This is a genomic window from Noviherbaspirillum sp. UKPF54, assembly GCF_007874125.1.
Lineage (GTDB): Bacteria > Pseudomonadota > Gammaproteobacteria > Burkholderiales > Burkholderiaceae_D > Noviherbaspirillum.
In genome coordinates this window covers 1420427-1478097 of sequence record NZ_CP040128.1, presented here as the reverse complement: position 1 = coordinate 1478097, position 57671 = coordinate 1420427, and the positions used below count along the sequence as shown (strand labels likewise).

The 57671-nt window shown below is 61.6% G+C and carries 52 protein-coding genes and 1 pseudogene (2 of these 53 running past the window's edge); 15 read left to right on the top strand and 38 right to left on the bottom strand.

Annotated features, from left to right (window positions below):
* The 5 genes from FAY22_RS06930 to FAY22_RS06910 form a co-directional block, all read right to left on the bottom strand.
* Positions 1-279, bottom strand: partial view of a c(7)-type cytochrome triheme domain-containing protein gene (locus FAY22_RS06930; protein WP_210411908.1) — the 5' portion only. It extends 153 nt beyond the left edge of the window; 279 of the gene's 432 nt are visible here — the first part of the coding sequence; it begins with the start codon at positions 277-279; its stop codon lies off the left edge, out of view.
* 49 nt (positions 280-328) lie between these two features.
* Complete coding sequence (locus tag FAY22_RS06925) at positions 329-2326, bottom strand: hypothetical protein (RefSeq protein WP_146329535.1); 1998 nt, start codon at positions 2324-2326, stop codon at positions 329-331.
* Positions 2327-2403: 77 nt separating this feature from the next.
* Positions 2404-3423 carry a peptidylprolyl isomerase gene (locus FAY22_RS06920; protein WP_146329534.1) on the bottom strand — a complete coding sequence of 340 codons (1020 nt, stop codon included), beginning with the start codon at positions 3421-3423 and terminating at the stop codon, positions 2404-2406.
* 104 nt (positions 3424-3527) lie between these two features.
* Positions 3528-4421 (bottom strand): cytochrome c3 family protein, encoded by an 894-nt coding sequence (locus FAY22_RS06915; protein WP_210411907.1) that lies wholly within the window; start codon positions 4419-4421, stop codon positions 3528-3530.
* A 316-nt stretch (positions 4422-4737) separates the two neighbouring features.
* Positions 4738-5841 (bottom strand): 6-bladed beta-propeller, encoded by a 1104-nt coding sequence (locus FAY22_RS06910; protein WP_146329533.1) that lies wholly within the window; start codon positions 5839-5841, stop codon positions 4738-4740.
* 368 nt (positions 5842-6209) lie between these two features.
* On the opposite strand from FAY22_RS06910, the gene FAY22_RS06905 reads away from it, so the two are divergent.
* The 6 genes and pseudogenes from FAY22_RS06905 (at position 6210) to FAY22_RS06880 (ending at position 15603) form a co-directional block, all read left to right on the top strand.
* Positions 6210-7262, top strand: a complete 1053-nt coding sequence (locus FAY22_RS06905; RefSeq protein WP_168204785.1) for a cytochrome c — start codon at positions 6210-6212, stop codon at positions 7260-7262.
* Positions 7262-8308 (top strand): c-type cytochrome, encoded by a 1047-nt coding sequence (locus FAY22_RS06900; protein ID WP_146329531.1) that lies wholly within the window; start codon positions 7262-7264, stop codon positions 8306-8308. The genes FAY22_RS06905 and FAY22_RS06900 overlap by 1 nt, the downstream gene beginning before the upstream one ends.
* 263 nt (positions 8309-8571) lie before the next feature.
* A pseudogene (locus FAY22_RS06895) lies at positions 8572-8856 on the top strand (cytochrome c5 family protein); the annotation flags it as partial.
* Between the two features lie 128 nt (positions 8857-8984).
* Positions 8985-11699 carry an EAL domain-containing protein gene (locus tag FAY22_RS06890; protein ID WP_168204784.1) on the top strand — a complete coding sequence of 905 codons (2715 nt, stop codon included), beginning with the start codon at positions 8985-8987 and terminating at the stop codon, positions 11697-11699.
* A 54-nt stretch (positions 11700-11753) separates the two neighbouring features.
* Complete coding sequence (locus FAY22_RS06885; protein WP_168204783.1) at positions 11754-12257, top strand: chemotaxis protein CheW; 504 nt, start codon at positions 11754-11756, stop codon at positions 12255-12257.
* 151 nt (positions 12258-12408) lie between these two features.
* Complete coding sequence (locus FAY22_RS06880; protein WP_146329527.1) at positions 12409-15603, top strand: EAL domain-containing protein; 3195 nt, start codon at positions 12409-12411, stop codon at positions 15601-15603.
* Positions 15604-16080: 477 nt separating this feature from the next.
* Here the strand turns inward: FAY22_RS06880 and FAY22_RS06875 are convergent, their stop codons facing one another.
* From FAY22_RS06875 to FAY22_RS06780, 20 genes are all read right to left on the bottom strand, one after another.
* Positions 16081-16434, bottom strand: coding sequence for a c-type cytochrome (locus FAY22_RS06875; RefSeq protein ID WP_146329526.1), 354 nt, complete (start codon positions 16432-16434; stop codon positions 16081-16083).
* A 79-nt stretch (positions 16435-16513) separates the two neighbouring features.
* A complete protein-coding gene (locus FAY22_RS06870; RefSeq protein ID WP_246860683.1) occupies positions 16514-18562 on the bottom strand; it encodes a cytochrome C in 2049 nt (682 codons plus the stop codon).
* A 220-nt stretch (positions 18563-18782) separates the two neighbouring features.
* Positions 18783-21026, bottom strand: a complete 2244-nt coding sequence (locus FAY22_RS06865; protein WP_210411906.1) for an MtrB/PioB family decaheme-associated outer membrane protein — start codon at positions 21024-21026, stop codon at positions 18783-18785.
* Between the two features lie 19 nt (positions 21027-21045).
* A complete protein-coding gene (locus FAY22_RS06860) occupies positions 21046-22020 on the bottom strand; it encodes a DmsE family decaheme c-type cytochrome (protein WP_146329524.1) in 975 nt (324 codons plus the stop codon).
* Positions 22021-22529: 509 nt separating this feature from the next.
* On the bottom strand, positions 22530-22883 hold the full coding sequence (locus FAY22_RS06855; protein ID WP_246860682.1) for a c-type cytochrome: 354 nt from the start codon (positions 22881-22883) through the stop codon (positions 22530-22532).
* 92 nt (positions 22884-22975) lie between these two features.
* Positions 22976-23728 (bottom strand): rhodoquinone biosynthesis methyltransferase RquA, encoded by a 753-nt coding sequence (gene rquA / locus FAY22_RS06850; RefSeq protein WP_146329523.1) that lies wholly within the window; start codon positions 23726-23728, stop codon positions 22976-22978.
* A gap of 226 nt (positions 23729-23954) precedes the next feature.
* Positions 23955-26006 carry an MtrB/PioB family decaheme-associated outer membrane protein gene (locus tag FAY22_RS06845; protein WP_168204782.1) on the bottom strand — a complete coding sequence of 684 codons (2052 nt, stop codon included), beginning with the start codon at positions 26004-26006 and terminating at the stop codon, positions 23955-23957.
* Between the two features lie 21 nt (positions 26007-26027).
* Positions 26028-26975, bottom strand: coding sequence for a DmsE family decaheme c-type cytochrome (locus tag FAY22_RS06840; protein ID WP_210411905.1), 948 nt, complete (start codon positions 26973-26975; stop codon positions 26028-26030).
* Between the two features lie 80 nt (positions 26976-27055).
* Positions 27056-27400, bottom strand: a complete 345-nt coding sequence (locus tag FAY22_RS06835) for a c-type cytochrome (protein WP_146329521.1) — start codon at positions 27398-27400, stop codon at positions 27056-27058.
* Between the two features lie 18 nt (positions 27401-27418).
* Positions 27419-28666, bottom strand: a complete 1248-nt coding sequence (gene ccmI, locus FAY22_RS06830; RefSeq protein ID WP_146329520.1) for a c-type cytochrome biogenesis protein CcmI — start codon at positions 28664-28666, stop codon at positions 27419-27421.
* Positions 28663-29133 (bottom strand): cytochrome c-type biogenesis protein CcmH, encoded by a 471-nt coding sequence (locus tag FAY22_RS06825; RefSeq protein ID WP_371417378.1) that lies wholly within the window; start codon positions 29131-29133, stop codon positions 28663-28665. The genes ccmI and FAY22_RS06825 overlap by 4 nt, the downstream gene beginning before the upstream one ends.
* Positions 29126-29653, bottom strand: a complete 528-nt coding sequence (locus FAY22_RS06820; RefSeq protein ID WP_146329519.1) for a DsbE family thiol:disulfide interchange protein — start codon at positions 29651-29653, stop codon at positions 29126-29128. The genes FAY22_RS06825 and FAY22_RS06820 overlap by 8 nt, the downstream gene beginning before the upstream one ends.
* A gap of 5 nt (positions 29654-29658) precedes the next feature.
* Complete coding sequence (locus tag FAY22_RS06815) at positions 29659-31650, bottom strand: heme lyase CcmF/NrfE family subunit (protein ID WP_146329518.1); 1992 nt, start codon at positions 31648-31650, stop codon at positions 29659-29661.
* On the bottom strand, positions 31647-32108 hold the full coding sequence (ccmE, locus tag FAY22_RS06810) for a cytochrome c maturation protein CcmE (RefSeq protein ID WP_146329517.1): 462 nt from the start codon (positions 32106-32108) through the stop codon (positions 31647-31649). The genes FAY22_RS06815 and ccmE overlap by 4 nt, the downstream gene beginning before the upstream one ends.
* Positions 32105-32308 (bottom strand): heme exporter protein CcmD, encoded by a 204-nt coding sequence (gene ccmD / locus FAY22_RS06805; protein WP_146329516.1) that lies wholly within the window; start codon positions 32306-32308, stop codon positions 32105-32107. The genes ccmE and ccmD overlap by 4 nt, the downstream gene beginning before the upstream one ends.
* A complete protein-coding gene (locus FAY22_RS06800; protein WP_210411904.1) occupies positions 32305-33087 on the bottom strand; it encodes a heme ABC transporter permease in 783 nt (260 codons plus the stop codon). The genes ccmD and FAY22_RS06800 overlap by 4 nt, the downstream gene beginning before the upstream one ends.
* Before the next feature lie 252 nt (positions 33088-33339).
* Complete coding sequence (ccmB, locus tag FAY22_RS06795; protein ID WP_146329515.1) at positions 33340-34008, bottom strand: heme exporter protein CcmB; 669 nt, start codon at positions 34006-34008, stop codon at positions 33340-33342.
* Entirely contained in the window at positions 34002-34637 is a 636-nt protein-coding gene (gene ccmA / locus FAY22_RS06790) for a cytochrome c biogenesis heme-transporting ATPase CcmA (protein ID WP_146329514.1), read from the bottom strand. Before ccmA ends, ccmB begins: the two co-directional genes overlap by 7 nt.
* A gap of 397 nt (positions 34638-35034) precedes the next feature.
* A complete protein-coding gene (locus FAY22_RS06785; RefSeq protein WP_146329513.1) occupies positions 35035-35712 on the bottom strand; it encodes a Crp/Fnr family transcriptional regulator in 678 nt (225 codons plus the stop codon).
* Positions 35713-35981: 269 nt separating this feature from the next.
* A complete protein-coding gene (locus FAY22_RS06780; RefSeq protein ID WP_168204781.1) occupies positions 35982-36467 on the bottom strand; it encodes a c(7)-type cytochrome triheme domain-containing protein in 486 nt (161 codons plus the stop codon).
* Between the two features lie 340 nt (positions 36468-36807).
* On the opposite strand from FAY22_RS06780, the gene FAY22_RS06775 reads away from it, so the two are divergent.
* The 3 genes from FAY22_RS06775 to FAY22_RS06765 all read left to right on the top strand — a co-directional run bounded on the left by FAY22_RS06775 (position 36808) and on the right by FAY22_RS06765 (position 40079).
* Positions 36808-37260, top strand: a complete 453-nt coding sequence (locus FAY22_RS06775) for a hemerythrin domain-containing protein (RefSeq protein WP_146329511.1) — start codon at positions 36808-36810, stop codon at positions 37258-37260.
* A gap of 219 nt (positions 37261-37479) precedes the next feature.
* Complete coding sequence (locus FAY22_RS06770; RefSeq protein WP_146329510.1) at positions 37480-38886, top strand: bifunctional enoyl-CoA hydratase/phosphate acetyltransferase; 1407 nt, start codon at positions 37480-37482, stop codon at positions 38884-38886.
* The gene (locus FAY22_RS06765; RefSeq protein WP_146329509.1) at positions 38883-40079 is read left to right on the top strand and encodes an acetate/propionate family kinase; all 1197 of its coding nucleotides are present in this window, start codon (positions 38883-38885) and stop codon (positions 40077-40079) included. The genes FAY22_RS06770 and FAY22_RS06765 overlap by 4 nt, the downstream gene beginning before the upstream one ends.
* Positions 40080-40205: 126 nt before the next feature.
* Here FAY22_RS06765 and FAY22_RS06760 read toward each other — a convergent pair whose 3' ends face one another.
* Positions 40206-41420 carry a polyhydroxyalkanoate depolymerase gene (locus tag FAY22_RS06760; protein WP_146329508.1) on the bottom strand — a complete coding sequence of 405 codons (1215 nt, stop codon included), beginning with the start codon at positions 41418-41420 and terminating at the stop codon, positions 40206-40208.
* A 368-nt stretch (positions 41421-41788) separates the two neighbouring features.
* On the opposite strand from FAY22_RS06760, the gene FAY22_RS06755 reads away from it, so the two are divergent.
* The gene (locus FAY22_RS06755; RefSeq protein WP_146329507.1) at positions 41789-42523 is read left to right on the top strand and encodes a methyltransferase domain-containing protein; all 735 of its coding nucleotides are present in this window, start codon (positions 41789-41791) and stop codon (positions 42521-42523) included.
* Positions 42524-42581: 58 nt separating this feature from the next.
* Here the strand turns inward: FAY22_RS06755 and FAY22_RS06750 are convergent, their stop codons facing one another.
* From FAY22_RS06750 to FAY22_RS06740, 3 genes are read right to left on the bottom strand one after another with little or no spacing between them, the layout of a single operon-like run.
* Positions 42582-43622, bottom strand: a complete 1041-nt coding sequence (locus tag FAY22_RS06750) for a CapA family protein (RefSeq protein WP_146329506.1) — start codon at positions 43620-43622, stop codon at positions 42582-42584.
* Positions 43623-43671: 49 nt separating this feature from the next.
* Positions 43672-44121, bottom strand: a complete 450-nt coding sequence (locus tag FAY22_RS06745) for a CBS domain-containing protein (protein WP_146329505.1) — start codon at positions 44119-44121, stop codon at positions 43672-43674.
* Between the two features lie 22 nt (positions 44122-44143).
* The gene (locus FAY22_RS06740; RefSeq protein WP_146329504.1) at positions 44144-44608 is read right to left on the bottom strand and encodes a universal stress protein; all 465 of its coding nucleotides are present in this window, start codon (positions 44606-44608) and stop codon (positions 44144-44146) included.
* Positions 44609-44873: 265 nt separating this feature from the next.
* Between FAY22_RS06740 and FAY22_RS06735 the strand changes: the two genes are divergently transcribed.
* Complete coding sequence (locus FAY22_RS06735; RefSeq protein WP_146329503.1) at positions 44874-45320, top strand: CBS domain-containing protein; 447 nt, start codon at positions 44874-44876, stop codon at positions 45318-45320.
* A gap of 55 nt (positions 45321-45375) precedes the next feature.
* On the opposite strand, the gene FAY22_RS06730 is transcribed toward FAY22_RS06735, so the two are convergent.
* Positions 45376-45726 (bottom strand): hypothetical protein, encoded by a 351-nt coding sequence (locus tag FAY22_RS06730; RefSeq protein WP_146329502.1) that lies wholly within the window; start codon positions 45724-45726, stop codon positions 45376-45378.
* A gap of 140 nt (positions 45727-45866) precedes the next feature.
* On the opposite strand from FAY22_RS06730, the gene FAY22_RS06725 reads away from it, so the two are divergent.
* Genes FAY22_RS06725 through FAY22_RS06715 form a run of 3 tightly spaced genes read left to right on the top strand, consistent with a single transcriptional unit; the run spans position 45867 to position 48310 of the window.
* On the top strand, positions 45867-47252 hold the full coding sequence (locus FAY22_RS06725) for a nodulation protein NfeD (RefSeq protein WP_146329501.1): 1386 nt from the start codon (positions 45867-45869) through the stop codon (positions 47250-47252).
* Positions 47249-48019: a slipin family protein gene (locus tag FAY22_RS06720; protein ID WP_146329500.1), complete on the top strand. Its 771-nt coding sequence runs from the start codon at positions 47249-47251 to the stop codon at positions 48017-48019. The genes FAY22_RS06725 and FAY22_RS06720 overlap by 4 nt, the downstream gene beginning before the upstream one ends.
* 45 nt (positions 48020-48064) lie before the next feature.
* Complete coding sequence (locus tag FAY22_RS06715; protein WP_146329499.1) at positions 48065-48310, top strand: hypothetical protein; 246 nt, start codon at positions 48065-48067, stop codon at positions 48308-48310.
* Positions 48311-48334: 24 nt separating this feature from the next.
* On the opposite strand, the gene FAY22_RS06710 is transcribed toward FAY22_RS06715, so the two are convergent.
* Entirely contained in the window at positions 48335-48553 is a 219-nt protein-coding gene (locus FAY22_RS06710) for a hypothetical protein (protein WP_146329498.1), read from the bottom strand.
* Positions 48554-48575: 22 nt separating this feature from the next.
* Positions 48576-48902 (bottom strand): hypothetical protein, encoded by a 327-nt coding sequence (locus FAY22_RS06705; RefSeq protein WP_146329497.1) that lies wholly within the window; start codon positions 48900-48902, stop codon positions 48576-48578.
* A gap of 180 nt (positions 48903-49082) precedes the next feature.
* Between FAY22_RS06705 and FAY22_RS06700 the strand changes: the two genes are divergently transcribed.
* Positions 49083-50159: a glycosyltransferase family 9 protein gene (locus tag FAY22_RS06700; protein WP_146329496.1), complete on the top strand. Its 1077-nt coding sequence runs from the start codon at positions 49083-49085 to the stop codon at positions 50157-50159.
* Here FAY22_RS06700 and FAY22_RS06695 read toward each other — a convergent pair.
* The 6 genes from FAY22_RS06695 to tssG all read right to left on the bottom strand — a co-directional run.
* The gene (locus FAY22_RS06695) at positions 50122-51192 is read right to left on the bottom strand and encodes a glycosyltransferase family 9 protein (protein WP_146329495.1); all 1071 of its coding nucleotides are present in this window, start codon (positions 51190-51192) and stop codon (positions 50122-50124) included. The two genes, FAY22_RS06700 and FAY22_RS06695, sit on opposite strands and share 38 nt — an antisense overlap.
* On the bottom strand, positions 51185-52033 hold the full coding sequence (locus tag FAY22_RS22305; protein ID WP_246860680.1) for a glycosyltransferase family 2 protein: 849 nt from the start codon (positions 52031-52033) through the stop codon (positions 51185-51187). The genes FAY22_RS06695 and FAY22_RS22305 overlap by 8 nt, the downstream gene beginning before the upstream one ends.
* Positions 52030-52632, bottom strand: a complete 603-nt coding sequence (locus FAY22_RS22300) for a DUF4254 domain-containing protein (protein ID WP_146329494.1) — start codon at positions 52630-52632, stop codon at positions 52030-52032. Before FAY22_RS22300 ends, FAY22_RS22305 begins: the two co-directional genes overlap by 4 nt.
* Before the next feature lie 281 nt (positions 52633-52913).
* Positions 52914-53978, bottom strand: a complete 1065-nt coding sequence (gene tssA / locus FAY22_RS06680) for a type VI secretion system protein TssA (RefSeq protein ID WP_146329493.1) — start codon at positions 53976-53978, stop codon at positions 52914-52916.
* Between the two features lie 10 nt (positions 53979-53988).
* Entirely contained in the window at positions 53989-56691 is a 2703-nt protein-coding gene (gene tssH / locus FAY22_RS06675) for a type VI secretion system ATPase TssH (RefSeq protein ID WP_146333297.1), read from the bottom strand.
* Positions 56692-56725: 34 nt separating this feature from the next.
* Positions 56726-57671: the 3' portion of a type VI secretion system baseplate subunit TssG gene (gene tssG / locus FAY22_RS06670; protein ID WP_146329492.1), read on the bottom strand. The gene runs 125 nt beyond the window's last position; the window shows 946 of its 1071 coding nt (coding positions 126-1071); the start codon falls outside the window, past its right edge — the gene reads right to left on this strand; the stop codon is at positions 56726-56728.

The window sequence follows — 57671 nt, the reverse complement described above, 5'->3', positions numbered from 1 at the left end:
GCAGGCGCCGCAATATTGGCCGTCGATGATCTTCACCATGTTGATTTCATTGCCGCCCGCCTTGAACTTGAAGCCCAGGTCCGCGTGGCAGACCTTGCAACGGAAGCGAATACGGTGGAACCAGTGCGGGAAGATCGGCGGGCGCATGCCGGCCGCATCCGAATAGTTGTTGATCACGATATCGCCGTACTCGGCGCGCGCGCTCTTCATGTCGGCGTAAACCGACGCCAGGATCATCATGCCGAGCAGGAGCGCCCGCATGAACCTGCTGTATTGCATTGCTCTTATCATTCCCTTCCTACCTTTCATGCTATTACAAAAACAAAAACTAATAATTCCCGAATGAGCGCATCAACGAGAACATGATCGCCTTGTTGGTTCGGGTGGAACCAGTCAGCTGCTCGGTCCCGTCCGGATTGCGCCCGTATATCGGCACGACGCTGCGCGCGATAAGGGTCGTCACGCTAAACTGCGTCCTTCCAAGTCCATACGTGAAGCGGTTTTCCCATGCCGCCGTTTCCTGGTCCTTAGGTCCGCCCAGCACCGGTAGCAAGGCCATGCTGTTGAGCCTGAGGTCGGAAGTAAAACGCAGATTGCGAACACCGAAGAAACGGCTGTTCTGATACGAAACAGCGCCGCTGGAAGTCGTCGTAAACGAGTGGTGCGAAGTGGACGACTGCAGCGAGCTGTTTCCGGTTTCGCCGGTCGCCGAGGGCAGCGCGACCGCGGAAGCGCCCTGGCGGGTTGCCTGCATCGTGAGATTGCCGCTCCATGAACTGTAACTGCCGCTTTGCACGTTGCTGAATAACTGCAGATTCAGCATCTGAAAATATTCCTGGTTACCGTCCAGTCCGCGCGAATCGCTGGCGCTCAGACGAACCATTGTCAGGTTCGCATCCTTCGTCCTCGACCATGACACGCCGGCGTTATGCGTCAGCATCCTGGTCGGCGCGATATCGTTCACGCCTGCCACGCTGTCCCTGGCCACGGACACCATCTGGCCGGCGTCGATGCCAATCGATGCTCCGGAGTCATCCAGGTTGAAATTGCGGCTCAAGCCTTGGTTGAACTGGACGTTTTCCCGATGCCCGCCGAGGCCGTCGCCGCTATAGTTGCTGATACCGCCGGATACCGACCAGCTGTATAGGAATTCGCCCAGTGCGCGCGACGCCGGTGCGTAATTCAAGCCGGCGGATTCGCTGCTGCTGGTGTTGTGACGGTCCTGATTTTCCGTCACGCCTACATTCGCCGTTGCGTTGAAATGGAGATATTGCGTGACATCGTAACTGCCGCCTGCATTGGCGTTGGCGGTGCGTACACGAGAACTCTGGGGGCCGCCAACCATATCCGGACCGCTGAAGGCCGATGTCACGGTAAGCAGGCGCGCGCCGCCGTTCAGCAGCAGCGGGCGGTCAGAGGATCGCCAGAACCCCTGCGAGTTGAGCTGATTCAGGTGCATTTCACTTTGCGACTGCCCCAGGAAATTATTCGTGTTCGTGGCGTTGGCCATACTGTCCACGGAAAACGTGGAATCGGCCGAATAGCTATGCTGCAAGGTGAGGTTGGTCTGTTTCGCGTAGTCGCCGGTGCCGTCGCGCCGGTTATCCGACGCATTCCCCGTCAGCTGAATTCGCTGGTTCTTCAGGTTGTGACTGAAAGCTGCCTGCACCACATCCTGGCGGTCTGTTCCCGTGCTGCCGCTACTTTGCCTGGCGCGCTCGAAAGACAACATCGCGTCTCCGTTGTTGCGCCTAAAGCGTTGCGTGAAGCCCATCTGCTGCGAGGTGTAATCCAGTGGCAGCGACAGGTCGCTGGTGACTGTGCTGTTGGTGCGCGTCACATGCGCCTCGAACGGGAAGCGGCTGTAGGGCAAGATATTGAGCTGCCCGCTACCGGAGAGCGCAACACTCTTGCCACCAAATTCCTGGTTAACGTCACCCCCGCTCGACTGCGCGCTGTTGCGCGACGTCGTCAAATTGAGATTGCCGCTGATCCTGCTAAACCAGGGCTGCCAGATGAAGGTATCAGTGGCCGCGCGCAGCGTTAACATCAGATCCCGCTGCATGCTCTTCTGCCCTTCGCTGCCGCTGCTGCTACGCGCGTCATATGAAATATTTCCACCCCACCGGATCCTCGGCATCACCCAATCGATGCTACCTGACGGCGATCCTGCGCCGCTTGCCTTGCTGCCTTTGTTTGCCGCCGACTCGGACGCACCCGAACCGGCGGGCTCCCCCGAAGCGGTCGGGAGCGGAGGCGGAAGCGCGGAGAAGCCAGTGCGCGGCAAAAACAATGCCGCCAGCGCCATATACAGGATAGGCGACATGACAACACGCTTTGCCGGCGCTCCAGGCACATCACACCTCGTACGCTATACAAAGGGGAGGGTTCGTCTTCCATTTCTCATTTTGCGGCCGCATTGTCGGCCGGCTTCTCCGCCAGCGGAAGGAACTGCGAGTCATCTATCCGGGCGGGAGTCTTCTTGCGCAGCTCCGCGATCAGACCGCTCCACGCCTGCTCGGACTGATCGCGCTGCAGCAGGTCCTGCGCGCGGCTCTGCACTTTTTCGAAACTGTTCAGCTTGGCCACCTTGCGGTCGTCCAGGCGAAACACGGCCATCCCCTCCAGCACCTGGACCGGATTGGAAATATCGCCCGGCTTCATGGCATTAAGCACAACCTGCGTTCCATCGGGCAGCATCCCGCCATGCAGGTATCCCATGTCTCCGCCCTTCTTCGCCGTGTCGTCGGCCGAATGCAAGCGCGCCATTTCCGCGAAATCGGCACCTGCCTGCAGCTTCTTCACAATCGCTTGTGCTTCCTCGTTCGCCTTGACCCAGGCGGTGCCCGGCGACGACGGCTCCACCTTCAGCAGGATCACCGACACGTGCAGCTGCTCGGGCTCCGTGAATTTTTCCGGATGCGCGGCGTAATACGCCTTGACATCCTTCATCGAAGGCTTCGGCACGTTGCGTACGTTTTTTTCCAGTTGAGCCAGCAAGCTGTCTTCTTCCAGCCGGGCAGTCAGGCCGGGAAGCACCTGGTCGCGCGTCTTCTTCCATTGCTCACTGGCGGCATAGCGCTGCTCATACGACTGAATCGTTTTGCGCACCTCATCCTGATCGGCCTTGAGGCCACGATGCTTCGCTTCGCGCACGAGCAGAATGCGAGCCACCAGCTGATCCGCCACTTCGCGCTGCAATGCGCCTATCCCGCCCTCGGGCGGCTTGCCGTGATAGAACTTGTTGCGCGCGGCCAGGCTGAATGCCGAATTGAACTCGTCCTGCGTAATGACGGCATCGCCCACACGCGCAAACGGCGCTTTTGCCGCAGGTATGGCATTGCCGGCAAAGGCGTGCCCCGCAACTGCGAGCAGCAAGGACAACAGCGCCGAACGGCATGGATTCATGTGCTTCATTTTCATAACGATCCTCTGGTTCGCAGACAATGCCGGCCACAAATAAGGGGTAGACAAGTCGCCCTGTCTACCCCTCTCGTGCCAAGCAATCAGGTTACTTGCTTAGATGCTTACTTGATATGGCAGGAAAGGCATATCTGGCTGTTCTTGTTACCGTCAGTCATACGCAGGAAGGTCACGTTCTCGGTATGCGGATCGTGGCAGCTTGCGCATTCAACGAACGGCTGAGCCGAGGTATAGCCGGTTCCCGTCTCGGTACGGGTATAGAGCTGCATGTCGGTCTTTTCCCGGGTGCCGTTCGGGTTGATGGCGCCGTTGGCGTCACGCTCGGTATCCACCCACCAGACCGTCATACTGTTAAGCGCCTGAGCATTCGCCGGCTGGAAGTCCGCATCGCGGAACATTGTCGACGTGTAGACGCCCTTGCCCGATGTCGTCGGAATCGTCGTGGTGCCTTTCGGACCGCCCGCATACTGGATGCCGATCGGGTGATCGTTGGTCAGATCGGTGCCGATATACGTAATCTGCCCGGAGACCGCAAGCGTACCGCCAGTCTGATTAGCACCGGTCCAGGTACCGGCCCATGCCTGACCACCCGAGTTGTAACCGCCGGAGCCCGGCTGGTTGATCATCACGTTCATGGCCTGCGTGCCGTCATGGCACGACAGGCAGGCGAGCGAGACTGATCCCACTGGCGCTGTAGCGCCGTCCAGGCTGGAGGTGCCGAGGCTGTTATACGTCTTGTACGTCGCCCCGCCCTTTGCACCGAGACTGCGGTTCCACAACGGCACTGCGGCACCGGTATCCGAGCCGTGCGGCGTATGGCAGAACACGCAGATCTCGCCGTTGCCGGTCGTGGTTGCAGCATCCGGCGCGAACGAGTTCACCCGACCGGCCACAGTCATACTGCCGCTCAGGTTGTGCTTGGTGTTGGAAATGCCGGCCGACGCATCGGACGCGATGAAACCGGCGCCGATCAGCAGCATGGCCATTACGCCCGTCATGCGATGCGTAACCCGTTTTAATAATTGATTTCTCATAAACCTCACCTGCCTTTCTTTATTTATGTACGATTCAAAGGAAGACCCCAATTTCGATAGAACCTCCAACTACACTACCGAACCGGTTTCCTTCTATTTAGCAAATTTCGCACCAGCTACAAAAATTGATCCAGGTTAGGCACATCATCAATATCCATCGCATTGAGCCGAACGTAAGCACTGCCGGCCATCCCTTCACATCCCGAACTCAAGAACCGCTTCCCGAATGCTGGAAGCGATGCGCGCAGCGTTTTCACATCCGGACAAACACGCTCACGCACTATTTTTTTTGATCGGCTTCCCGCTTCACGGCAAACCCGGCATCCTGCTCGAGCTTGGCCGGCCGATAGACGTCCACCTTGCGGAAGTACTGATCCACGACGTACACCCGGCCATCGCCGTCCACCGCAATCCCGGAAGGAAGCATGTACTTGGCGCGATCATCCTTTTCACTGCGCGAACCGACGGCAAGCAGCAACTGCCCTTCCGCGTCAAAGATCTGGAAATTGCCGAAGGCGCTGTCGATCACATAGACATTCCCATCCAGATCGACCGCCGCCTCCTTGGGCCGGGAAAACTGCCCACCCTGCCGACCGATCGAACCGAAGGTCTTCACGAACGTGCCATCGGGCCGAAACACCTGCACCCGGAAATTGCCGCCGTCCGTCACATAAAGCAAACCGTCACGCCCGATCACGACGTCGCGCGGCAGGTTGAATTCGCCAGGACCGGTACCGCGCTTGCCAATATCGAGCAGATGCTTGCCGGTTTGCGCATCAAACACACGCACGCGGTGCTTTTCATTGGCGACCGACCCCGTATCGACTACGTAGATGCGCTTACCTTCAGCATCGACGGCGATACCAGACGGCCGGGAAAAATCGCCGCGCTCGCCGATCGAGCGCAGGAATTTGCCATCCTTGTCGTAAACCTGGACCACCTTGAGGGAACTGTCGACCACATAGACATTGCTGTTGCCGTCCACATCGAGCCCGAGCGGCATGAGCAGACGCCCAGGATCATCCTCCCCGATCTTGAAGAAATGCTGCCCCGGGATATCGAACACCACTACCGCGCGCTTGGCGCTATCGGACACATAAACGCGCCCGTGATACACCGCCACACCATATGGCTTGCCAAGCCCCTCGCCGGTACGTGCTTCGCCGGTCATGGCACGACGCAGATCCGCACTCTTATCCTCCTTCTCGACGTCTGCGCTCGAATACAGCGTGCGCTCGAAGATAAAGCGCGGCTCATCAGGAGGCGCAGGAAACACCAGCGGCGCATTTTCCGCCGGCGCCTGCGTCTGCACGGCGCAACCCGCGCCTAGAAACGCACACGCAAGTGCAATGACCAATACTTTGGGAGATGGAAGTTTTCTCATATACCCCTTGAATGCCCATACCAAACAACCCCGACGTCTTGACCGGCCGCCTATTCAACTCCGGCGAGGTCGTCACGCCCGGAAAATTTCAATTTGAAACCTTTCTAGCAAACAACATACCAACCCTGGCATCCGTCTTGCCACCCCATTTTTTCGGGCACCATTCTTGCTCTATGTCATCGATAATTTAGTTGTCGTGACCTACATATCGCTATAACCAGCCATTGACGCCCTCCCACGCCATGACCAAGACCAAACACAGCTTGCTCGCCGCCGCACGAACCTTGCTTCCGCTTTCCCGAAATCGGATTGCTTTCCTTTTCCTGGGAATCGCCGCTTTCTCGTCGAATGCCTTCGCCGGCGCGCATGTGAGCTCGAGCGACGGAAAAATCAACCCGGCCGCGATCTACCATAACTACTGCTCGGTCTGCCACGGCGATAAGGGTGACGGCAATAGCCGCGCGCGCGGCAGCCTCAACCCGCCACCGCGCGACTTCACCTCACCGACCGCGTCGCAACTTACGCGCGACTACATGATTGCCATCGTCAAGGGCGGCAAGGCCGGCACCGCCATGGTCGGCTGGCAGTCGCAGATGAACCAGAAGGAAATCGAGGCGGTGGTCGACTACGTGCGCGCCAACTTCATGCCTGCCAATATTTCGAACGATATGAATCGCGGCCGACTCGTATACGCCAAGAACTGCTCGGTCTGCCACGGCGACAAAGGCGATGGCAGGAGCCGCGCACAGGCCAGCCTGAACCCGCCGCCGCGCGATTTCACCGCGCCTGCAGCCAAGACCGACCTGTCCAAGGAGCGCATGCTCAAGTCGGTTACTTACGGCCGCCCGGAAACCGCGATGGCCGGTTTCCAGACACAACTGAGCGCGGACGACATCAATGCGGTGGTCGATTACATCCGATCCAGCTTCATGGGCATGACGAGCATCGAAGGCATTTCCGGCACGCGCCATGGTAAGGGCTCCCCCGCACCAGGCGCACATGGCATGCCCGGAGTAGGCATGGCAGGCGCGATGGCGATGTCGCCGCAACACACGCCGGCCAAGTCGCTGTCGGCCGATATGAAAGCGCCGCTCCCGCATAGCCTGAAAGGCGATGCCGTCAAGGGTGCGGCCTTCTACATGAGCAATTGCGCCACCTGCCATGGCACCACTGGCGATGGTCGCGGCCCACGCGCCTACTTCATCATGCCGAAGCCGCGCAACTTCCTGCATCCGGCTTCGCGCCAGGAACTGAATCGTGTCGCGCTGTTCAATGCCATATCCTCTGGTAAGCTCGGCACCGAAATGCCGGCCTGGGATAAGGTGCTGACGCAACAGGAAATCGCCGATGTGGCCGAATTCGTGTTCCAGCGCTTCATCCAGCCGCCTGCCGGCACCGGAAAACAAGCGAAGATCAAATAATGAAATTGCCAGCATTACTGGCGGCAGCCGTCCTAGCGCTCGCCGCCTGCAGCGACTCACCGAAACCGCCAGCTTCGGCAGCAGCTACCACCGAAGCAGCCCCGCCCAGCGCCGAGACGCTCGAACTGGGAAGGCGCATCTACAACTTCCGCTGCTATTTTTGCCACGGCTACTCCGGCAATGCGCAGACGCTGGCCAGCAGTTATCTGGAGCCGCGCCCGCGCGACTTCACTGCCATCACGCCGCAACAACTGCCGCGCGAGCGGATGCTGGAATCGATCCGCCATGGACGCCCGGGCACGGCGATGAAAAGCTTTTCCGACATCCTGCAACCGAACGAAATCGAGGCGGTCGCCGATTTCATCCGGCAGGAATTCATGGTCTCAAAAGCAAGAAACACCGCCTACCATACCCGGGAAAACGGCTGGGCCAACCATGAACAGTATTCAGCCGCATTTCCGTTCGCGACCGGCAAGATCAAACTCGACACGCCGCCGGAGCAGCTCACGTCCGAACAGCGTGCCGGACGCCGCCTGTTCATGTCGAGCTGCGTGAGCTGCCATGATCGCGGCAAGGTGACGAACGAAGGCACGCCATGGGATTCGCGGCCGCTGTCCTATCCGCGTATGGGTTTTGCGCCCGGGGACTGGCCGCCCAAGGACGTCGACGCCATCACTAGCGCCACGCCCTATCACCTGCATGACAGAATACCGAAGATCGCCGACCTGACGTCGCTTGAAAAACGTGGCGAGACGCTGTTCCAGAAAAACTGCGCGTTCTGCCATGCCGCGGACGGGACCGCGCGCAACTGGATCGGCAGCTTCCTGGAACCGCATCCGCGCGACCTGACCGCGCCCGAGTTCATGCGCAACATGACCAGAGCACGCTTGGCCGGCGTCATCCGCGACGGCCTGCCCGGCACCTCCATGCCGGCCTGGAAGTCGGTGCTCAACGATGCGGATATCCAGGCGCTCACCGCCTACATTTCGCGTGCATTTCATCCGGTTGCGGATGATGCCATGCGCGCCGCCCCCGAGCAGCGCTAGTCCGCCAGCCGCCGCCCCGATTAGATCGCGCGGCGGCACGCCCTCCTTGCTGCGCATTCCCGCCACTGACAAAGCGGACTGCCTTATTTACCGGTTCCGAGAATGGCTTGATCCGGAATGGGTGTCGCGCCCCGCTCCGGCGATTAAAGCTTTCCTTGCCATTGGCACATTACTTGCAGACTGACAATTCGGTGCACCGGCCCATCGTCGCCTGCGCCATGTCTTTAATCCAAGGAGAAAACATGAAAGTCAGTTTCATCAGTGCAGCCGTCGCTGCAGGTTTGTTGGTGATCGCGGGCCAGAGCTTTGCCGGCGGCAAGGAAGTCTATGAATCCACCTGCGCCGCATGCCACGCCACCGGCGCTGCCGGCGCGCCGAAGTTCGGCGACAAGGCAGCATGGGCACCGCGCATCAAGACCGGCGCCGACGCGTTGCACGCTTCCGCCCTCAAGGGCAAGGGCGTGATGCCGGCCAAGGGCGGCAACGCCAGCCTGTCGGATGCGGACGTGATCGCCGCCGCCGACTACATGATCGGCCAGGCGAAGTAAGCCGCCCGTTCCGGCAGGTGCGTGCCCGTGGCTGCGCCTGCAACCACTGCCGGGCGGCACAGCCGGCCGGCACTTCTCCTTGAATGATTCTAATCGGGCCCAGGCCCGCAACCCATAGGACAATCAGCATGCGCAAGATCATCGTTTCAAACCTGTTGCTGATCATGTTCCTGGTGGGTGCGGCTTCGGGTTTCTTTGTCAGCAATATTGGCTGGTGGGGGCTGCACCGGGGCGCGCAGGATCTCGACCGCCTATACGACAGCAGCGGCGCGGCCCTCAAGCAACTATCCGACATCGAGGCACAGCTGCAGCGTTCGCAGGAACTATTTCTCGACGTGCTCCGCAAGCAGCAGCTATCCCCCGCCGACAAGGGTGCACTGGTCCATTCCGACGGCGAAGTTCGCCAGCAGCTCGGCAAGCTCCAGCACGATCCCAAGCGCGGCGACTACTGGGCGCAGGTGAGCCATCTGTATAACCGTGTATCGAACAGCCGGGAACGCGTGCTGGCGCTGCTCGACAAGGACCCGGCAGGCGCGTTGCGCATGTATGCCGTCGACACTGCCTCCCTGTCCAACCAGATGTTTACCGAGCTGCACCAGTCCCTGCCGCAGATAATCGAGGCCAGCACCCGGTCCTATGAACGCGGCGCCGAATTCAACCGCGACTCGCGCCTCACGCTGCTGGCGATGTCGATGCTGGCCACCGTCTTCTTCTGCCTGACCGCCGCCCTGACCTATCGCGAGGCACGGGAGCGCCGCAGGAAAAGTGCCGAACTGGATCGCGAGCACACATTGTTCCGCACGCTGTTCGAAGGCACCACCGACGGCGTGATCCTGCGCAGCAAGGATCGCTTCATCGATTGCAACCGCGCCGCGCTCAAGCTGTTTGCCGTGCCAAACGTGCAGGCGTTCGCGGAAATGGGGCTGGGCCAGCTGCAGCCTATGGAACAGCCGGACGGCGCACTGTCGGCCGCAGCGCTGCTCGAAAAGATCGAAGAGAGCATGCTGCACGGCTCGCAACGCTTCGAATGGCTGTTCAAATCGCTCGACGGCCGGGAGTTTCCGGCCGAAGTCACGATCGACTCGGCGCACCTGCTCGACCGCTCCATTGCGCAACTGACGGTGCACGATATTTCGCGTCGCAAGCAAAACGAGCGCTCGATGCGCCTGGCCAACCAGGCCTTCGAGAACTCGCTGGAAGGCATGACCATCACCGACGACAAGGGCAACATCCTCACCGTCAACCGCGCCTTCACAACGATCACCGGCTATAGCCTGCAGGAAGTGGTCGGCCGCAATCCGCGCATGCTCAGCTCCGGACGGCAGAGCCAGGAATTCTACAAGGAGATGTGGGAAGCCATCGGACAGAGCGGCAAGTGGCAGGGCGAGATCTGGAATATACGCAAGAACGGCGACATCTACCCGCAGTGGCTCAACATCAGCCGCGTGGTCGACGACCATGGCCGTGTCACCAATTACGTCGGCGTGTTTTCCGACATTTCCGAGCGCAAGTCGGCGGAGGAACGGATCCTGCACCAGGTGTACTACGACCAGTTGACCGACCTGCCGAATCGGGTGCTGTTCAGCGACCGACTCAACCAGGTGATGAACCAGGCCAAACGCAACTCCGACCTGCGCTTCGCCGTGATGTTCCTGGACCTCGACCGCTTCAAACTGGTCAACGACAGCATGGGGCACGATGCCGGCGACCAGCTGCTGCAACAGGCCGCGCATCGCCTGCGTGGCAGCGTGCGCAGCGCCGACACGGTGGCGCGCATGGGCGGCGACGAGTTCACCATCGTGCTGTCGGAAGTCAGGAGCCCGAAGGATGCCTGCAGCGTTGCGCAAAAGATCCTGGACGCCTTCCGTGCGCCGTTCCAGCTCGATGGCGAGGAAGTGTACGTCTCCGTCAGCATCGGCATCAGTGTCTATCCGGACGACGGCGCCAGCACCGACATCCTGCTCAAGAACGCCGATATGGCGATGTACCGCGCCAAGAGTTCAGGTGGCTCCTGGTACGAGCTGTATGACGAAGGGCTCGGCACCCAGGCCAGCCAGCGCCTGGCGATGGAGACCGCGCTGCACAAGGCCATCGAGCGCAACGAGCTGGAGCTGCACTACCAGCCGCAGTTCGACTGCAACACCAGCAAGCTGGTCGGATTCGAGGCGCTGCTGCGCTGGCGCCATCCGGAACGCGGCCTGCTGGCGCCGGAAGCCTTCCTCAACATCGCCGAGGAGACCGGCCTCATCGTCCAGATCGGCGAATGGGTGCTGCGCACCGCATGCACCCAGGCCCAGGCCTGGCGCAAGGAGTTCCCCGGTCACCGGCTGATGGCAATCAATCTCTCGGGCCGCCAGTTCCAGAGCGCGGACCTGGCGCGCCAGGTCTCGCTAGCGCTGCAGCACAGTGGCCTGCCCCATTTCTGTCTGGAACTGGAAATCACCGAAAGCGTGGTGATGCACGATCTCGACGCCTCGATCGCTATCATGCATCAGATGGCCGATCTGGGCGTGCAGTTCTCGATCGACGATTTCGGTACCGGGCACTCGTCGCTGGCGTATCTCAAGAAGCTGCCGCTGCATGCGCTCAAGATCGACAGCTCCTTCATCCGCGATATCGTCAGCGACCAGGACGACGCGGCCATTGTTGGCGCCATCGTCGCCATGTCCAACAAGCTCGGCCTGCGCGTCGTCGCGGAAGGCATCGAGGACAAGGCGCAGCTCGACCTGCTCAAGGCATACAAGGGCATCGTCGGCCAGGGCTACCTGATGGGCCGGCCGCAGACCGCGGAGGCCATCTCGAAAATGATCGCCGACGGCAGGCCCAAGTCCGCGTTCGCCTGACAGCATGAGCAAATACGCAACATGCGGCGAGAAGAACCGTTGAAAGGACCTGCGATGCACACCAACACATACGTATCCCCGCCCGGCTCCGAGCCGGACACAGCCATGGCCGATGCGGGGTGCGCGGATTATCTGACGTATCGCGCCTCCGGCCGCCAGTACGGCGCCCCGCTGCACAAGGTATTGGAGCTGCGGCGCATGGACGAGGTGCGTCCTCGTCATCGCGGCGACGCAATCATCGGCACGATCATGGTGCACGGCATCGACGTGCCCGTCGTCGACCTGCCGGCCATGCTCGGCCTGTCCCGGCCGCTACAGGAAAACAACGCCGAAGTGGTGATTCTGCACAGCGGAGATTGCCTGATCGGGATCGCCGCCGAATGCGTGATCGACGTGACGACACTTTGCGCGGCGCAGATGCGGCTGGCGCCGGCGATCCGCATGGAAGACGGTGCGCACTACCTACTAGGCATAGGAAAGATTGAGCAGCGCGTGCTTGCACTGCTCGACGTCGACAAGCTGCTCGCCGACCTCCATCCTCTAAAATTCGCCGCCTGACGGCACGCAGCGGAATGGGAGCCTTCATGCGGAAAAGCGCAAACGACTTTGCGCTCATACACAGCAAGAAGACTTGGCTTCCGGCGAAGATAAACCCTGCCGCACAGCTCCGCTGTGGCGGCATAAGCACGAAGTACTGGAGCAGCATGCAATGAATCGCGTAGTAACGGCACTGATGGGAACGAGCGGCGACGAATCGAAGCTTCGCTTGCGCTTGCGCCTGATTACGGCCATGTCATTTTGTATCGCCCTGCTCTTCGCGGGCACGCTCGCGGCATTGATCATGCATGTAACGATCGAGCACGAACAGCGCGAGGCGGAAGTGATTGCTGCCAATCAGAGTTCCATGCTCGAAGAGCGCCTCGCCAGGTCCCTGTCGGCCACGTATGCTCTAGCCGCGATGCTACGCAACGGCCGTGGCGAAATCGATCAGTTCGATCAGATAGCCAGCGAGATGCTGAAACTGTACGGCGGCATCAGCAGCCTGCAACTTGCCAAGGACGGCATCGTATCTAAGGTCGTGCCGCTCGGCCCGAATGCCAAGGCGATCGGTCACGATCTGCTCAAGGACCCGGCACGCAACAAGGAAGCCTTTCTCGCACTGCAAACGCGGAGCCTGACGCTCGCCGGTCCGATGGAACTGCTACAGGGTGGTCTGGCGGTGGTCGGCCGCCTGCCGGTGTTCCTGCCGGATGGCGATGGGCAAGACAAATTCTGGGGCTTCGTCACGGCGCTGATCCGGATCCCCGACCTGCTCATCAGCAGCGGCCTGCCGCAGCTGGAACATTCGGGCTATCGCTACGAGCTGGCCTACATCCCGCATGGCAGCGAGGAACGCGTGGTGTTCGTGCGGTCCGGCGCAACGCCGCAGCATTCACCTGTGGTACGCCGCATCGACGTCCCCAACGGACGCTGGTTCCTCAGCATCGAACCAGTGGAAGGCTGGATCGATCCGGAAGCGCCGATCTATTCTGCCGCCGCTGCCGTGCTGCTGGCGCTACTGCTAGCAGGGTTTACCCATACGGTGTTCAAGCAACCGCTGGTGCTGGCTCGCAAAGTCGAACAACGCACACGGGAGCTGGCCGACGCAAACCGCGCGCTCTCCATAGAAATCGAAGAACGCCAGCGCGCCCAGCGCGACGCGAACCAAATCAACCGCATGTACAGCGTGCTCAGCCACACCAACGGTGCGATCGTTCGCATCGGCGAACGCGACCAGTTGCTCGAGGAAATCTGCCGTATCGCGGTCGAGTACGGCGGCTTTCCGCTGGCGCGCATCGCGCTGCTCGACGCACGAGGCAAGCGATGGCGCTGGGTCGCACAATGGGGCAAGGATGTCAGCCAGCCGGAATGCGACGAGCTGATTCACGCTGGCCTGACCAGCAAGGTGAATACCGCGCACTGCGCCACGCTCAGCATATGCAGCAGCCGCCGCCGGGAAGACATGGATAGCCGGCCGATCTGCAGCAAGGCGCGCAAAGCCGGCTTTGAATCGCATGTCGTGCTGCAGTTGCGCGTGGCTGAACGGGTCGGCGGCGTGTTTAGCCTTTACGCGCGCGAGCCGGACAGCTTTGACGCGGCACAACTGCGCCTGCTGGAGGAAATGGCGGAGGATCTTTCGTTTGCACTAAGTAATATCGAGGGCGAGGCGCAACGCCGGAAGGTGGAAGACAACCTGCGCAAGCTCTCGCGCGCAGTCGAGCAAAGCGCAAGCGCGGTCATGATCACCGACCGTCACGGCGTGATCGAGTATGTCAATCCTTGGTTCACCAAGATAAACGGATACAGCGCGGACGAAATCATCGGAAAAACGCCGCATCTGCTGAGCTCTCAGGAAACGCATCCCGAGACCTACAAGCGCATGTGGGATACCCTGAAGTCCGGCAAGGAATGGACCGGCGAACTGCACAACACCAAGAAGAACGGCGAACTATACTGGTGCCTCGAGACCATTTCGCCGCTCAAGAACGAGGACGGCGAAATCACGCATTATGTCGCGGTGACAGAAGACATCAGCGAACGCAAGCAGAACGAACAGACCATCCGCAACCTCGCCTTCCATGATCCGCTGACCGGCCTGCCCAACCGGCGCCTGTTCAATGACCGGTTGCAGCAGGCGATCGTGGCGCGCCAGCGCAAGGATACGCCGTTCGCCCTGATGCTGTTGGACCTGGACCGCTTCAAGACCGTCAACGACACGCTCGGTCACGATGTCGGTGACGCACTGCTCAAGGCCGTCGCCGCACGTCTGACCAGCGGCGTACGCCAGGGCGACACGCTGGCGCGTATGGGCGGCGATGAGTTCGCGCTGCTCAGCGTCGATATCGCGCAGCCGGAAGACACTGCGCATATCGCCGGCAAACTGGTCGACGCGCTGAAGGCGCCGTTCCAGCTGTACGGCCACGAATTGTACGTCACGGGCAGCGTCGGCGTGACGCTGTTCCCGTCCGACGCTGCCGACGGCGACGCACTGATCAGGAATGCCGACATCGCGCTCTATCGCGCCAAGGACATAGGGCGCAACAACTTCCAGTTCTTCACCGAAGACATGAATTCGGCGATCATGCAGCGGCTCCAGCTGGAGAACAGCATGCGCAGCGCTATCGAGCGTAACGAATTCATGCTGTATTTCCAGCCGCAAGTGGACATCGTCAGCGGCAGGATCAGCGGCACCGAGGCGCTGATTCGCTGGTGCCACCCGACGCTGGGCACAGTATCTCCGGCCAAATTCATTCCGCTGGCGGAAGAGACCGGCATGATCGTCCAGATCGGTGAATGGGTGCTGCGCACCGCTTGCGCGCAAGCCAAGGCGTGGCAGCGCGCCGGAACTCCCATGCGGGTAGCGGTCAACCTTTCGGCACGCCAGTTCCTGCACGGCGACCTGGCCGAGACCATCGAGGGCATCCTGGAAGAGCTGCAGTTGCCGCCCGCCCTGCTGGAAGTCGAACTGACAGAAGGCATCCTGATGGAAGACACCAGCCAGACCGGCGCCATCCTGGCGCGCCTGCATCGTATGGGCGTGCAGATATCGATCGATGACTTCGGCACGGGCTATTCGTCGCTGTCTTACCTCAAGCGCCTGCCGATCCAGGTACTCAAGATCGACCAGTCCTTCGTGCGCGACATTCATACCGATCCCGATGACCGTGCTATCGTCACGGCCGTCATCGCGCTGGCGCACAGCATGCGGCTTGAAGTCGTGGCCGAAGGCGTCGAGACGCGCGAGCAGCTCTCCTTTCTGCGCGAGTACGGATGCGATGTGATGCAGGGGTACTTGTTCAGCAAGCCTGTAACTGGCGACGATGTGCTCGCGCTGTTGGCAGCCGACTCGCGCCTGAGCGCGTGAACGTGCGCTGCAGCTAACAAGGAATTCCGATGGAACAATCAATCAAACAGCACATTGACGGGCATGCATGCGAACCGGAGTGGGTCGCGCAGAATCATTTGTATTCCTACTGTGTAAAAGCCCGTCCCGCGCATGTATAACACGACGGGGGACTCCCTTCCGGCATGGAAGAAAGCCGCTGTGCGCACAAGTCCTGCCTGTTCAATGCAGCACAACGATAGCTGGTCGCGGCACGATTGCCTGGCCCATCGCCGTGGACGAGCGTACGTAGGTACGGTGTCCGCGCACACGGATACAGACCTTTGGCGATATCTTTTGCCTCCGCACGCCAGGCCCCACTGACGCGGGCGCATCACCCGCAGTCCATTCTCCATCACAATCCGGCGCATAAAAAAACATGGCCGGCACTGCCCTTCGACAGTGCCGGCCGCTGTCAATCGACGCCGGCGAATCCCCAGGCCCGCAGGCCCGGCGGAATCAGCGCGACAGGATCCAGTTACTGATCGCCTTCAGATCGCCCTGATCCTTGGTCTCGATGACCTTGTGATCTTCCTCGGTGCCGTCTTCCAGCTTGACCTTAGGCGAGGTGGTGATGTTCTTGATCACCTTGGATTCGCCGTCAGGCTTGCCCTTGTACTTTTCCGCGACCTTCTTGTACGACGGCCCCTTCTTGGTCTTGTCGATAGCGTGGCACTTGAAGCAGCCCTGCTTCTTCAGGTACGGCTCGACGTCCGACTCGCTCATCGCGGCGAAGGCCGACGCCGACAGGGACAGCGCTACCGTTGCTGCGGCAATGCCGAACAGCTTGGTGGTGATCGTGTTGAGTTTCATGATAGCTCTCTCAAAAATTTATTACTTAAATAACACCGCCAACATTTGTAATCCGGGGGACGGGCGCCCCGGATATTCCTTATAGGTGTCCGAAGAAGCCAATCAACACCAGGCTCAGCAGTGTCAATCCGATGCTGATCAGGGTAAAGCCGAGAATCTTCGCACCCAACTTCATCGGACGCGACGGCTCTTCGACCAGATACTTGGCCAGCTCGCCGGATTTCACTAAGCGATCATACTCGACGCGGTGCTCCCGGCGGAACTCTTCCAGCGTAAAGGCGCCGGTGAACATGACCGTATCAAGCGGGAACTTATCCGGACGGAAGTGGTTGTTGAAGAAGTGGACGGTGAACAGGAACAGCACCGCCAGGATCGCTTCTTCGCCGTGGAAGATCATCGCCACGTTGAACACCCAGCCCGGCAGGTAATTCGCCGTGATGTGCGGGAACCACATCATCAGGCCGGATACGCCGATGATGGTGACGCCCCAGAACGGTGCCCAGTAGTCGAACTTCTCCCAGTAGGTCCAGCGCTCGAATACCGGGCGCGGCGCCTTGCCGAAGAACCACTTGAACATCAGGACGATATCCTTCAGATCCTGCAGGTTCGGGATCATCGAATGCGGGCCGAAGATCTTGAAGTTCTTCCAGTCGCGGCCGATGCGGATCAGCACGAAGGCCAGGTGCCAGAAGAAGATCAGCCCGAACACGGTCGCCGCCGAGCGGTGGATCAGACCGGCCACCTTCGGGCCGCCGACGAAGTCGATGATCACCGGAGCCCACGGCGCGTTCGGGAAGAACAGCGGCATGCCGGTGGTGGTCAGCGTCATCAGGGACAGCGCGAAGCACAGGTGGGCGATACGCCATACCAGCGGGAAGCGCTGGTAATGCAGCCCCTTGAACTCTTCCGGCAGCGCTTCCACGTTTACGTGCGGACGCAGCTTGCGTTCCTTGCGGTCCTTGTATTCACGGTAGAACCACAGGAGCGTATGGGTCCAGAAGAACGCAAAGGTGCCAACCAGCAGCCCGATCATGAACTTGGACGCGATCCAGATCTGCGGGTAGTGCTTGAAGTCGTCGGTCACGCCGTGCGGCGCAAACGAGGCGAAGCCCGCAGTCGCTTCCGGCAGCCCTTTCTTCGGATTGTGGCACTGCTGGCAAGTCTTCAGGCGATTCTTTTCGTGCACCTTCGATTCCGGGTCGTCGGCCGGCAGGATGCCGTGGCTGCCGTGGCAGTCGAAGCACTTGCCGGTGTTCGCGTAACCGAGGGTATTGATCTGCCCGTGATAGGTGCCCTTGTACGACTTGAACTTGTCTTCGTGGCAGTTACCGCAGTTGTGGGTAATCGTCAGCTTGGTTGCCGCTGCCGAGGTATTGGCGATTGCGTGCGTGGTGTGGCAATCGGAGCAAACGGCCGCCTTCAGGTTCTTCTTTTCGAGAACCTCTTTCCCGTGTATGGAAGAGGTGTACTCTTCCAGTTGGTCCTCGTGGCAGCTCTCGCCGCACACCTTGGGAACGTTCAGGCGGTTGTCGGTGCGGCGCACAGTACCCTCGGGCGCGACGTCGAACGTGTGCACGTCATGGCACTCGTTGCAGGTGGCGTACACGCGCGTCTTGTCTTCCTTGTTCGGGCGCGCGTGGAACGACTTCTTGTACGCTTCGATGTTGTCTACCACCACGCCCAGGCGCGCCTTTTCCTTGGTCAGACCATCCTTCTTGGCCTTGTCCCACAGCGCCTCGTGACACTGGATGCAGTCCGGTTTTTTCGCCTGCGCAGATTTCTGGTGCTGCGCCTTGGCGTCGGTGATTTCGGTGTGGCAGTCGACGCACTGCATATTGCCATGCACGCCCTTGCCGTATCGTTCATTGCTGATGGCATGCAGGTCGCGCTTGGCGCCGTCGGCGCCCTGTGCTTCCAGCTTGCCCTTCTTGCCATCGTGGCAGCTCTCGCAGCTCGCATTATCGAGCTTCTCTGTGCTGGCAGCGGCGGCAGGTGCGGCCTTGTCGTCGTCTGCCATTGCCGGCGTCGCCGCAAAGCCGGCGATGCAGAACAGCGCGGTCAAGGCCAGGGCCTTGAGCTTGCGCGCTGGCTGGCTCAGTGTGGTCCGTTTTATGGGCAGGGTAATCATGATTTTTCGAAATTCAAATTATTACTGTTGGTATTAAGCAACTTTTGGACCAGACGGACGCAACAAAGCCGACGCGAAACTTGCAATGCATGGACGTATTAAGGGCACCGTCGAAATCCATTCAGAGGCCGGGATAAAACAAGCCCCAGAAAAAAAACTCCACCGGCCTCAGAAAGTATCTTCCTTAGGTCGGTGGAGCACGATCGCAACAGACTAGGTCTTATTGGAAGCGATAGATGTAACGAACGCCGATGAAGTTGGAGATCTGCGTCGGATTAGCGGTGACATAGGTGCCATCACCCAGACGGTAGGGCGTGCCATCGGTCGCTTGCCATGTCCAGTCGTCGGTCTTCCAACGTTCGTGCGTCACATCGAAGCGCACGTCGGAATTCTTGTTCAACGCATATACCGAGTACAGATTCAGGCGAACGGTCTTGTTCGTGATGTCCTTAAGATCTGTCGTACCGTTGGAAACGGTCGCGGTCTGCCCCGCAAGATTCGAAGCCGCCGTGTCGTACTTGCTTACGTTGTGAATCCATTGCAGATTCGCACCGGTGAGCAGGCGCGGCGTAGCAGCCCACTTGGCGCCCAAGCCCAGGGAATTGGCGCCGTCCTCCAGATCGTACTGCCGGGTGCCGGCAACACCGGTACCTGTGGAACTATAGAGGAAACCGGTCTGCTTGGCCTTGCTCATATCGTAGCTATACCAGGCGTCGAATCTGAGCTTTTCGCTCACCGTCCAGGTTGCGTCTACGCTATAGAGCTGCGTCGTACCTTTTTCCAGACCGAAGGCGTTCTGGCCGCTGTACTTGTCCCGTCCACCTTCAGCGACAAATTGCAAGGACAGCGCATCCGCAGGACTCCAGTCCAAAGCCAGACGAACCTTGTCACGCTCACGGTCAGCGACGTTAAGGGGGTTAATCTTGTTCCCCATGTCAAAGGTGACGCCACCAGAGGTAAAGGTATCCGGCTCCATCAACGTGTAAGAGGAACCATCACGCTTGGCATGAATCCAGGACGCGCTGCCGTTGACGGTTTCCGTCAGGGCGCGGCGAATTTCCAGGCGACCGGTGGTTTCGTTCAGCTTGTGACGGAAAGGAACCACGCCTTCCTTTTCCTCGCCGCTGGCAAGGACAGGTTCCACGCGATCCTGACGCTTCTCTTCCAGAGAGCCCACCAGAGTATAGATATCGTTCACACGATAAGTACCTTCCAGTTTGCCCGAGAGGGTCTTGTAGGAACCGCGCACATACGGATAGGTGGGATAGCAGTTAGCAGTCGTATCAGTCACGCTGCCAGGAGCACACTGCGCCGCCGTGTGACCAGCCTTGGGCTCACGTCCGATGAAATCGACGATGGGCGTCTGGTCATCCCTGTTGTGATAACGCAGATTGCCGTTCAAGGTAAATTCCTTGGTCACACGGGAATTCAGACCGAGTTGAATCAAGGAGGTATTGACCTGAGCGTGCAAGCTGCTCGGCGGGCTCATGTTGGACAGATTGGCCGAGTACCCATTCGCCGTGGTGATATCCGTAAAAGGATTGTGATCGTTCTGGGTCGCACGAGTGTATTCGAGCTTGACAGTGCCGCGGGTGTCCTTCGTGAAGTTGTAACCACCGTTCAGGAACAATTGGTGCGCTTCGTTATCCAGCGGCAGCGACAGGAAAGTCGTGTTACCGCCGGCGACTGTCTTCTCGGCACCGACAGGACCGATCACCATCATCTTGCTGGTGTTGTTCTGGTACCAGCTACCGTTGTAGCCGCCGCGAAGCTGGAGTTTCGGAGTGGTGTAGGAAAGAGCTGCTTCCAACTGGCGCGTCGTGCTGTCGATCGGCTCGACGGCAAAGTAACCGCTCTGATCACCGCCACGGCTCCAGTTGCGGGTGCCATCCTTCTCTTCGTTCTTGAACGTGACGTCGAAATCGAAACCGGGCAGCAAGCTCTTGTAGAAACCTAAGCTGGTTTGCTGACGCACGGTACCCAGTTCCACCGTCTGATTTTGCGGCGCAGATCGACTAAGGGTAGTCTCTTTAGTGACGTCGTTGGTCTGGATCAGGCGTGTGCCGCCGATACCTTGCAGGTTGGTGTGGAACGTGTTCGGATCATCCCGCGTGATGCGGTTGTACTCGATGGTGGCGCCCACATTGCCCTGGCGCAGGTATTCCGCCTTGACCTCGCGGTTGTCCAGGCCGAAGTTTTGGGCCTTGACCTTGTACCAGGTGCCGGTGGCATCGTCGCGCTTGACGACGTTCGCGTCGAGCAGGCCGTAGCCGCCCGCATCGCGCATGGCGTCGTAAATGCCTAGCCGTGGACGGTCATTGGACCAGCCGCCGGCGCCGATGGAAATGCTGCTGTCCGGCTTGATCAGGGCTGCCACGTCATCGTCAGCGAGCGCGGGACCGAATACCGCCACCAGGGCGGCGGCGACGGCGGTCAACCGGAATTGCGTTTGTGTCTTGGTCATGATTGAGCTCCCTTATTTCTTAGCGACGGAAGTGTCCGGCTGCGCCGTGGTTACCTACACCGCTTTGCGTGCTGTTGCTACCGTGGATATTGGTATGGCAGTTGTTGCAGGCGCGGCCCACGACCGAAGCACCAGGTGACGGGGCGGAGTTAGCATTCGGCTGGAAAGCGATATTCGCCGGGTGCAAGGTGTTGCTGTGGCACTGTTGGCAGAGGAAGGGCGCACGCTGCTTCAGCAGGTTAGGTATGCTGGTGCCGTGCGGCTGGTGGCAGATACCACAATCTTCCGTCACAGGCTGATGGTTATGCACGAACGGGCCGCGCTTTTCCATGTGGCATGTGTAGCAGGTGTCGTTGGTGCTGCTCTTGATCAGCGCCTTCGGATTGTCGTTGTGCACATCGTGGCAAGAGGTGCAAGCCAGCTTGCCTTCCGGAACCGGGTGGTGCGTCGGACGGTTCATTTGCGCACGCTGTTCCTTGTGGCAGGCATAGCAGACTTCGGCTTGCGCCTTCTTGTCACGCACCTTGTCCTGGCCGTTATGCACAGTGTGGCAGGAGGAGCAGGCTACGTCGCGGTTGGCGTGCGTGCTGGACTGCCAGTTGATGTGCTTGCCGCCCTGGTGGCACGTGAGACAGGCGTCGTTGCGCTGCGGCGCGGGATTCTTGGAATCTTTGGTGAAGGTGACGTCCGGCTTCGGCGGCTTGTCCTTCCCTTTGTAATCGGCGTGGGAATTGCTCTCGCCGTGGCACTTGGTGCAGGTCGGAGTGCGCTCATCGGCTCGTGTACCATGGCGAGTCTTGCCAATGGCAAGCAGCTGCGGCGAGTCCGCTTCGTCGTGGCACGCTGTACACTTCGCGTCGCCTTTCAGCACCAGGTCTTTCGGCGCTTCCTTCGCGCCCTCGGGTTTGGCAGCGTCAGCCGCGTAACCTGGCGCGGTTCCGGCCATCCCTATCGTAAATGCCACTAGCGTGACGAGCTTCTGCCAGAGCTTCATGATGCTTCTCCTATCTTTCGGCTTTGAATATTGAGTGCGCCTGTCCTGGCCGCATTGAATCCGTTTGTCTTACCTTCTGCTACGCATGAAGGCGTATTAAATCCCTACAAATTAAAGGGTATCTTTTGCGCAGTTTCTTCTCAACAATATCTGTTGCAAAGCGGGCCGATTTGCCGAGACTTTTTGATTTTCTTGACGACTCTCAAGCATTACCACCCACAGGAAAGATCAACATCAATATCGAGAAAAAAATGGCTTTTCATGCCGGCCCCAACACATCCAAATCTTCGCAACGGATGCAGTCACTTGCCTCTCACAGCGAAAACAGTCAACTGGGATAAGGGCTTTTCGATAGTGCGAAATTTTCAGAAACACGACATGTGCGCGGCCATGCACATTCCCGCAAACAGGAAGCACAGCGAAATCGGTAGATTTGGCGCGTACGTCCACGCCGTTATGCGCCCTGCGTGCGGCGACGACGCCGTTGCCGCACGCACCGCATTCAAATGCTATTCAAGCGACAGGATCCACTGGATCAGATTCCTGATTTCCGCCTCGTCCGTGGTCTTGATGATGCGGTGCTCTTCCTCTTCGCCGCTGGAAAGCTTGACGACACGGCCCGACTTGACGTGCGTGATCAGCTTCTCTTCGGCCTCGGGTTTGCCGCGGTATTTGGCGGCCACCTGCCTATAGGCGGGGCCATCCTTCTTCTTGTCGATGCCGTGGCATTTCAGGCAGCCTTCGCGGCGCAGCGTGGCTTCACCGGCGACGGCATCGAACGCCGCAGCATGCAGCGGTTGCGTCATGAGTACGACCGCCGCGAGCAGTGGCGCAGCGGAATTCAATACGAATCCTTTTTTCACTTCTTCTACTCCAGGGAATGAACGAAATCCTTTCAAAGCACACCAGCGTCTCGGCGCATTAGCGAGGCCATGACTGTCATGAACAGGCCAGCTCACACGGTGAGCACCACTTTCTGGTACAAGCCGCCGAAATAGGTTTCTTTCCTGATACCGGAGAACGTTATGTCCTGCGGCAGATAGCTTTCGAGCGGATTCTTCCAGAGATCGTCGGCATACGGTTCAAGGCGCCTGAGCAGCGCGCGCAACGGATGGCGCACCGGGTTCCAGTCGTCCGGCCCGTGGTAATCGACGATCACCACCTTCCCGCCCGGCTTTACCACCCGACATGCTTCGGCAAGCGTTTTGCGGCGTACGCTCTCCGGTTGTTCGTGCAGCAGGAAGAACACCAGCACGCGATCGTAGCTTTCGTTCCTGAAGCCCAGCGCGGCGGAATCGCGCTGATACAGCGACACGCGCGTGTCGGCTGGCAGTTTGCGCCTGAGGTTTTGCAGCTGGATCGGCAGCACATCGATCACATGCAACTGGCCATCGTCGGCGATGCGCTCGCGCAGGCGCGGCGTCAGATCACCATAGGCGCATGCGACCTGCAGGGTACGCCCGCTCAGGCTGTCCCCCAGCTCAGCGAGAGCCGCATCACGCAGCGGAGAGTAATTGCCGAACAAAATCAGGTTCACCAGCCATTCGCGCTCGAACACCTTGACCGCGTTCGGGTGGACGTATGCCCACCAGTAGATCTTTTGCAGATAGGGCGGCACCGTCACACGCTCCGATGTCTTGTCGAACTCGACCGGCTCCGCGTGGTCGATGCATGGCGCAATGCAGGATTCCGATATCAGATGTGTCATCTCCATGTTCCTTATGGTCTGCAGATAAAACTAAGCGCCGGCGCGCAAACGTGGGAATTGGTTAGCTCTGCGCTTTCCACGCCGCACGCCAAGCCGGCTCCCCTTGTGATAATTCTTGAAGTAAATTTCCGGCAGGCTATGCAAAGGTCGTACCAGCTGCCGACAGCGACCATAAAAAAACGGGGCCAAACTGCGCCCCGCTCATCCTCTTCGCAAAGACCGTCGCTCACTGGAAGCGATAGATATAGGTGACACCGAAGAAGCTGATGTACTGGCGCGGCGCCTGCGTCAGGGTGGTGCCGTCGCTGTAGTTCCAGCTCGACCATGACCAGTCGTTGGTGCTGTACCGGTCATAGATATAGTCGAAACGCAGGCTGGCGTTCTGCCGCAACGCGTAGCTGGCGAACAGCTTCAGGTTGGTGAGACGCGTGTACACGTCCGGCAGCGACGTCACCGCCGCGCCGGAGATGGCCTGCTGACGGTAGAGGTCGCCGATTTCCGAGTGGCTGAGATCGGCGCCGACATCCCACTTTTCGCGCGGCTTGCCGCGCAGGCTGAGGCCGAACGAATCGCTGTTGTTCTCGAGCTTGGAGCTCCACGGATTGCTTGCCGATATGCGCGTCGCACGATTGGCGAGCGTGTCGTTCCTGGATATCCAGCCGCTCGCCTGCCAGTCGTTGGCGAAGGCATAGGAAACGTCGACCGAATAGTTTTTCGACGAGCCGTCGCGCAAGCCGAAATCGTTCGCCGTGCGCGCGCTGTAGTCATCCCGCGTCTGGTCCGCCATGAACTGGACCGACAGGTCATTCGTCGGCGTCCAGCTGAGCGACAGCCGAACTTTATCGCGCTCGCGGTCGGCAAGATTCAGCGGCGCAATGAGATTGGAGCCGGTAGCACCGCCCTTCAGGACGTTATTCAGGAAATCGGAACCGTTGCGATCACTGCGGATGTAGGCAATGGAACCGGTCACGGTTTCCGACATCGTGCGCTTGAGCGCAACGCGATACGAGGTTTCCTCGGTCCGGTCGCGGAAACTGACGGACCGGATCGCGGAGGTATTACGGTCCTTCACGTCGTAGTCGATGCCGCCAGTCATCCGCAGCGAAGACTGCAGCTGATAGGTTGCTTCCACCTTGCCATTGGTCGTCTTGATGGAAATCGGCTGATTCTCGCCGTTGAAGCTCGACGCCGCCGTCACGCCAGTGACCGTGTAGGTCCGAACCGGTGTCTTGTCGTCGCGGTTTTCCTGACGCAGATCAGCCACCAGTGACAGCTTGGGAACGGGCCGCGCCGACACGCCCATTTGAACCAGCGTGGTGTCCACCCGGCCGCCAAGATTGCCGTCCGGCGCGATGCCGGCAGCGAGCGGAACGCCGGAAATGAAAGTATCGTTCTGCGTTGCCCTGCTATATGCGACCTTGAACGATCCGCGGGTGGTCGGCGTAAAACTGTAGCCGCCATCGAGCGCCAGCTGGTGAGATTGCGAATCGGGCGGCAATGCGATCGGGTTGAGCGCATTGGTCCCGGAAAAGGCCGTGGTGTTTCCGCCGGCTAGCGTGAGCGCAGTATTGTGATTGTCGTATGCGGTGCCATAGTAGATGGCGGACATCTGCAACTGCTTGCCGGAATAACCAAGGATCGCTTCGAGCTGGCGCGTCGTCGAATGAACCGGCTCCGGGGTGAATTCGAATGCATTGGTGGCGGTTCCACGCGAGAAGATGCGCGCGCCATCCTTGTCCTCGCTCTTTGCCCGCACCACGAGGTCGAAGCCATCACCGAGCTGCTTGGTAAAGCCCGCGCCGAGCATTTCGCGCTTCATCTTCAGCTGCTCGGCCGGCCCGTTGGTGCGCGTGGTCGGAATCGCCAAGCTCGCCGTGCCGATGCCCCGCACCGCCGTATTCACCGTATGCGGCTCGAAGCGCGGCAACTCGCTGTATTCAAGATAGTATCCCCAGTCACCCTGCCGCTCGTGCGTGAAGCGCATGTCGCGGTTTTCAAGGCCGAGGTTGTTGCCCTTGAACCTGACCCAGGTGCCGGTGCTCTCGTCGAGCTTATTCAAATCGATATTGAGCAAGCCGTACGTGCCCGCATCGCGCACGCCGGTATAGCGCCCGAACTGCGGCGCATCCTTGTTGAGATAACCTGCCCCAACCGATACTGACGACGAGGGCTTGGTCAGCCAGTTCAAATCGTCGTCCTGCTGCGCGCAAGCTGGTCCGTACACTGCGGCAAGCGCCGCTGCCATAGCCGCGAGAGGAAACGCCCTATGATTTTTCATTTTCATTCTCCCTGTCTCTCGTCAGCGGCGGTAGGTCCGCGCGTTGGCCCGGTCTGCCGGATTGTTGCTGCCGTGGATATCGGTATGGCAGTTCAGGCAACCGCGCGCCAGCGTGTTGGCCTTCTGTCCGGGACTGGCGTTTGAATTGGACAGTGAGGCGTTGAAGCCCTGGTGCGTTGCCGGCTCATGGCATTGCTGGCACAGGAAAGGCGGACGTGCCTTGAGCAGGTTCGGCATGGTCGAGCCGTGCGGGTTGTGGCAGATGGTGCAGTCTTCCTGCACCGGCGCATGGTTGCGCACGAACGGGCCGCGCTTCTCCATGTGGCAGGTATAGCAGGTGGCGACCACGCTATCGCGCAGCAGCAGGGTCGGACCGGCCGAGCCGTGCGGGTTGTGGCAGTCGGAACAAGCCATCTTGCCGTCCTTGATCGGATGGCGCGACGGACGCGTGTAGAGTGCGCGTTGCTCCTTGTGGCAGGTAAAGCAGACTTCCGGCTGGGTCACCTTGTCGCGTACCTTGTCGTGGTCGGTGTGCATCTGGTGGCAATTGGTGCACACCATGCCGGAACGCTCATGCGCGCCGCCGGCCCAGTGCGAGCGCCGGATGTTGCTGTGGCAGCCGAGGCAGGATTCGATATCCTTGGCGCTGGCCTTTCCGCGCTCGCTGAAGGCCTCGACCGGCGGACGGGTGGAAGAATGCGTCGAGTTCTTGACGTGATCGTCGCTCGTGCCGTGGCATCCCTGGCACGTCGGCGTGCGCTCGTCGGCTCTTACGCCGTGGCGCGTCTTGTAGATCGACAGCACCGGCCTTTCTTCGGACTGGTCGTGGCACTTGGTGCAGATCGCGTCCTGCGCCAGAGCCTTGTCAATTTGCTGCTGCTTCGCTTCGCCCGCAGCGAAGGCCGGGCCGATCCCGGCCGCGCTGACGGCGAGCGCCAGCGACATGGCAAGCTTCTGCCAGTATTTCATTTGTTTCTCCCTGAGCCTGCCCATTGTGACCGGCGCTCTGCGGCGCTTTGCGGTCAGAAGTAGTTTTTAGATTTTGAGTCTTACAACGATAAAATCCACTGGATCACATTCTTGATCTGGTCCGTGTCCTTGGTCTTCGGAATCTTGTGATCCTCTTCGTGTCCGTCCGGGAATTTCACCTTGTGGCCGCTGCTCAGATGCTGAGTCAGCTTCGCTTCCGCATCGGGCTTGCCCTTGTATTTCGCTGCAACCTCTTTGTATGCCGGTCCATCCTTGCCACGATCAATTCCGTGACAACGCAGGCACCCCTCAGCCCGCGTCAGCTTTTGCGCCGCTTCCGCGTCGACCGCCAGCGACTGCTGCGGCAGCAGCATGCCCGCCGCCGCAGCAGACCATATCGCGCCGGCGATGATGAATGCTTTCATCTCCCTCTCCCTTCGTTACTATCCGTTTCGCTTGTTGATCCGGATCTTCAGATTCTTCGTCCCCGGCTGCACGGGCTCGATCGCGCCTTCCAGATCACCCGCGCTCGGCGTCGCGTTGCCTGTCTTGGAAATACGTGCGCTGACGACCACCATCGGAAAGTTGGACAACTTCGCATCCGGCGTCATGCTCATGCTGTCATCCAGCACGAAGGCCGCCGGCAAGTCCTTGACCTGCTTGCGCAGCACGGCCAGCGGAAAGCGAGGTCCTTGCGCGGCGCGCGCGAAGATGAACACGGTATCGGAATCCGATGCCTGGGCACGCAAGGCCGGGTCGAGTTCGACCACGCCTTCCAGCGTCGCACCGCCGGCAGCTACCGCCTTGGCCGAAGGCTCGGCCTTAGCCGGCGCCGGAGTAATTCCCATCAGCCCCTGCGCTTCACTGATGCTGCCGGAAATCGAACGTCCGATGTCGGACTCGGCCGGCACCAGCGCCAGGATCTTCTGCCAGCGCGTCACGGCGGCCGCATAGTCGCGCCGCTCGAACGCGGCGCTGCCCGACAAGGCGAGCGCCTTGACATTGTTCGGCTCAATGGACAGCGCCCGCTCGATCAGCTTCTCCGGCTCGCCCTGCAGGCTCTTGTTGCTCGCCATCGCCAGCACGTCGGCATAATCGGCGAACAGGTTGGCGTCATTCGGCACCAGCGTCACCAGATGCCCGAACGCCTTGCTCGCCTCGTCGAAGCGGCCCAGCGCGTTGTAGGAGCGCGCCAGCATGTTCCAGCCGTCGACGTTGTCCGGCTCGTTCTTGAGGCGTTCCGCCAGGCGCGCCACCATGCCTTCGATCTGTTGCGGCGTAAGCTCGTGCGAATTCTCACTGGAAGCAGCGACCGTCTGCGCGGGATCAAGCCCGGCGGGCGTGCCGAGATACATGTAAAGCGAAATCGCCAGCGCCGGCAATGCGACGGCAACGACCCATGGCGTCCAACGCTTTTCCGTACCAGTGCGCGTCGGGACGGCTTGCGGCTGCACTTCCTCGGCGACGCGGCGCTCCAGTTCGCGGCGTGCGCTTTCATACGCATGCTGTTCGATCGCACCGTCGGCCAGATCCGCCTCCAGCTCGCGCAGCTGGTCGCGCAGCACGCTCAGGTTCAGTTCTCCGCGCGGCACCTCGCCCACTTCATCCGGCCGCTTGCGCAGCAAAGGCCGCAACACGAACAGCAAGGCCGTTGCAATCAATAACGCCGCGCCAATCAAAAATCCGGTCATGCTTTATCCTTCGTATCGTTGGCGGCGTCGAGCAATGCCGCCGCGCGCTGCAAATCTTCTTCCGGCAGGTCTTCCGCCGCGTTGCGCCGTTTCATCAGCTTCACCGCGAGCACCGCGATGCCGCCAACCAGCAGCAGGAACGGCCCGAACCACAGCAGCCAGGTGGTGGCCTTGACCGGCGGCCGGTACAGCACGAAGTCGCCATAGCGCTCCACCATGTAGTCGACCACTTGTTTGTCCGACATGCCGGCCGCCAGCTTTTCGCGCACCTGGTTCTTCAGGTCGATCGCCAACTCGGCATGCGAGTCGGCCAGAGTCTGGTTCTGGCACACCAGGCAGCGCAATTCCTCGGACAGGGACAGGACGCGCTTTTCCAGCTCGGGGTTGGCCGCTGCCGGCGGCGCCTCGCGCGCCAGTGCGCCGGACGCCCCCAATGCGAGCAGCAAACAGATCATCCACTTACGCACGGTTCAACTCCTTAATCAGAGGCAGCAGTTTTTCGCTGATGGCTTCCGGCGTGATCGGGCCGGTGTACTTCATGCGGATAACACCCTTCTTGTCGATCACGAAGGTTTCCGGCACGCCGTACACGCCGTAGTCGATGCCGACGCGGCCATCGGCATCGAAGGCCGAGGTCATGTACGGATCGCCGAACTCGCCCAGCCACGCCATGCCCTCGCCCCGCTTGTCCTTGTAGTTCAGGCCGACGATAGGCACTGCACCGGTCTTGGAGAAATGCATCAGCACCGGATGCTCCTGACGGCACGACACGCACCACGACGCCCAGACGTTGAGCAGCCAGACCTTGCCCAGCATGTCCTGGTTGGAGATGGTCTTGTCGGGATCGCCTAACTGCGACAACTTGAAGGCGGGCGCCGGCTTGCCGATGAACGGCGACGGGATTTCACGCGGATTCAGATGCAGCCCGATGTACAGAAAGCCGAGCAGTGCGGCGAATACGCCGAGTGGAAGCAGAAATCTCTTCATGATGCTTACGCAGTAACGTTGGCAGGATTGATCGGGGCCGCAGCCGTGGCCTGCTGGCGCTTGCGCGCCTGCACACGGTAGCGGCGATCAGAGGCGGCGAGCAGACCGCCGAATGCCATGATCAGGCAACCGGCCCAGATCCAGGACACGAAGGGCTTGTGCTGCACCCGAACCACCCAGGCACCGTCATTGGTGGATTCGCCCAGCGACACGTAAAGGTCGCGCGTGAAGCCGCGGTCGATTGCTGCTTCCGTCATCGGCATCTGCTGCACGGTGTACATGCGCTTTTCCGGCTCCATGGTCGCGATCTTGCTGCCATCCTTCGTGACTTCGAATGTCGCCTTGGCGGCGATGTAGTTCGGGCCCGTGTATTCCTGCAGGTCCGTGAAGCGGAAGGTGTAACCGCCAGCGCTGGTGGTATCGCCCACCCGCATGCTGACGTCCTTGGCGATGTCCAGGCCCTTGACCAGCGTGACGCCGACCACGAACACGCCGATGCCGGCGTGCGCGATGATCATCGCCCAGTAGCTAAGCGGAAGACTGGAAATTCGTTTGAAGATGGAAGTGCCGGCCGGCGCATGGCGCAGGCGCTGCAACAGGTGCGACGCAGTCGCCAGCAGGATCCAGACCGCAAAGATCAGGCCAGCGGTCGCCAGCATCGAGGTCGACGCAGCAAGCGCCGCACCGCCGCCGATGATCAGCGTAGCCAGCGCGACCCAGCGCAGGCGCAATGCCACGTCACCGACCGATGCTTCCTTCCAGCGTACGAACGGGCCGACCGCGAGCAGCACCAGGACCGGGATAATCAGCGGCACGAACACCGCTTCGAAGTACGGCGGGCCGACCGAAATCTTGCCGAGGTTGAGCGCGTCCAGGAACAGCGGATACAGCGTGCCGAGCAAAACGGTGCCTGCCGCCACCAGCAGCAGGACGTTATTCACCAGCAGCATCGATTCGCGCGAAACCAGCGCAAAGCGCCCGCCCAGGCCGACCTTCGGCGCGCGCCATGCATACAGCGTGAGCGAGCCGCCGATCACGACAGCGAGGAACACCAGGATGAACAGGCCGCGGCGCGGATCGGTGGCAAACGCGTGCACCGACGTCAGCACGCCGGAACGCACCAGGAAGGTCCCCAGCAGCGACAGCGAGAACGCGATGATCGCCAGCAGCACGGTCCAGTTCTTGAAGCTGCCGCGCTTTTCAGTGACCGCCAGCGAATGCATCAGCGCGGTGCCGACCAGCCACGGCATGAAGGAAGCGTTTTCCACCGCATCCCAGAACCACCAGCCGCCCCAGCCGAGCTCGTAATACGCCCAGAAGCTGCCCATGAAAATACCGAGCGTTAGGAACATCCATGCCACCGCGGTCCACGGACGCGACCAGCGCGCCCAGGCAGCGTCAAGCTGTCCGCCCATCAGCGCCGCGATCGCAAACGCGAACGCGACCGAGAAGCCAACGTAGCCCATGTACAGGAGCGGCGGATGGATGATCATGCCGAAGTCCTGCAACAGCGGGTTGAGGTCGCGACCATCCGGCGCGCCGGGCAGCATGCGCTCGAACGGATTGGAGGTGAACAGCAGGAAGCACAGGAAGCCCACGCTGATCAATCCCATCACACCCAGCACGCGCGCCACTGTTTCGTCAGACAGCTGCTTCGACAACGCCGCGACCGCGAAGGTCCACAGCGCCAGCATCTCGGCCCACAGCAGCAGCGAGCCTTCATGGCCGCCCCAGCTACCCGCGATGCGGTAATACACCGGCAGCTTCGAGTTCGAATTGGAGGCGACGTAGGTCAGCGAGAAGTCATTGTTGATGAACGAGTACAGCAGGCACCCGAACGCGATCGACACGAACAGGAATTGCCCGGCCGCGGCCGGACGCGCCACGTCCATCCAGCGCCGGTTGCCGTTGAAAGTGCCGGCGATCGGCAGGATGCCCTGCGCCAGTGCCAGGCACAGCGCGAGCATCACGGAAAAGTTACCCAGTTCTGGAATCATTTGCCATCCTTTGCCATTGCACCACCCGCCTTCGCTTCGTTGCCCTTCTTGAGCGCGTAGGCGGCTTCCGGCGGCATGTAGTTTTCGTCATGCTTGGCCAGAACTTCTTCGGCGACGAACACGCCGTCGTCGCCGAGCTTGCCCTGCGCGACCACGCCCTTGCCCTCCTTGAACAGGTCGGGCAGGATGCCGCGGTAGACAACGCGCAGCTGCTGCGCGTTGTCGGTCACGCCGAAGGCGACGGTAACGCCGTCCGGCTGGCGCTTCAGGCTGCCGTTCTCGACCATGCCGCCGACCCGGAAGCTGCGGCCGCGCGGCGCCTCGCCCGCGGCGATCTGCGTCGGCGTGAAGAAGAACACCAGGTTCTTCTGGAACGCGGACAGCACCAGCCATGCCGCGACGCCGAGCGTGGCCAGGCCGGCTGCAATCAGCGCCATGCGCTTATGCCTGGTTTTCATTTCAATCCCTCCCCATCCTTGCGCCCATGGCGGGCGTTGTTGCGCACCCAGCGGCGCAGTTGTTGCAGCGTACTCTTGCGCCGCATCTGCAGCATGAGCACTTCCGCGCCCAGCATTCCAAACATCACGAGGAACGAACCCCACACGTACAGCGCGTAGCCGCCCATCGCGAAAAAATCGCTCCAGCTATTCCAAATCATGCGTTTTTCTCCGCGTATTCCTTGACCCAATCCGTATGACGCTCGCGCTCGAGCATGATGCAGCGTACCCGGGACAACACCACCGCGATGGTGTACGCCCACATGGCAAGCGCCAGTACCAGCATCCCGATCAGCATGATGGCCGCCATGCTCGGCGCCTTGGTCATGTTGATGGACGAGCCCTGGTGCAGGGTGTTCCACCACTGCACCGAGTAATAGATGATCGGCACGTTGACCACGCCGACCAGGGCCAGCACAGCGCCGGCCTTGTCCGCGCGACGCGGATCGTCGATCGACGCCTGCAGCGCCATGAAGCCGATATAAAGGAACAGCAGGATCAGTTCCGACGTCAGGCGCGCGTCCCACACCCACCACGCGCCCCAGGTCGGACGGCCCCACAATGCACCGGTCCACAGTGCGAGGAAGGTAAACAAGGCACCTGTCGGCGCCAGTGCACTAGCCATCATCGACGACACGCGGGTATTCCAGGCCAGGCCGATGCCGGCCCAGCAAGCCATCACGATATAGATGAACATCGACATCCACGCTGCCGGCACATGCAGGAAGATGATGCGGTAAGCATCGCCCTGCTGGAAATCGGTCGGCGCGACAAAGAACCCGAGATACACGCCGACGATGGTGAGCACGAAGGCAATGCCGGCGAACCAGGGAATCAGTTTTCCCGCCAATGGGAAAAACGTTTGCGGCGACGCATATTTGAACCAGTGGATCCTGGTGGTTGACGGCTCGCCGGAAAAGGTTTGATTGGTGGTAGACACTACTGCTGCACTCCGATGGTTGATAGTCGCGGTACGCGAGCTTGGGTTGCGGCGGAAAACTTCGCTTCTCGAATTCGAGAATCTACCCGTTTTAGACCAAGCTGCCTATGCCCGGATTCTTGGCTTTCCTGCAAGAATTAAACGATTTTCGCCCTTCTTCTTGCCCTACAACGATACTCAACTGAAACTTCCTTCCTTAAAGCAATCGCTGTGCCACTACAGGAAGAATGCGATCCGGCCGCCTTTGCCCACTCATTCGAGCGAGATGCGCAGCGCGGCGGCCGTAGCCCATGGCGCCAGCGCCGCCGCGCCGGCCAGCGCACCGCCGAGCAGCAGCAAGTGCGCGGAGGCGCCTACACCGGAGGCCTCGGCGCCGACCGCGCCGGCACCGAAGATCAGTACCGGGATATACAACGGCAACACCAGCAGCGACACCAGCACGCCGCCGCCACGCACGCCCAGGGTCAGCGCCGCGCCGATTGCCCCGATCAGGCTTAGCACCGGCGTGCCGATCAACAGGCTCAGGAACAGCACGCCGATCGATTCGGCCGGCAAGTCGAATTGCACCGCAAGCAGCGGCGCCAGCAGCACCAGCGGCACTCCCGACACCAACCAATGAGCGATCACCTTGCCGATGACGATGACGGTCAACGGCTCGGCCGACAACAACATCTGCTCCAGCGTGCCGTCGGCGTAGTCGAGAGCGAACAAGCGCCCCAGCGCCAGCATCGATGCCAGCAGTGCACCGACCCACAGGATGCCGGGCGCCATAGAGCGCAGCAGCGACGGCTCCGCCCCCACGCCGAGCGGGAAGAGCGTGGCGACGATGACAAAGAAGAACAAGGTAGTCAGCACATCCGAACGACGCCGGAACGCCAGCAACAGGTCACGCCGGACCACGCAAAACAGCGCCTTCAGCATGACGCCCCCCGATTCATGTCGAGCGTGAGCGCGCGCCGCGCCGACAGCGCGATTTCCTGGTGCGTGGTATAGATGACCATCCCGCCGCGCTCCAGATGGGCATTGAGCGTACCGCACAAGGTTTCCACCGCGCTGACGTCCAGTGCCGTGAACGGCTCGTCGAGTATCCACAAGGGCGCGGCGATGCCGAGCGACAGGCGCGCCAGCGCCACTCGCTTGCGCTGCCCCTGCGACAAGGCGCGCGTAGGCAACTCCGCCGCCCGCCCCAGGCCAAGATGCTCCAGGGCATCGAGCGCGTCGTCGCGGCTGACCGTTTTACCTGACAATGTCGAGGCCACCACCAGGTTTTCCCAGGCCAGCAGATCGTCCTTCACGCCGTTGGCATGGCCGAGATAAATCAGCTTGCTGCAAAACTCTTCGCGCAGCTTGCGGATGTCACGCCCGTTCCAGCGCACTTCGCCATGCGCCGGTGCCGACAGACCGGCCAGCATGCGCAGCAGGCTGGTCTTTCCGCTGCCGTTGGTGCCGGCGATGCGCATGGCGTCGCCCGGGCTCAGTTCGAAGCTGATGCCGTCAAACAACTCCAGATCGCCGCGAATACAGGTAAGTTGGTGTGCCTGCAAAGTCATGCGCCCGCCTTCCGAAAAAAACAGCAGGAGCGGATGAGCAATGTGTCGCCGGGCAAAACGCAGTCGGTTGACGCCATACGATGCTTGAATTCGAAATGGTATAGAAATGGTATAAAAAAGGGGCCGCCCATCCCAGCCTCGCGCCGATGCGCAAGTTACGCCTGGGCTGGAGCGGCCCGCAAGAGATGGATCACCGCCATCTCACATGAGGCGGAAGAGAAGACGCACACATGCTTTCCTCAAAGCAAGCAACTAGCGTGCCACACTCTTACAGACAGTGAGATTGCGGAAAAATTACGGGCCGCATGCGGCCCGTAATTGCTTAGCACCAGAAATGGAGCCGGATTTTACCTGTTTCCAACCGGGTGGCGGGGAATCCCGCCAACGGGAAGGATTTTCAATTGGAAAGTAGCGCCCCCAGCTTCTCGAAATCGAGAATTTTTATTTTCCGTCCCGAAACCGAGATCACCCCTTCGGAGGAAAAGTCATGCAGCAGGCGCGACAGGGTTTCCGGCGTCAGGCTCAGGCGCGAGGCGACCAGCGTCTTGCTGGCGATAAGTTCGATGTTTTCCGCGCTCTGGTACTGGCTCTGGCGCAGCAGGTAGCCAGCCAGGCGTTGCTTGGCGCTTTGCAGCGAATAGCTTTCGATGTCGCGCGTGAGGGTATAGAGCTGGCGCCCCACGCACACCATCAACTCCTGCGCAAATGCGAAATTATCCTTGGCGACATCAAGTACCTTTTCGCGCGAGGTATGCAGCAACATCGAATCGGCGGTGGTCTTGACGAATGCCAGATGAGTGCGGTCGAGCAGCATTTCGCATAGGCCGAAGCACTTGTTCTGCCCCAGGATGGCAAGCGTTTTTTCGCTGCCGTCCTTGCGGTCGAAGCCGATCTTCACTTGCCCATACACCAGCACGTACACGCCTTTCGGCGCATCGCCCTGATTGATGATCGAGGTGTTGGACGCCGCCCGGATCGGATGCGTCCCCACGCTGATCTCGCTGAGCTGCTCGTCGTCGAGCATCCTGAATAAGGAGGTGTTCGAAAGAATGCGTTTGATGTTCGGCGTGTGCATGATGTCTTCTCGCGACGAGGCTCTCTCTTTTGTATCCAAACCGTGTCCTGACAAAATGACAGCACCGGTATAACAGTTCCTCGCGGTAAGCGAAAACCGGGCCAGCTCGCGCCGCCCGGTCAGTTTTCTAGGCCAGCGAGGACTTATCCAAAATCAATATGGGCGTAGAGTATCGCCCCGAATTTCAAAAATTAATGATCTAGATCAACCCTTCCCTAGTCGCCTTGGAATCACCCGCTCTATGGTCTGAAAAGGGCCGACGGGCGGCTTTACCACCAAGCTTTGACGTTGCCATGTGGAACGCTATGGCAGCGCTCGCAGGAAAAATGGGTAATGAACGCTACCCGACCATGACAGGCCCCGCAGTATTCGCCACGGAAAATCTTGTCCATGCTGATCGGGTTGGCCCCTGCCTTCGGCACGAAAATCTTGTCGTGGCAGTTACTGCAGGCGAGCCATTGGGTATGCGAGTTGTGCGGAAATTTTACGTAGGGCATCTCCTTCGTATTCTTCAGGATGATGTCCAGGTCCAGCACCTCCGGCGCCTTTGTTCCGCTCAAGTCAGCGCGCGGATTAATGGCACCGCTGCGCAGGGCTTTCATCCAGTCGATCGCGCCCCGTTTATCCAGAGGAAGGCCGGAACGCGCCTCTTCCGCCTGCTGCAGCTTGTGGCGGTCGGGATTGTTGGCATCATAAAAACGGTCCGCATCCGTTCCCGGCTCCGGAGCCGTGGGCGATGGCAGGGATTGCGGCACCTGCCGCGCCGGCACCACTTCCGCCGGCCGGAACTGGGAGTACGCCCCGAACGGCAAGGCCGCCAGGAGGCAGACGCACAGGAGCAGGAAAAAGCGGCGGAACGGAAGCATCGGAAAAATCGGCCAATCAAATCGGCGTCAGACTACAGCGACGCCCCTCCGCCCCACATTGATTCAAGTCAATCACCGCTGGAATGACGACCTCGTCGCGCCTTGCCGCAATACGGCCAGATGCCCTTTTCATATCCTGCATCAAAGATGTCGCGCCGGCGCAGCGATATAAGTAGAGGTCGTCACCCACCCGGCGCGGCGGGGACGCCCAGACTTGACGGGAGCGGCCATGGGTACCATCTGCGACTATCTTGTACACGACCATCAGCGTTGCGACGAACTGTTTGCGCATGTGGAAACCAACGTGGCATTGAAGGAATGGCGGCGCGCGGAAGAAAACTTCCGATTGTTCTCCGGCGCCCTCGACCGCCATATCTGGATGGAAGAAGGCATCCTGTTTCCCACTTTTGAAAAAACGATTCGCGGTTCAGGAATGCCTCTTGGAATGCTGCGTGTCGAGCACCAACGCATCCGTGCGATCGTTAATCGCATCTGCGACGCCCTATGTCGTTCCGATCCGGTCGATTTCATGCTGCATACCGAAACCTTTGCGCTATTGATGCAGCAACACAGCGTAAAGGAAGAAGACATGCTGTACCCGCTGCTTGACCGGATTTTGGGTTCCCACACGACCGAAATCGTGTGCGCCATGCGCGAAAAAGTCGAATCGACGATCCAGTAATCCGGATTTCGCTGCAAATCCCCTGCCGCCCCCAAGCGCCGACCCTTCTGTTGCGACAATGCGTTGCGGCGGCCTTGTATGGCTTGAATTACACTTATGTAATGATGCAGTGCGGCATGCTACTTGCTTAGTGGCATTGTCCGCCGGCCTCGTGCCGCTAACCACGTGGGCACGCTGCAAGAACGGCGAGCAAGACCCATTCACATCCTTTGGATTGTCATGAACGATATCGCTGCAACCACTATTGAAAACATCACATACGACGAGCTGAGCATTGGCCAGTCTGCGCGCCAGGTGCGCACCCTGACGCTGGCCGATATCCAGGCATTCGCCGCCTTGTCCGGCGATCTCAATCCCACCCACGTCGACGTCGAATACGCGCTCCACTCGCTGTTCCATGGCGTCGTCGGCCACGGCATGTGGGGCGGCATCCTCATCTCGGGCCTGCTCGGCACCGTCTTTCCGGGGCCAGGCACGGTTTACGCCGACCAGAGCCTGCACTTCGCGCGCCCGATCCGTACCGGCGACACGCTGACCGTGATCGCCACCGTCATCGCCAAGGATGACAGCACCAAGCGCGTCACGCTCGACTGCAAGGTGATCAACCAGGCCGGCGACGAAGTGCTGTCCGGCACCGCCGTCGTGCTCGCACCTACCCAGAAAGTGCGCCGCCAGGCGATGCACCTGCCGCAGCTGCGCATGTTCGATCCGCAGGAGCGGCTGGACGCACTGCTGGCTACCGTGGCCCACCTGGAGCCGGTGCGCTGCGCGGTGGTCCACGCCTGCGATCCGGAGTCGCTGCGCGGCGCATTGAATGCCGGACAACGCGGCCTGATCGTGCCGGTGCTAGTCGGCCCGGAAGCCAAGCTGCGGGCCACCGCCGAGCAAGCCGGCCTCGACCTGACGGGCATCGAAATCGTCGCAGTGCCGCACAGCGCCGCCGCCGCCGAACGCGCCGTCGAGCTGGCCGCCGCCGGCGATGTCGAAGCGCTCATGAAAGGCAGCCTGCACACCGACGAACTGATGCACGCCGTCGTGACCTGCCGCCCCCTGCGCACCAAGCGCCGCCTGTCGCACGTGTTCCGCTTCGACGTACCGACCTACGACAAGCCGCTGCTGATTACCGACGCCGCGCTGAACATCCGCCCCACGCTGGAAGAAAAAGCCGACATCATCCAGAACGCAATCAATCTCGCGCATGCGCTCGGTACCGAAAAGCCGAACGTGGCGATCCTGTCGGCGGTTGAGACCGTGAACGTGAAGATGCAGTCCACGCTCGATGCGGCCGCGCTGTGCAAGATGGCCGATCGCGGCCAGATCCGCGGCGGCGTGCTGGACGGCCCGCTCGCCTTCGACAACGCGATCTCGATGGAAGCGGTACGCATCAAGGGCATCGAATCGACGGTGGCCGGCAACGCCGACATCCTCGCGGTGCCGGACCTGGAGTCGGGCAACATGCTCGCCAAGCAGCTCGAATACCTGGCCGGCGGAGCCGGCTGCGGCATCGTGCTCGGCGCGCGCGTGCCGATCGCCCTGACCAGCCGCGCCGACGGCGCCAACGCGCGCGTGGCGTCGGCCGCGCTGGCACTGCTGCTGGCACATCAAAACCGCAAGGTGCAGCCATGAGCGCCGCTCCGAACGCCATCCTGGCGGTGAATGCGGGGTCCTCCTCGCTCAAGTTCGCGCTCTATCCGCACTACGGCGTCGAGATCGAGGCTGCACGCCTGTCCGGCAATATCGAAGGACTGGAGCCCGGCGGCGCACCGACCATCAAAATGACCGGCCCGGACGGCAGCTTCAGCGAGCCGATCGCCGTCGCCGGCGAGGCGATGTTCGAACAGGCGCTGGTAGCGCTGGAAAAGGTGCTGGAGCGCCATACCGGCGGCGTGAACATCAGCGCCATCGCGCACCGCATCGTGCATGGCGGCGACCGCTTGTCCGAGTCGGTGCTGCTTGACGGCGACACGCTCGCCTACCTCGCCACGCTGTCGCGGCTGGCGCCGCTGCATCAGCCGCACAACCTGGCCGGCGTGCAGGCATTTCGCCGCATCTTCCCCGACCTGCCGCAGGTCGGGTGTTTCGACACCGCGTTCCATGCCACGCTTCCGGTCAACGAACAGATGTTCGCGCTGCCCATGAAGCTGCGCGAGGAAGGCATCCGGCGTTACGGCTTCCACGGACTGTCCTATCGCTATGTCACGAACTGCCTGCTGGAGCGCTCGCCGCGCGCCGCCGGAAAGACCATTGTCGCCCACCTCGGCAACGGTGCCAGCGCCTGCGCCATCGCGGGCGGCAAGAGCGTGGCGACCACCATGGGCTTTTCCGCGCTGGACGGCCTGATGATGGGCACGCGCAGCGGCGCGCTCGATCCGGGCGTGGTCCTGCACCTGCTGCGCAAAGGCTGGAACGTGCAGCAGCTGGAACGCACGCTGTACAAGGAATCCGGCCTGCGCGGCGTGTCGGGAGTCTCGGCCGACATGCGCACGCTGCATGCGAGCGACGAGCCGCAAGCCGCGCTGGCGATCGATCTCTTCATCCATCGCCTGATACGTGAATGCGGCTCGCTCACCGCCGCCCTCGGCGGTCTGGACGTAATCGCCTTCACCGGCGGAATCGGCGAGCATGACGTCGAAGTTCGCCAGCGCGTCTGCGAGGCGCTCTCCTATCTCGGCGTGCGCATCGACGAGCAGGCCAATCGCGCGGCGACCGGCGATTCGATCGCCACCATCCACACCTGCGCCAGCAGCGCGGAAATATGGGTGGTACCGACCGACGAAGGACGCGTCGCAGCGCAGGATGCGGCGCGCCTGATCAGCTGAGGTTTCGCGTCTGTCAACCACGGAATGGCTTGCAAGCCATTCCGGCGGCAGCGCGAAGCGTGCTTCGCAACCTAGTCTTCCCCTCTCTCGCGGCAGAGGGAATACCTTTCTCCTATACCGTATCGCTTACCGATCGTGCGCCCGGATGAATGCCGTCACCTCCGGGCAGATTTGCTCACGCCAGCGGTGTCCGGAGAAAATACCGTAATGGCCGCATTCCGGCGCATCGTAGTGATGCCTTTTCCCGTCGGGGATCGAGGTGCATAAATCGTGGGCCGCCCGGGTCTGCCCGATGCCGCAGATATCGTCCTGCCCGCCTTCCACCGTCATCAGCGCAACGTCGCGGATATCCTGCGGCCGCACCCGTTTTCCCGCGACGTCCCAGATACCATTGGGCAGCGCGAACTCCTGGAACACGGTCTTGATGGTTTCCAGGTAAAACTCGGCAGTCATGTCGAGCACGGCGTTGTACTCGTCGTAGAACTTCAGGTGCGCGTCGGCCGGATGCCCGTGGGAACGGTCCTCGTAGAAGTCGAGATAGCTCTGCATGTGCTTTTCCGGGTGCATTGCGATGAAGCCGGCATGCTGCAGGAAGCCCGGATACACCCTGCGCCCGGCGCCCGGATAATTGCACGGCACCACGTCGATCACGGTGCTTTCAAACCAGCTATACGGCTTTTCGGTCGCCACCCGGTTCACTTCGGTGGGCGAAATGCGCCCGTCGATCGGCCCGCCCATCAGGATCATCGAACGCGGCAGCACATCCGCCGCGCTCGCCAATAGCGACACCGCACCCAAGACCGGGACGGTCGGTTGGCAGATCGCCATGACGTGCACCTGCGGTCCCAGAAGCCGGATGAAATCCTGCACGTAGTGCACATAGTCGTGCAGATGAAACAGGCCGTCCGACAGCGGCACCATGCGCGCGTCAAGCCAATCCGTGACGTATACGTCGTGTTCGCACAGCAGCGCACGCACCGTGTCGCGCAGCAGTGTCGCGTGATGCCCGGACAGCGGCGCGACCAGCAACACCGTCGGCTGGCGGCCGACGTCAGTCTGCTTTTCGAAATGCAGGAGACGGCAGAACGGCTTGCTGCTGACAACGGATTCCCTGATGTTGACCTCGCGTTCGCCAACGATCACGGAATCAATGCCGAAGCTTGGCTTGTTATAGTCCTTGCCGATGCGGTAAAGCAGCTCGCATCCCGCCGCGACGTTCTGTGAAAACGGCGTATAGGCAAGAGGGGAAACGGAACTGCTGAACAGATGGGCCGCCGCCTCCGCCCATTGCGTCAGTGGGCTTAGCGCGACATGTTGAAGTTCATGGATTTGGTACAGCATCTGATTCCCTTGAATGAATTCCTGATTCGGTTGCAAGGCTTCTCGCTCTTGCCCGGAATGCCGCCAGCTCTCGGCGGCATTCCAATCATTCTGGAATGCAACATCCGTACCATTTATTGTAGAACGGAATTAATTTACTCCAAGCGAGGCACCAGCAAGGGAAGACACCCTGTACAAGGGTCCAAACACGCGGCCGCTTTCCTGAAGTTGCCATATAGATTTCCCAGAATCGGGAGTGCGACAGTCTCCGGCAACGGCAGCCAGCTTCCTTGTGCTTTCACAAACCCGCCTGCGTCGCTTGGGCCGAATAATATGCGGCTGCCCTCTGCACTTCGCTGCCTGTTCCCTTCCCGCTTCAGGAGAATCAATTGAAAAACACCGTCAATGCGGATTACGGCGCCGTTTCCGGCGGCGGATTGATCGAGCGGTTGCTGTCGTCCCAGCGCCGCCGTCTGGTCGACGCATTCACGACGTTCCGTCAGGGCGATGACGACACCGTTTTGAACGTCAGGCTGATGCCGACGCCATTGTCCGACAGCACGAACGTCCTCGAACAGTGGGGCGCATCGCAGGATATGCTGCGCATAACGTCCTGCGAAATCGCGCCGCCGAACTATCCAGCCCGCCCCCGCGCCAAGGGGCACCGGCGCGACGCGGACGGCCTGCCGCTGCCTTTTGCGGACGGAGAGTTCGACTGGGTATTCTGCAATGAAGTGATCGAACGGGTAGGCGGTTTCGAGCGCCAGTATGCGCTGCTGAAGGAACTGGCGCGCGTGGCGCGGCGCGGGGTGTTCGTCACCGCCGCCAACCGCAGGCATCCGCTGGAGTTCAATTCGGGCCTGCCGCTGCTGCACTGGCTGCCCGAGCGATGGTGGCGCCGCTCGCTCAAGCTGCTCGGAAAGAGCGACCGAGCCTCCGAACCGGAGCTACACCTGCTCGATGGCCCCGCACTTTACAAGCTTGCCAGCTTGTTGCCAGGAAAACCGAACCACGATGTGGGCCACAAGCGCGTGTTCGGCATCAAGGCGCATTTCTTCCTGATGATAGAAAAGACGCCCCCCAACGAAACAGCAGCGAAGAAATCCGGCTCGGCGCCGAGCTGATCAAGGAAACCCGTATTTCCGTCGACCGGGCTGTGACGCCCCCGCCCGGCTGCGCGCATCACGATCGGGAATGGGAGGCGCCCTCATTTACTCCCTCGATCAGTATCCTGCCGTCGCTCTGCCGCACCGGCGTCCCGAATTCCGCGCACAGTGCAGTGACCTGATCGGCAATGTATCGTTCGCTATCCCCGGTGGCAAGACGCGCCTGGCAACGTGCGATCAGCACGGGATACAGGGCAATGCGGTGCAATGCTCTCTTCTCCAGTTCCAGTTCGAACAGCAATTGATGGTCGTTCCTGAACGCGGGATCGACATGGTAATCGTCAACCAGGTCGCCGGCCGCATACAGGATCGGGCAGCCGCGATAGAGTTCGACTCCGTGAAATACATGGGCGCTGTGGCCGAACAGAATTTTCCAACCCATATCGATGGCAGCGTGAGCGATACGGCGAAATCGCGCCGTCGGCCGCCTTACCATGTTCGGTCCCCAGTGCAGGGACAGGATGGGCCAGTCGACCGCGGCGCGCAGCAGCGGCGCGAGTGACTCCCGCAGCACGCGCAGCGCTGCAGCTTCGTCATCGAGATCGAGATAGGCGATGCCGGGCCGGCCGTCATACGCTGCAAAATCCGGCTGGTGGTCGCAAAAGGCAGCCATGCCGAACCGAGTTCCGCCGCAGTCGACAATCGCGGCCGAACGCGCCTGTGCCAAGTCCGGGCCAGCCCCGGCCAGCGCAATGCCAAGCTCGCCCAGGAGCCGCAGCGTGTCGCGCAGCCCCTGTTCGCCGTAATCGAGCACATGATTGTTGGCCAGGCTGACCAGCCCGATGCCGGCATCGGACAACACCACGGCGGCCAGCGGCGGCGCGCCGAAATAATAGGCCTTGGGCAAGCCCGGCCATCGCTCCAGCGATGCCGTGAGCGCGCATTCGAGATTGACGATGGCAAGGTCCGACGCACGCATAAGCGGCGCGATCGGTCCCAGCGGATAGCCAGGGCCGTAGCGCAGGATGCTTTCCTTCACATTTCGCCCCAGCATGACATCGCCGCCAAACATCACCCGGACGGGACGTACCTGCCTGGCGCTTGCCTCCTGTTTCATTGCCGCCCGCCTGATCGCCGGCTTTCCATGCGCTCGCCGGCCAAGCGCCTCACCTTCTGAGCCGGCCCTCGCGTATCGGTTGCTCCGTGATGGCAGCCGTCATCATCGACAGTTCGACCGCCAGCAGCCGGACGATGTCATCGGCGGTGACGATGCCATACAACGCGCCATCGGCGGTTACCACCGGCAGGCGGCGGATCTTGTTGTTGCGCATCAGGCGCAGGGTTTCGACGAAACCGTCGTCCTTCTGCACCGACACCACCGGAGAACTCATCAGGTCGCCCGCAGTAAATACTTCCGTATCAACCTGCAGCGCAACCGTTTCGATCACGATGTCGCGGTCGGTGACGATCCCGACCGGAATCCGCTTGTCATCCTGAAACTCTACGACGACGACGTCGCCGACATGATGCTTGCGCATCAGTTCCGCCACCTGAGGGATGGAGGCATCGGCGTCACAGCAGACGACGCCGATGTTGCAGCATTCCATGATTGGCATGGCAACTCTCCTCGGAACCATCTTACGTTCTGCCGTCCGCAGCCGGCTTGTGCACCAGGACCGGCACCTTGCTGTGCACCAGCACCCTGATCGTTTCGCTTCCCAGCAATTGCGCCGCATCGCCCTTCCAGCCGTGCGAAGCCATGATGATGAGGTCGCAGCCGCTGCGTTCGGCGGTGTCGACGATGCCCAGGTAGGGTTCCGGCGCCCGCACCAGCTTGCAGGTGCACGGCACTTCTTCGGCCAGCGCACTGTTGGACACGAAAGACAGGTATTCATCCGCAAATTTTTCGAACAGCGCCGCCCTGCGTTCGGCGTAATGCGGATCGTGGTGCAGCCATGCTTCCAGCTGGTTCTGGCGCGGCACGGTGACGACATAGACGCCGATCACGGTCGCGCCGATATTCTTTGCAAGGAGCACGCCGCTGGCGACAGCCTGTTCCGACAGCTCGGAACCGTCGGTCGGCAAAAGAATGTGCTTGTACATGATGCGCCCGAATCGTTTCGCATGACAGGCGATTCAGATTAGGCGCGATCACCGCACAGGCTTTGAGATGAGTCAATCCATGCCGCCATGCCGGGCGCGATGACCGCGCGCGGGAGTGCTCTTTACAATCGGCGGTAACTCTTACCGCGTTGCCCGGCGCGGGCGTGGTCCCTCTCCCGGCTGCCAAGGAGTTTGGCACGCCGATTGCTGCTCCTGCGGGTTCGCCAGTCCGAACAACCTCTATCCAAACGAAAGGAGAATCATCATGCGAGTAGCTGAAGCGATGACACGCGACGTGCGCATTGCCAACCCCGACGAGAGTATTGTCGAGGCGGCAAAAATGATGGCCGATTGCGATTGCGGCGTGCTGCCGGTGGGCGAGAACGACCGGCTGGTGGGCATGATTACCGATCGAGACATCGTCGTGCGCGCGCTGGCCCAAGGCAAAACCGGCGATACCCGGATCCGGGATGTCATGAGCTCGGATGTGAAATATTGTCTTGAGGAAGACGATGTGGATGACGTCGCGCGCAACATGAGCGACCTGCAGATCCGGCGCCTGCCCGTCCTCGACAAGAACAAGCGCCTGACCGGTATCGTGTCGCTCGGCGACATCGCCTCGAGCGACCAGGCGCAGTCGGCAGCACAGGCGCTGCATGGCATCTCGGAGCAGTCGACGCAACATTCCAGCAGCGGCCACAAGCTGCATTAAGGCCATCGCACCGGATTTCCCCGTTCCGCCGGGGGAGTCCGGTCCGGCTAATGCACTAGTGCACCAGGCGCCGATCCAGCTTTTGCAGCAGCGTCTTCCGGTTCTTGTGCTTCACCTCGTAGGCGCGGATCTTCCTGATTTCGGCGTTCGACAAGCCGTCCAGCCGGGCTTCGACCTGGCCGATCGTCAGTGTCTGGTAATCCTCCAGCGGCAAGCCGCGGTCGGGCGATCTTCCCTGCCTGTCCTTCTCCCGTTCGGCCCGCGTTTCTCCATACTGCGAGCGCTGCTTGTTGACAATGCGGGCGGCGACTTCTTCCTCCCGCCCCCGATAGCGTCCTTCCTTTTTGAAACGCTGTTCCAGTTCCTTGAATTCTCCCTCCCGCTTCGGGCTGGCTCCCGCTGGCATGGCATTCCTCCTGTTCAATCCGTTGCAACAGACGTTCAAGCAGCATTTTCCGTGCCGCCGGGTTCCATATCTGATATGTCGCAACAGTGCACGCTTCCGGACGATGACAATGTGTTCACGCATCGGAAAGGCGCATACAGATGATCCGCTTCTTCCTCCTTCATGGCGTGTTCGCGACGCTGCTGTCTGCGTGTTGGCCGGCGGCGTCGGCCCCCGCTGCGCCTGTCGTGGCGCCGGTGGCGGCGCTGACGTCGGAAGGCGCGATCGGGCCGGCTGCCGCCGACTACATCAGCCGCGGGCTGGCCCATGCCGCGCGCGACGGCGCCCAGCTCGTGATCCTCAGGATCGACACGCCCGGCGGGCTCGATACCTCGATGCGGACCATCATCAAGGCGATCCTGGGCTCGCCCGTGCCGGTAGCCACCTATGTCGCCCCGAGCGGCGCGCGCGCCGCCAGCGCCGGAACCTATATCCTGTACGCCAGCCATATCGCCGCCATGGCGCCCGGCACCAACCTCGGCGCCGCCACGCCAGTCCGGCTCGGCGGCGGCCCGGAGCCGGAAGAGCCGCAAGGCGGACCTGCGCCATCCGGGCCTGACAAGAAAGCGGACAAGCCGCCGGCTCAGGCCATGACGCGCAAGCAAGTCAACGATGCCGCAGCCTATATCCGCGGCCTGGCACAACTGCGCGGGCGCAACATGGAATGGGCGGAGCAGGCGGTGCGCGAAGCGGTCAGCCTGTCGGCGCAGGATGCACTGCGCCTGCATGTGGTCGATTATGTGGCAACCGACCCGCGCGATCTGATGCGCCAGGCGCATGGACGCAAGTTCGCCCTGCCGGACCGAACCGTCACGCTCGACACGGCGCAGGCACCGCTCATCGACTATCTCCCCGACTGGCGCGTCAGGCTGCTGGCGGCGATCACCGATCCCAGCCTTGCGCTGGTCCTGATGACGATCGGCATCTATGGATTGATTTTCGAGTTCATGAACCCGGGCATCGGCGTGCCCGGGGTGCTTGGCGCAATCTGCCTGTTGGTGGCGTTGTACGGGCTGCAGCTGTTACCGGTGAATTATGCGGGCCTGGCGCTGATCCTGCTCGGCATCGGCTTCATGGTCGCGGAAGCCTTCCTGCCCACCTTCGGCTCGCTCGGTATCGGCGGCGTTGCGGCCTTCATCGTCGGCGCCCTGATCCTGATCGACACCGACGTGCCGGGATTCGGCATCCCGCTCGCCCTGATCGCGGCCGTTGCGGTAATGAGCGCCGCGCTGATCGCCGCGCTGGCAGGCGTGGCCCTGAAAACCCGCCGGCGCGCGGTGGTAAGCGGCGCGGCGACATTGATCGGCGCCGAAGGCGAAGTCGTCGCCGTCGCGCCCGGCGGTGGGTGGGCACGCGTCGGCGGCGAACTCTGGCGCGTCACCTGCCCGGAAACCTTGCGGCGCGGGCAAACGGTACGCGTGGCGGCGCGTGACGGTCTGGTGCTGCGTGTCGCGTCGCGCGGCGAATTTCAAGGAGGACGGCAATGATATTCGGATTCGGCTTCAGCACGATCCTGGTGCTGGTCATCGTGTTTCTGGTCGCATCGATCCGCATCCTGCGCGAGTACGAGCGCGGCGTGCTGTTCCAGCTAGGGCGCTTCTGGAGCGTCAAGGGACCTGGGCTGGTGATCGTCATCCCGGCCATCCAGCAGATGGTGCGGGTGGACCTGCGCACCGTGGTGCTGGACGTGCCAACCCAGGACGTGATCTCGCGCGACAACGTATCGGTGAAGGTCAATGCCGTCGTCTACTTCCGCGTGGTCGATCCGGAAAAGGCGATCATCCAGGTTGAGAACTTCTTCGAGGCCACCAGCCAGCTGGCGCAGACGACCTTGCGCGCCGTGCTCGGCAAGCACGAGCTGGACGACATGCTGGCCGAACGCGAGCGCCTGAACCTCGACATCCAGCAGGTGCTCGACTCGGCCACTGACGCCTGGGGCATCAAGGTCGCCAATGTCGAAATCAAGCACGTCGACCTGAACGAATCGATGGTGCGCGCCATCGCGCGGCAGGCTGAGGCTGAACGCGAGCGGCGCGCCAAGGTGATCCACGCCGAGGGGGAACTGCAGGCTTCGGAAAAGCTGCAGCAGGCGGCCCATGTGTTGGCGCAGCAGCCCGGCGCGATGCAGTTGCGCTACATGCAGACGCTGTCCACGATCGCCGGCGACAAGTCGTCCACCATCGTTTTTCCGCTGCCGCTGGAACTTTTATCCAACCTGGCGGACCTGAAGAATGACAGGACTTCACCCAAGTAAATTTCCGAACCGCCCCGCATGCGGATTGCTGCCACGACTACTGCCATGAATATCCATCCGACCAGCCACACGCCACCGCGTCCGCCACCGGAAATTCCGGTCACGCCGCATCCATCCCCTGACATCGAGCCGGCCCAGCGGCCAGAGCCGGAAATCCCGCAGGTGCCGGAAGAACCGGGCGTGCCTTCCTGGCCATCGGAGCCGGACATCACGCCGGACCCGGGATTGCCGGAAACGCCGCAGCCGACCGAAACTTCCTGTTCTGCGGAACGATACGCCATCGCTGCATGAGCAGCGATGGGCACGGTCGCGCCGCTACGGCGATACCGGATCGTCTGGATCCGGGTCGGATGGGATTTTCTGCGCCTGCTGCTGGCTGATGCGCTGCGGCTGGTGCGAACTACCTGCCTGCTGATTGCCGCCCGCGAAGCCCGCGTCGCCGGGGCCGGGCATGCCTTGGGTCGGAGCTGACGGGCCGCCCGCCGGCCCGGGCGCCTGTCTACCTTGCTGCGAGGATTTGTGCTGGCTATTCATAAGAACTCCTGCTGTTGTCGCCTCAGTGCAGCGTTTGTTTCAGCGCCGAAATCGCCTTGCGCGCCTGGCGCACCGCGACCTGCAACTGGTCGTCGACATAGTTGCCGCCCCCGAATACCTGCAGCGCGCGATCGCCGATTTTCGCCATCTTGTCGACGCACTGCTTGATTTCCCCATCGTCCTGGGTTTGTTCCACCAGTTCCCGGGTGTGATGGGACTCATGCTCCAGTTCGGCAAGACAGTTGCGCAATTGGTCAGGGGCATCGCCGCTCTGCTCGCATGTCTGCGCGGCATTGTGAATGCATTGCTCTACCTGGGAAAAACGGTCCTTGACCTGTTCGATCTGCATGATGAGCCCTTTCCTTTCCACATCGTCAAATGAGGTTTGTCAGATGCGGTTTTCGATAGTTCCGTCCTGCGTGCGTAAGCAAGATTGTCCGGTTGAACCACTGCCGTTGGCACTCGTCAAAACTTCGACATCGCCCACCGGGCGCTGCCCCGATCAAGAACAACACAGGAGAAAGCATCGATGACCTATCCCGGACAGGACAGCGCGGCGACCGGCCGCGCGGCGTCGCTGGCGCCCCCACTGCAGCGGCTGCATATCGAAAAAATCGCGGTATTCCGCGCGCTGCAGATCGGCGACATGCTGTGCGCGGTGCCTGCGCTGCGCGCGCTGCGCGCCGCCTTCCCGCAGGCGCACATTACCCTGATCGGCCTGCCGTGGGCGGCCCAGTTCGCGCGGCGCTTTCACTCCTACATTGACGACTTCGTCGCCTTTCCCGGCCATCCTGCCCTGCCTGAACAGCCGGCGCAGGAAGAACGCATTCCGGGTTTTTATCGCGACATGCGCGAGCGCGGTTTCGACCTCGCGCTGCAATTACATGGCAGCGGCCAGATCAGCAACGCGATCGTGCGCGGATTCGGCGCGCGTGAAAATGCCGGATTCGTGCTCGCCGATGACAGCGCGCAGCGCGCTGCGCTCTTCGTCGACTACCCGGAACAAGGCGCCGAGCCGCTGCGCCTGCTGCACCTGCCCCGACACCTGGGCGCGCCTGCGGACGACACCGACCTGGAGTTCCCGCTTATTCCGGAAGATGAACAGGAATTGCGCGCCGCTGGCATCGGTGCAGGCTTGCAGCCCGGCCGCTACATCTGCATCCATCCCGGCGCTCGCATGCGCCGCCGCTGCTGGCCGCCGCAATTATTTGCGCAGGTGGCGGACACGATCGCAAGCGAATACGGCATGCCGGTCGTGCTGACCGGCGCCGGCAGCGAAGCCGACCTGACGGCCGCGATCGCCGGCTGCATGCGCACTCCCGCAGTCGACGCCGCCCGGCCGATGTCGCTTGGCGCCATGGCGGCGCTGATGAGCAAGGCCCGCCTGCTGGTCTGCAACGATACCGGCGTATCGCATCTCGCCTCGGGCCTGAAACTGCCGAGCGTGGTCGTGTTCGGTACCGCGGACATGGAACGCTGGGGACCGATCGACCGCGAACTGCACCGCTGCGTGCGCGGCGCGGAAGGCGCCGAAGCCATCCTGGCGCAGGCACGCGCCCTGCTCGACGCTACCGATTCCGCAGCAGCTCCAACGCCAGTTCAGTGACTTCCCCGACCGGAACGTCCGCCACGAAGCTTTCGTCGTGCGGACAGCGCCGCCTCAGGTTTTCTTCGCCGCATACGGGGCAATGCGTGCGTACCGCCAGCGCCGCGCGGTGCCGGTCCTGCAGCAGCGGGCCGGATTCATGGAGATTGGTCAGCCAGTAGATACCGACCGCCGGCGTGCCGATCGCAAGCGCCAGGTGCAGCGGGCCGGTGTCGTTGGATACGAGCAACGCGCTGCGCTCCAGCAGTCCGCACAACCCGGCCAGCGAGATTTTTCCGCTCAGGTCGAATGCCGGGCGGCGCATCTGCCCTATGACGTCGCGCACCACGCCCGCTTCCGCCGCCGTGCCATGCACCGCGACGGCCGCTCCTTCGGCAGCCAGTGCGTCGGCCACGCGCGCAAAGCTGTGCGCCGGCCAGCGCCGCCGCGCATCGCTCGATCCCGGCTGGATCAGCACCAGCGGTTGCCCCGTTGCGGGCCTCATCACACGCGCCGCCTCCGCCCGGTCGCGCTCGGTCACTTCCAGCTCGCGCCCGAGCTCCAGGCGCCTCGCCCCCGCCAGCGCGGCGGCTTCCAGCAGCAGCAATCGCTTGTTCTGCAAGGCCGCATAGGCGATCCAGCGGTCCAGCGGTTCGGCATCCTGCGCCTTCAGCCCGACGGTCAGGCGCGCGCCCAGCCGCCGGATGAAGGGATTGGCATAGCGCCCGCCACCATAGAGCTGCAACGCCAGGTCGATATCGGCGGCGCGCAGCGCGGCCACGAAGTCATCAATCGCCCGCGCGTCGCACGCCTGTTGCAGCGGCGCGCCGACGCCGGGACACGGGGGAATCACCGCAACCTCGTCGACCGGGCCGGGCCGGTCCCTGAGGAACTCGGCATGCCACGGCTTACCGATGTAAACGATCCTCGCGCTCGGATACGCCGCGCGCAAGGCATGCAGCGCCGGCAAGGCGAAGATGAAGTCGCCCACTGCGTTCGGCCGCAGGACCGCGATTGTCCTGACGCCGGGCAGCACCTCGCCTGCTTCAGGCATTGCGTCCGGCCCGCTCGCGTTCGGAAACCGGCAGCACCTTGGGCGCGTCGACTTCCCGGCGCGGAACGGTGGTGGGCAATTCGAGGTGATAGGCGCCGGAGGGAATCATGCCGCAGCCGCCGAAGCGCTCCATCACGCGCAATTGCGCCAGCACGTCCTCGCCGCAGTGCTCGCACGGCAGCGCCGGCCAGAAGTCGAAGCCACCGACGGCGCGCAGCTTATCGGTGTCGAACAGCACGCAGCCGCCGATCCATGCCACCCGGTACAGCCGGGTTTCGCCCTTCCGCAGTCCGAGCCCGCACTCGACATGGAACAGGTTGGCCGCGCTGTGCAGGTGATGCCGCTCCCATGCCGCGCTGTCGGGCGACACCGCTTCCGGCTCCACCCTCCCTTCCCAGAACTCGATGTCCTGCTGGTGCGGACGGACATCGTCGATGAAGCTCAGGCCATGCAGGGCGCTGCCGACGAAACCGCAGCGTTGCGCGCGGATCGTCCGGTACAGGCGATCCAGTGTGTCCGGCTCCAGCATCACGTCGTCATCCAGGAACAGGCAATACGGCGCTGCGGCCTGCGACAGCAGGAAGGCGCGCTGTTCAGCCAGCCCGCGGCGCGGCAAATGACGCAGGGGCACCACCGCCCTGCCGCCTGCCTCCAGAATCCGCAGCAGCGCCCTCACCTCGGGCTGCTCGAACGCACTCCCGGGTTCCGACTGATCGGACACGATCACGCGGAAGTCCTGAAAGTCCTGCGAGTGCAAGGCTGCCAGGGTCACGGCCAGCGCGTACGGCCGGTTGCAGGTCGGGACCAGCACGTCGACCGCGCAGGCGGACGTTCCCATCATGCCCTCCGCGCATACAGGTAGGGATTGAGCGAAGGATCGTTATACATCTTGAACTGGCGGTAAACCTTGAAATACGCGCGCCCCTCGCTCGCCTCGGCCAGCAGGCGGTCGAAGCATGCGCCGAGATCCTCGCGCTGCTCCATCAGCCGTGCGAGCTTGGCTTGGCAGGACTGGACATGCGCGCGCTCCACGTCGAGGCGCAAGGTCTGCTGGCGCATGTGGTAGATCTTCAGACTCAGGATCGACAGGCGGTCGATCATGGCGCCGGCGGTTTCGCTGTTCAGCCGCGCATCGACGCCATGTTCATGCGCATTCAGTTGCGCCAGCAGCGCCTCGTCGATCGACTCGACCGCGTCGTTGCGCTTCTGGTTGTAACGGTCGATGAGGCGCTTGCAGCGGGCGATCTCCGCGGCATCGACGTCGGTGCGCCGCGCCTTGTCCTCTTCGTTCCACAGCAAATCGTTGTAGCGATGGTTCTCCTCGATCCAATGCCATACGCCAGAGTCGCATTCCGCTTCGCCACCGGCCAGCCATTTGGTACCGGAGATTTTTCGGTCGTGAAACTGAATGATCATTTCTGCCCGGAGATCTTCAATCATCGGCATCCTTTCCCGAAATTCATATACACGCTATCGCTAGCGTCGCTGCAAAATGAAAGTCGGGATCAAGCAGAAACCATGCTAACGGCTCTTCAGCCTGCTTCTCGCAGAGATTGTCATTAAAAGGCATGCAATCCGGTACTGCTGGCGCGTAGAGCTGGCGTCCAGTCTGCAATTTTGACTCTGGCCGGAGCGGAAAAAATACATGCAGCGATGGGCCGCAAGGATTTACCTTGCTGCTGCACAAAATCCCAATCGGAGATTCTTTCCCGAAAGTAGGCTCAACGGCGCGATGCGTCCTCGTCCGCTTCCAGCCCCAACAGCTCTTCGATATGGTCAAGCGATCCGCGGTCCTTGACCACGGATCGCAGCCACGCGTGCAGGGGCAACGATCCCCAGTGCGCCGCCTTGTCGGCAAGATAGGCTACCGGACTATGCGGCTCGGCATGCCGGAAATACGCCGCGACCTGGCGCAGCAATTCCAGCGCCTGCTGCCGGCTCGCGATTGTCGCGCCTGCCACCATCGGGCTTGCAGGCATGGGTAAGGAAGCGCATGCGGACTCGTCTGAGCCTGCCGCTCGCTCCTCGGCGTGTGGCAAGCCAATCTCCCTCGCCATCGCTTGCAGCCGCTCGCCGACCGCGCCGACAGCGTTGGCTAGCAGCGAAAAGGATGGACCGTCGGCGCCGAACAGCGCATCGCACGCCCGTTCGAGCTCGGCCACCGCGCGAATGCAGCGCTGCGCATCATCCAGCCATTGCGCAACCAGCACCTTGTCGGTTTTAGCGGCGGCCGCAGCGAACTGCTCGGGTGTCACCTTGCCCTCCAGCTCGGGATCCGCGCCCGGATTGCGCAGCAGCTGCTGCTGTCGCTGCCGGGCCGCCTCGTAATCGTTCAGGCTGTATCCTTGCGCCCCCGTAAGCGGAATCTGTCGCACCAGCTGCGCCATCCGTGACACAAACCATGTCATGGCGCCGATCCGTCTTTCCTGGTCGCCGTCGTCCGACCGGGGATGCATATCCTGCCCAAAACGCTCCAGCAGGCGGGCATTTGTTTCCATTCCTTCCGCCAACCCGCGCAACCCGCCGTTCTTCGCCAAGCCTTCGGCCATCCATGCCGCCAGCCGCAAATCCTTGCTGCGCCGCGCCAGCAGGTCGGCGCAGATATCGACCACGGCGTTCCAGTCCGCCTGCTTGAGCGCGGCCTGCCACTCGCCATAATCGACGGTCGGGTCATCCTCGCGCCGCGCTTCCTGGATACGATCGAACTCCGGGGAAAACGACAGATCTTCGCCGCACGGCGACTGGGCCGATACCGGCGCCAGCATATCGATAAATCGAGAATCCATGACACCTCAATCAGTTGATTCTGTAGCTGAACTCGCTGCCCTTGCCGACCGCAACCCTCACATTCCTGATCGTCTTTCCTTCCGCCATGCGTGCCAGCACGGTTTCCGCGATTTGCGGCAGCATGGTCCCGTTCAGGATGTGATCAACATTGCGCGCGCCTGCATCGACTTCGGTGCAGCGCGCCAGCACCGCTTCCACCACATCGTCGCTGTAGGAGAAGGCCGCCTTGTGATTCGCTTCGATGCGGTGCTTGATGCGGTCGAGCTTGAGGCGGATGATGTCGGCCAGGATTTCGTCCGGCAGCGGAAAATACGGGATGACCTTCACCCGGCCGAGGAAGGCCGGTTTGAACGCCTTGTATAACGGCGGCCTGATCATCTCGCCCAGGGTTTCCATGTCGGGCAATTCGTCGCACTTCCTGTTCAGGCATGCCTGCATGATTACTTGCGACGCCACATTCGACGTCAGGATGATGACGGTGTTGCGAAAATCGATTTCCCGCCCCTCGGCGTCGTCCATTACCCCCTTGTCGAACACCTGGAAAAAAAGCTCCAGCACATCCGGATGCGCCTTTTCTACCTCATCCAGCAACACCACGCTGTACGGTTTCCTGCGCACGGCTTCCGTCAGCACACCGCCTTCGCCGTAACCGACATACCCCGGCGGCGATCCCTTCAGCCCGGCGACGGAATGCGCCTCCTGGTATTCGGACATATTGATGGTGATCAGGTTGCGTTCGCCGCCGTACAGGATTTCGGCAAGTGCCAGCGCAGTTTCCGTCTTGCCGACGCCGGACGGTCCGACGAACAGGAACACGCCTTTCGGCCGATGCGGGTCCGCGATATTGGCTCGCGCCGTGCGCACGCGCTGCGCGACCTGTTCCAGCGCATGCGGCTGCCCCACCACGCGCTGTTCCAGCAAAGGCTTGAGGTTCAGCACGGTCTTGATCTCATCCTTGACCATTCTCCCGAGCGGAATACCCGTCCACGCCGCAACGATTTCCCCCACCGCCTGCGCGTCGACGCACACCGGCACCAGCGGCGCTTCCCCTTGCAGGGTGCGTAATTCCTCATGCAGCTCCGCTAATTCCTTCATTTTCAGCAGGCTTGCCGTCGGCAACCGCTTTCTTCCCTGTGGCTCGGCAGCGCACTTTGCCGCCCCCTCCTGTCTCTCTTCGTGGGCGCCTTCCAGACTGGCGCGCAGTGTCCGGATCTGCGCAGCCAGCTGCTTTTCCCTTTCCCATCGCTCTTCGTGTGACTGCATCACACTGCGATTCCGGTCGCGCCTGTCCTGCATCTCGCGCAGGCGCTCCTGGTGCGGCGCGCCGGCCGCCAACTCGCGCTCCAGCGCGGAAATTTCGACGGATAAAAGTTCATCCAAGCGTCGCGCATCCTCGATTGTCGCCGGAACGGCCGCCTGCCCCGTCGCCACCCGCGCGCATGCGGTGTCGAGCACGCTGATTGCCTTGTCCGGCAACTGGCGTCCGCTGATGTAACGGGCCGACAGGCGCACTGCTTCCGTGATCGCCTCCTCCATTACCCGTACGCCGAAGTGGCTTTCCATCCTGGCGGCCAGGCCGCGCAACATTGAGCAGGCCACGGCCTCGCTCGGCTCCTCTACCTTGACCACCTGGAAGCGCCGCGCCAGCGCCGCATCCTTCTCGAAATACTTCTTGTATTCGCTCCAGGTCGTCGCCGCAATGGTGCGCAGCTCGCCACGTGCCAGCGCCGGCTTGAGCAGGTTGGCGGCATCGTTCTGCCCGGCCTGACCGCCGGCGCCGATCATGGTGTGCGCCTCGTCGATGAAGAGAATGATCGGATGCGGGCTGCACGCAACCTCGGCGATGACGTTGCGCAGGCGGTTTTCGAACTCGCCCTTAACGCTCGCCCCGGCCTGCAGCAAGCCGAGATCGAGCACGTGCAACGCGACTCCGGCCAGCGCCGGAGGCACTTCGCCGTCGGCGATGCGCTGCGCCAGGCCTTCGGCCACCGCTGTCTTACCGACGCCGGCCTCGCCGGTGAGGATGGGATTGTTCTGGCGACGCCGCATCAGGATATCGATGGCCTGCCTGATTTCGGCGTCGCGCCCGATCACCGGATCGATCTTTCCGGCCTTCGCGCGCCGGGTAAGGTTGACGGTGAACTGGTCGAGCGCTGGCGTCGTTCCGGCTCGGGTCGCTCGGTCTTCTGTCATCCCGGAATCAGCCAATTCTTTCGCGTCGCATGCGGCGATTGGCGCTTCAGGAAAGCCGGCGGTCAGTTCAGACAATCTGTGCTTGATGTCCTCGGTGCTGAAGCGCATGAACTGCCGCGACGCCCGATATGCCAATTGCGAAAGGTCGCGCTCGGAAAGCAGGGCCAGCAGCAGGTGCGCACTGCGAATGCACATTGCCTCGCCGTCGAGCGATGCCAGCAGCCAAGAACGCTCGAACAGCTTGAGCAGGTTTCCGGAGAATACCGGCGTGCGGCTGTTCCCTGCCCTCAAGCTTGCAAGCTCCTCGACAAGGTCATTTTCCATCGCCTGCGCACCGATGCCGTAATGCCTGGCCAGAAGCGCGACATCACTTTGTGCATCGCCGAGCAGCGCCAGGAAAAGATGTTCCAAGTCCACTTCATACTGCCCTCGCGAGACGCAGTCGTTGACTGCCCGCTCTGTGGCTTTCTTGCAGGTTGAGTTGAGCTTTGCGATGAGCACTTTCAGGTTGGCGGTCATGATGTCGGTGAAAAACGGGAAAAAGTGGCGGAAGTCAGGAAGCGGCGGCGTGCAGCATATAGCGGACGTCATGCGCGTCCGATCTCGCGGGCGACGTGGCAAGCCAGCCGTTCCACCCGAGGCGTGCATTTCCCATGGGGCCTCCCAGCGTGGTCGCGGCGACATCGCATCCTGCAAGGAGGAGCTGTACCTCGCAGTCGATGGTGACGCCGACCATCAGCCGATAAAGGCGCTGCAGGTTGCGCGCAGCCGGAGCGTCAGGCAGGAATGTGTCGAACTGCCGCTTGCGCAGCGGACCGAGCACGAGCCGCATTTTGCTCTGTCTATCCCACACCCTGGCACCACAAAATGTGGTCTTTCCAAGCTCGCAGTTCGCCGTGCCGAGCGCCGTGCGTTCATGTACCGGCAGATCAAGCCAGCCGCCAACGAACTGCTCGACGCGGCAACGCACCTGGAAATAATCGCTTGCGATTTGCGCAAAGCGCAACGCAGAACGCGGCCGTTCGCGCAGCGCGCCGGCATAATAGGCCAGCGATTCGTCGGCAATACCGCCGGCTGCGCCGATATTCCGCCCGCCTAGGCCACGCAAGCCGAAGCCCGCCAGGCTCAGTAGCTGCGGCAGGAAGCGGTTGGCGCGTTCGGCCTCGTATTGCAGATGCAAGCGCGACCGCAGCCAGCTCTTGTAGAACAGCGTCACCGCGCGGTTCGTGAAAATGTCCAGGAATGCGCGGGTGGAGCCATCGCGATGGTAAGTTTCGCGCTCGGCGACGTGCTGCGTATAGTGCCTCGGCAGCACTCCCATCGGTCCGGTCAGCCCAATAAATGACGGGGTCAACGTGACCATCCCGGATGCTCCGGGCTGACTTGGCGCCGGCAATTCGTCGGGCTGGAATTCGAGCGTTTCAATTTCGCTGGGAGGAAAGGCGAGCGAGATCGAGCTGCGGAACCGGATCAGCTGGCCGAGCACGTCCAGGTCAGTC

Bases quoted from the DNA above. Each gene is read 5' to 3' on its own strand.
- FAY22_RS06815 (WP_146329518.1), bottom strand. From the start codon at position 31,650: ATGATTCCAGAACTGGGTAACTTTTCCGTGATGCTCGCGCTGTGCCTG.
- FAY22_RS06730 (WP_146329502.1), bottom strand. From the start codon at position 45,726: ATGCCAGCGGGAGCCAGCCCGAAGCGGGAGGGAGAATTCAAGGAACTG.
- FAY22_RS06915 (WP_210411907.1), bottom strand. From the start codon at position 4,421: ATGACGGGCGTAATGGCCATGCTGCTGATCGGCGCCGGTTTCATCGCG.
- FAY22_RS06745 (WP_146329505.1), bottom strand. From the start codon at position 44,121: ATGCCAATCATGGAATGCTGCAACATCGGCGTCGTCTGCTGTGACGCC.
- FAY22_RS06820 (WP_146329519.1), bottom strand. From the start codon at position 29,653: ATGAAGAGATTTCTGCTTCCACTCGGCGTATTCGCCGCACTGCTCGGC.
- FAY22_RS06785 (WP_146329513.1), bottom strand. From the start codon at position 35,712: ATGCACACGCCGAACATCAAACGCATTCTTTCGAACACCTCCTTATTC.
- tssA (WP_146329493.1), bottom strand. From the start codon at position 53,978: ATGGATTCTCGATTTATCGATATGCTGGCGCCGGTATCGGCCCAGTCG.
- FAY22_RS06865 (WP_210411906.1), bottom strand. From the start codon at position 21,026: ATGACCAAGACACAAACGCAATTCCGGTTGACCGCCGTCGCCGCCGCC.
- FAY22_RS06765 (WP_146329509.1), top strand. From the start codon at position 38,883: ATGAGCGCCGCTCCGAACGCCATCCTGGCGGTGAATGCGGGGTCCTCC.
- FAY22_RS06925 (WP_146329535.1), bottom strand. From the start codon at position 2,326: ATGTCGCCTATCCTGTATATGGCGCTGGCGGCATTGTTTTTGCCGCGC.
- FAY22_RS06775 (WP_146329511.1), top strand. From the start codon at position 36,808: ATGGGTACCATCTGCGACTATCTTGTACACGACCATCAGCGTTGCGAC.
- FAY22_RS06870 (WP_246860683.1), bottom strand. From the start codon at position 18,562: ATGATTACCCTGCCCATAAAACGGACCACACTGAGCCAGCCAGCGCGC.
- FAY22_RS06900 (WP_146329531.1), top strand. From the start codon at position 7,262: ATGAAATTGCCAGCATTACTGGCGGCAGCCGTCCTAGCGCTCGCCGCC.
- rquA (WP_146329523.1), bottom strand. From the start codon at position 23,728: ATGACACATCTGATATCGGAATCCTGCATTGCGCCATGCATCGACCAC.
- FAY22_RS06725 (WP_146329501.1), top strand. From the start codon at position 45,867: ATGATCCGCTTCTTCCTCCTTCATGGCGTGTTCGCGACGCTGCTGTCT.
- FAY22_RS06835 (WP_146329521.1), bottom strand. From the start codon at position 27,400: ATGAAAGCATTCATCATCGCCGGCGCGATATGGTCTGCTGCGGCGGCG.
- FAY22_RS22300 (WP_146329494.1), bottom strand. From the start codon at position 52,632: ATGATTGAAGATCTCCGGGCAGAAATGATCATTCAGTTTCACGACCGA.
- FAY22_RS06890 (WP_168204784.1), top strand. From the start codon at position 8,985: ATGCGCAAGATCATCGTTTCAAACCTGTTGCTGATCATGTTCCTGGTG.
- FAY22_RS06885 (WP_168204783.1), top strand. From the start codon at position 11,754: ATGCACACCAACACATACGTATCCCCGCCCGGCTCCGAGCCGGACACA.
- ccmA (WP_146329514.1), bottom strand. From the start codon at position 34,637: ATGACTTTGCAGGCACACCAACTTACCTGTATTCGCGGCGATCTGGAG.
- FAY22_RS06920 (WP_146329534.1), bottom strand. From the start codon at position 3,423: ATGAAAATGAAGCACATGAATCCATGCCGTTCGGCGCTGTTGTCCTTG.
- FAY22_RS06845 (WP_168204782.1), bottom strand. From the start codon at position 26,006: ATGAAAAATCATAGGGCGTTTCCTCTCGCGGCTATGGCAGCGGCGCTT.
- ccmD (WP_146329516.1), bottom strand. From the start codon at position 32,308: ATGATTTGGAATAGCTGGAGCGATTTTTTCGCGATGGGCGGCTACGCG.
- FAY22_RS06910 (WP_146329533.1), bottom strand. From the start codon at position 5,841: ATGAGAAAACTTCCATCTCCCAAAGTATTGGTCATTGCACTTGCGTGT.
- FAY22_RS06760 (WP_146329508.1), bottom strand. From the start codon at position 41,420: ATGCTGTACCAAATCCATGAACTTCAACATGTCGCGCTAAGCCCACTG.
- FAY22_RS06860 (WP_146329524.1), bottom strand. From the start codon at position 22,020: ATGAAGCTCTGGCAGAAGCTCGTCACGCTAGTGGCATTTACGATAGGG.
- ccmE (WP_146329517.1), bottom strand. From the start codon at position 32,108: ATGAAAACCAGGCATAAGCGCATGGCGCTGATTGCAGCCGGCCTGGCC.
- ccmI (WP_146329520.1), bottom strand. From the start codon at position 28,666: ATGACCGGATTTTTGATTGGCGCGGCGTTATTGATTGCAACGGCCTTG.
- FAY22_RS06735 (WP_146329503.1), top strand. From the start codon at position 44,874: ATGCGAGTAGCTGAAGCGATGACACGCGACGTGCGCATTGCCAACCCC.
- FAY22_RS22305 (WP_246860680.1), bottom strand. From the start codon at position 52,033: ATGATGGGAACGTCCGCCTGCGCGGTCGACGTGCTGGTCCCGACCTGC.
- FAY22_RS06770 (WP_146329510.1), top strand. From the start codon at position 37,480: ATGAACGATATCGCTGCAACCACTATTGAAAACATCACATACGACGAG.
- ccmB (WP_146329515.1), bottom strand. From the start codon at position 34,008: ATGCTGAAGGCGCTGTTTTGCGTGGTCCGGCGTGACCTGTTGCTGGCG.
- FAY22_RS06880 (WP_146329527.1), top strand. From the start codon at position 12,409: ATGAATCGCGTAGTAACGGCACTGATGGGAACGAGCGGCGACGAATCG.
- FAY22_RS06875 (WP_146329526.1), bottom strand. From the start codon at position 16,434: ATGAAACTCAACACGATCACCACCAAGCTGTTCGGCATTGCCGCAGCA.
- FAY22_RS06700 (WP_146329496.1), top strand. From the start codon at position 49,083: ATGACCTATCCCGGACAGGACAGCGCGGCGACCGGCCGCGCGGCGTCG.
- FAY22_RS06715 (WP_146329499.1), top strand. From the start codon at position 48,065: ATGAATATCCATCCGACCAGCCACACGCCACCGCGTCCGCCACCGGAA.
- FAY22_RS06695 (WP_146329495.1), bottom strand. From the start codon at position 51,192: ATGCCTGAAGCAGGCGAGGTGCTGCCCGGCGTCAGGACAATCGCGGTC.
- FAY22_RS06710 (WP_146329498.1), bottom strand. From the start codon at position 48,553: ATGAATAGCCAGCACAAATCCTCGCAGCAAGGTAGACAGGCGCCCGGG.
- tssH (WP_146333297.1), bottom strand. From the start codon at position 56,691: ATGACCGCCAACCTGAAAGTGCTCATCGCAAAGCTCAACTCAACCTGC.
- FAY22_RS06705 (WP_146329497.1), bottom strand. From the start codon at position 48,902: ATGCAGATCGAACAGGTCAAGGACCGTTTTTCCCAGGTAGAGCAATGC.
- FAY22_RS06840 (WP_210411905.1), bottom strand. From the start codon at position 26,975: ATGAAATACTGGCAGAAGCTTGCCATGTCGCTGGCGCTCGCCGTCAGC.
- FAY22_RS06740 (WP_146329504.1), bottom strand. From the start codon at position 44,608: ATGTACAAGCACATTCTTTTGCCGACCGACGGTTCCGAGCTGTCGGAA.
- FAY22_RS06720 (WP_146329500.1), top strand. From the start codon at position 47,249: ATGATATTCGGATTCGGCTTCAGCACGATCCTGGTGCTGGTCATCGTG.
- FAY22_RS06750 (WP_146329506.1), bottom strand. From the start codon at position 43,622: ATGAAACAGGAGGCAAGCGCCAGGCAGGTACGTCCCGTCCGGGTGATG.